Annotated in this window: 58 protein-coding genes (1 of these 58 running past the window's edge); 55 read left to right on the top strand and 3 right to left on the bottom strand. The window is 30.7% G+C overall.

Going from position 1 to position 57,671, the window contains the following annotated elements; genetic code table 11:
• Positions 1-218 precede the first annotated feature (218 nt).
• The 29 genes from N4A57_RS10420 to N4A57_RS10560 all read left to right on the top strand — a co-directional run bounded on the left by N4A57_RS10420 (position 219) and on the right by N4A57_RS10560 (position 29,771).
• The gene (locus N4A57_RS10420) at positions 219-932 is read left to right on the top strand and encodes a polysaccharide deacetylase family protein (protein ID WP_293657932.1); all 714 of its coding nucleotides are present in this window, start codon (positions 219-221) and stop codon (positions 930-932) included.
• Between the two features lie 85 nt (positions 933-1,017).
• Entirely contained in the window at positions 1,018-2,280 is a 1,263-nt protein-coding gene (locus N4A57_RS10425; RefSeq protein ID WP_293657933.1) for a M16 family metallopeptidase, read from the top strand.
• 90 nt (positions 2,281-2,370) lie between these two features.
• Positions 2,371-2,805, top strand: coding sequence for a dUTP diphosphatase (gene dut / locus N4A57_RS10430; protein ID WP_293657934.1), 435 nt, complete (start codon positions 2,371-2,373; stop codon positions 2,803-2,805).
• Positions 2,806-3,103: 298 nt separating this feature from the next.
• Positions 3,104-3,346 carry a YlmC/YmxH family sporulation protein gene (locus N4A57_RS10435; protein ID WP_293657935.1) on the top strand — a complete coding sequence of 81 codons (243 nt, stop codon included), beginning with the start codon at positions 3,104-3,106 and terminating at the stop codon, positions 3,344-3,346.
• A 212-nt stretch (positions 3,347-3,558) separates the two neighbouring features.
• The gene (dapG, locus tag N4A57_RS10440) at positions 3,559-4,779 is read left to right on the top strand and encodes an aspartate kinase (protein ID WP_293657936.1); all 1,221 of its coding nucleotides are present in this window, start codon (positions 3,559-3,561) and stop codon (positions 4,777-4,779) included.
• Between the two features lie 284 nt (positions 4,780-5,063).
• Positions 5,064-5,768: an ATP-dependent Clp protease proteolytic subunit gene (locus N4A57_RS10445; RefSeq protein WP_330671504.1), complete on the top strand. Its 705-nt coding sequence runs from the start codon at positions 5,064-5,066 to the stop codon at positions 5,766-5,768.
• Positions 5,769-6,102: 334 nt separating this feature from the next.
• Positions 6,103-8,373, top strand: coding sequence for a DNA translocase FtsK (locus N4A57_RS10450; protein WP_293657938.1), 2,271 nt, complete (start codon positions 6,103-6,105; stop codon positions 8,371-8,373).
• Positions 8,374-9,432: a tRNA 2-selenouridine(34) synthase MnmH gene (gene mnmH, locus N4A57_RS10455; RefSeq protein WP_293657939.1), complete on the top strand. Its 1,059-nt coding sequence runs from the start codon at positions 8,374-8,376 to the stop codon at positions 9,430-9,432.
• A gap of 2 nt (positions 9,433-9,434) precedes the next feature.
• Positions 9,435-10,772, top strand: coding sequence for a 30S ribosomal protein S12 methylthiotransferase RimO (rimO, locus tag N4A57_RS10460; protein WP_293657940.1), 1,338 nt, complete (start codon positions 9,435-9,437; stop codon positions 10,770-10,772).
• The gene (gene pgsA, locus N4A57_RS10465; protein WP_293657941.1) at positions 10,759-11,298 is read left to right on the top strand and encodes a CDP-diacylglycerol--glycerol-3-phosphate 3-phosphatidyltransferase; all 540 of its coding nucleotides are present in this window, start codon (positions 10,759-10,761) and stop codon (positions 11,296-11,298) included. Before rimO ends, pgsA begins: the two co-directional genes overlap by 14 nt.
• Before the next feature lie 58 nt (positions 11,299-11,356).
• A complete protein-coding gene (locus N4A57_RS10470; RefSeq protein ID WP_293657942.1) occupies positions 11,357-12,592 on the top strand; it encodes a competence/damage-inducible protein A in 1,236 nt (411 codons plus the stop codon).
• A gap of 111 nt (positions 12,593-12,703) precedes the next feature.
• Positions 12,704-13,765 carry a recombinase RecA gene (gene recA, locus N4A57_RS10475; RefSeq protein ID WP_293657943.1) on the top strand — a complete coding sequence of 354 codons (1,062 nt, stop codon included), beginning with the start codon at positions 12,704-12,706 and terminating at the stop codon, positions 13,763-13,765.
• Between the two features lie 246 nt (positions 13,766-14,011).
• Complete coding sequence (steA, locus tag N4A57_RS10480) at positions 14,012-15,133, top strand: putative cytokinetic ring protein SteA (protein WP_293657944.1); 1,122 nt, start codon at positions 14,012-14,014, stop codon at positions 15,131-15,133.
• 12 nt (positions 15,134-15,145) lie between these two features.
• Positions 15,146-15,997: a copper transporter gene (locus tag N4A57_RS10485; RefSeq protein ID WP_293657945.1), complete on the top strand. Its 852-nt coding sequence runs from the start codon at positions 15,146-15,148 to the stop codon at positions 15,995-15,997.
• A 12-nt stretch (positions 15,998-16,009) separates the two neighbouring features.
• Positions 16,010-16,696, top strand: coding sequence for a glycosyltransferase family 2 protein (locus N4A57_RS10490; RefSeq protein WP_293657946.1), 687 nt, complete (start codon positions 16,010-16,012; stop codon positions 16,694-16,696).
• Positions 16,690-17,505 (top strand): glycosyl transferase, encoded by an 816-nt coding sequence (locus N4A57_RS10495; protein ID WP_293657947.1) that lies wholly within the window; start codon positions 16,690-16,692, stop codon positions 17,503-17,505. Before N4A57_RS10490 ends, N4A57_RS10495 begins: the two co-directional genes overlap by 7 nt.
• 15 nt (positions 17,506-17,520) lie before the next feature.
• Entirely contained in the window at positions 17,521-18,600 is a 1,080-nt protein-coding gene (locus N4A57_RS10500; RefSeq protein ID WP_293657948.1) for a DUF3866 family protein, read from the top strand.
• A 239-nt stretch (positions 18,601-18,839) separates the two neighbouring features.
• Positions 18,840-19,481, top strand: coding sequence for a stage II sporulation protein M (gene spoIIM / locus N4A57_RS10505; protein ID WP_293657949.1), 642 nt, complete (start codon positions 18,840-18,842; stop codon positions 19,479-19,481).
• Positions 19,482-19,690: 209 nt separating this feature from the next.
• Complete coding sequence (gene xerD / locus N4A57_RS10510) at positions 19,691-20,572, top strand: site-specific tyrosine recombinase XerD (RefSeq protein ID WP_293657950.1); 882 nt, start codon at positions 19,691-19,693, stop codon at positions 20,570-20,572.
• A gap of 100 nt (positions 20,573-20,672) precedes the next feature.
• Positions 20,673-21,839 (top strand): phosphopentomutase, encoded by a 1,167-nt coding sequence (locus tag N4A57_RS10515; RefSeq protein ID WP_293657993.1) that lies wholly within the window; start codon positions 20,673-20,675, stop codon positions 21,837-21,839.
• A 164-nt stretch (positions 21,840-22,003) separates the two neighbouring features.
• Positions 22,004-23,167 carry a D-alanyl-D-alanine carboxypeptidase family protein gene (locus N4A57_RS10520; RefSeq protein ID WP_293657951.1) on the top strand — a complete coding sequence of 388 codons (1,164 nt, stop codon included), beginning with the start codon at positions 22,004-22,006 and terminating at the stop codon, positions 23,165-23,167.
• Between the two features lie 185 nt (positions 23,168-23,352).
• Positions 23,353-24,096 (top strand): segregation and condensation protein A, encoded by a 744-nt coding sequence (locus N4A57_RS10525; protein WP_293657952.1) that lies wholly within the window; start codon positions 23,353-23,355, stop codon positions 24,094-24,096.
• Positions 24,097-24,099: 3 nt separating this feature from the next.
• Positions 24,100-24,624: an SMC-Scp complex subunit ScpB gene (gene scpB, locus N4A57_RS10530; RefSeq protein ID WP_293657953.1), complete on the top strand. Its 525-nt coding sequence runs from the start codon at positions 24,100-24,102 to the stop codon at positions 24,622-24,624.
• Positions 24,625-24,724: 100 nt separating this feature from the next.
• Positions 24,725-25,237 (top strand): DUF2953 domain-containing protein, encoded by a 513-nt coding sequence (locus N4A57_RS10535; protein WP_293657954.1) that lies wholly within the window; start codon positions 24,725-24,727, stop codon positions 25,235-25,237.
• A 4-nt stretch (positions 25,238-25,241) separates the two neighbouring features.
• Complete coding sequence (gene ytfJ / locus N4A57_RS10540) at positions 25,242-25,706, top strand: GerW family sporulation protein (RefSeq protein WP_293657955.1); 465 nt, start codon at positions 25,242-25,244, stop codon at positions 25,704-25,706.
• Between the two features lie 81 nt (positions 25,707-25,787).
• Entirely contained in the window at positions 25,788-26,198 is a 411-nt protein-coding gene (locus N4A57_RS10545; RefSeq protein ID WP_293657956.1) for a MazG nucleotide pyrophosphohydrolase domain-containing protein, read from the top strand.
• A gap of 116 nt (positions 26,199-26,314) precedes the next feature.
• A complete protein-coding gene (locus N4A57_RS10550) occupies positions 26,315-27,466 on the top strand; it encodes a D-alanyl-D-alanine carboxypeptidase family protein (RefSeq protein WP_293657957.1) in 1,152 nt (383 codons plus the stop codon).
• Positions 27,467-27,535: 69 nt separating this feature from the next.
• Complete coding sequence (locus N4A57_RS10555) at positions 27,536-28,498, top strand: sulfide/dihydroorotate dehydrogenase-like FAD/NAD-binding protein (protein ID WP_293657958.1); 963 nt, start codon at positions 27,536-27,538, stop codon at positions 28,496-28,498.
• Positions 28,491-29,771, top strand: a complete 1,281-nt coding sequence (locus N4A57_RS10560; protein WP_293657959.1) for an FAD-dependent oxidoreductase — start codon at positions 28,491-28,493, stop codon at positions 29,769-29,771. The genes N4A57_RS10555 and N4A57_RS10560 overlap by 8 nt, the downstream gene beginning before the upstream one ends.
• Before the next feature lie 46 nt (positions 29,772-29,817).
• Here N4A57_RS10560 and N4A57_RS10565 read toward each other — a convergent pair whose 3' ends face one another.
• Positions 29,818-29,982: a hypothetical protein gene (locus N4A57_RS10565; protein WP_293657960.1), complete on the bottom strand. Its 165-nt coding sequence runs from the start codon at positions 29,980-29,982 to the stop codon at positions 29,818-29,820.
• Between the two features lie 167 nt (positions 29,983-30,149).
• Here N4A57_RS10565 and N4A57_RS10570 point away from each other — a divergent pair, with 167 nt between their 5' ends.
• The 17 genes from N4A57_RS10570 to ald all read left to right on the top strand — a co-directional run bounded on the left by N4A57_RS10570 (position 30,150) and on the right by ald (position 44,581).
• Positions 30,150-30,857 (top strand): M48 family metallopeptidase, encoded by a 708-nt coding sequence (locus N4A57_RS10570; protein ID WP_293657961.1) that lies wholly within the window; start codon positions 30,150-30,152, stop codon positions 30,855-30,857.
• 11 nt (positions 30,858-30,868) lie between these two features.
• Positions 30,869-31,579 (top strand): pseudouridine synthase, encoded by a 711-nt coding sequence (locus N4A57_RS10575; RefSeq protein WP_293657962.1) that lies wholly within the window; start codon positions 30,869-30,871, stop codon positions 31,577-31,579.
• A gap of 2 nt (positions 31,580-31,581) precedes the next feature.
• Positions 31,582-31,980: a hypothetical protein gene (locus N4A57_RS10580; protein WP_293657963.1), complete on the top strand. Its 399-nt coding sequence runs from the start codon at positions 31,582-31,584 to the stop codon at positions 31,978-31,980.
• Positions 31,970-32,539: a tRNA (mnm(5)s(2)U34)-methyltransferase gene (locus tag N4A57_RS10585; RefSeq protein WP_293657964.1), complete on the top strand. Its 570-nt coding sequence runs from the start codon at positions 31,970-31,972 to the stop codon at positions 32,537-32,539. The genes N4A57_RS10580 and N4A57_RS10585 overlap by 11 nt, the downstream gene beginning before the upstream one ends.
• A 19-nt stretch (positions 32,540-32,558) precedes the next feature.
• Positions 32,559-33,320 carry a 5'/3'-nucleotidase SurE gene (surE, locus tag N4A57_RS10590; protein WP_293657965.1) on the top strand — a complete coding sequence of 254 codons (762 nt, stop codon included), beginning with the start codon at positions 32,559-32,561 and terminating at the stop codon, positions 33,318-33,320.
• Positions 33,321-33,465: 145 nt separating this feature from the next.
• The gene (locus N4A57_RS10595) at positions 33,466-33,687 is read left to right on the top strand and encodes an indolepyruvate ferredoxin oxidoreductase subunit alpha (protein ID WP_293657966.1); all 222 of its coding nucleotides are present in this window, start codon (positions 33,466-33,468) and stop codon (positions 33,685-33,687) included.
• Positions 33,677-34,816, top strand: a complete 1,140-nt coding sequence (locus tag N4A57_RS10600) for a 2-oxoacid:acceptor oxidoreductase subunit alpha (protein WP_293657967.1) — start codon at positions 33,677-33,679, stop codon at positions 34,814-34,816. The genes N4A57_RS10595 and N4A57_RS10600 overlap by 11 nt, the downstream gene beginning before the upstream one ends.
• Positions 34,816-35,637, top strand: coding sequence for a 2-oxoacid:ferredoxin oxidoreductase subunit beta (locus N4A57_RS10605; RefSeq protein WP_293657968.1), 822 nt, complete (start codon positions 34,816-34,818; stop codon positions 35,635-35,637). Before N4A57_RS10600 ends, N4A57_RS10605 begins: the two co-directional genes overlap by 1 nt.
• Before the next feature lies 1 nt (position 35,638).
• Complete coding sequence (locus N4A57_RS10610) at positions 35,639-36,178, top strand: 2-oxoacid:acceptor oxidoreductase family protein (protein ID WP_293657969.1); 540 nt, start codon at positions 35,639-35,641, stop codon at positions 36,176-36,178.
• A gap of 19 nt (positions 36,179-36,197) precedes the next feature.
• Entirely contained in the window at positions 36,198-37,076 is an 879-nt protein-coding gene (locus tag N4A57_RS10615; protein WP_293657970.1) for a MurR/RpiR family transcriptional regulator, read from the top strand.
• Positions 37,077-37,260: 184 nt separating this feature from the next.
• Positions 37,261-37,875 carry a histidine phosphatase family protein gene (locus N4A57_RS10620; RefSeq protein WP_293657971.1) on the top strand — a complete coding sequence of 205 codons (615 nt, stop codon included), beginning with the start codon at positions 37,261-37,263 and terminating at the stop codon, positions 37,873-37,875.
• A 15-nt stretch (positions 37,876-37,890) separates the two neighbouring features.
• Positions 37,891-39,117 carry an NAD(P)/FAD-dependent oxidoreductase gene (locus N4A57_RS10625; protein ID WP_293657972.1) on the top strand — a complete coding sequence of 409 codons (1,227 nt, stop codon included), beginning with the start codon at positions 37,891-37,893 and terminating at the stop codon, positions 39,115-39,117.
• A 28-nt stretch (positions 39,118-39,145) separates the two neighbouring features.
• Positions 39,146-39,793, top strand: a complete 648-nt coding sequence (gene cmk / locus N4A57_RS10630) for a (d)CMP kinase (RefSeq protein WP_293657973.1) — start codon at positions 39,146-39,148, stop codon at positions 39,791-39,793.
• A gap of 74 nt (positions 39,794-39,867) precedes the next feature.
• Complete coding sequence (locus N4A57_RS10635; protein WP_293657974.1) at positions 39,868-41,781, top strand: bifunctional 4-hydroxy-3-methylbut-2-enyl diphosphate reductase/30S ribosomal protein S1; 1,914 nt, start codon at positions 39,868-39,870, stop codon at positions 41,779-41,781.
• A gap of 54 nt (positions 41,782-41,835) precedes the next feature.
• Complete coding sequence (locus N4A57_RS10640; RefSeq protein ID WP_293657975.1) at positions 41,836-42,603, top strand: CheR family methyltransferase; 768 nt, start codon at positions 41,836-41,838, stop codon at positions 42,601-42,603.
• 131 nt (positions 42,604-42,734) lie between these two features.
• Entirely contained in the window at positions 42,735-43,340 is a 606-nt protein-coding gene (locus tag N4A57_RS10645; protein ID WP_293657976.1) for a MerR family transcriptional regulator, read from the top strand.
• A gap of 122 nt (positions 43,341-43,462) precedes the next feature.
• Positions 43,463-44,581 carry an alanine dehydrogenase gene (gene ald, locus N4A57_RS10650; protein WP_293657977.1) on the top strand — a complete coding sequence of 373 codons (1,119 nt, stop codon included), beginning with the start codon at positions 43,463-43,465 and terminating at the stop codon, positions 44,579-44,581.
• A 32-nt stretch (positions 44,582-44,613) separates the two neighbouring features.
• On the opposite strand, the gene N4A57_RS10655 is transcribed toward ald, so the two are convergent.
• Both N4A57_RS10655 and N4A57_RS10660 read right to left on the bottom strand, forming a co-directional pair.
• The gene (locus N4A57_RS10655) at positions 44,614-45,810 is read right to left on the bottom strand and encodes a pyridoxal phosphate-dependent aminotransferase (RefSeq protein WP_293657978.1); all 1,197 of its coding nucleotides are present in this window, start codon (positions 45,808-45,810) and stop codon (positions 44,614-44,616) included.
• 350 nt (positions 45,811-46,160) lie between these two features.
• Positions 46,161-46,409 carry a hypothetical protein gene (locus N4A57_RS10660; protein ID WP_293657979.1) on the bottom strand — a complete coding sequence of 83 codons (249 nt, stop codon included), beginning with the start codon at positions 46,407-46,409 and terminating at the stop codon, positions 46,161-46,163.
• A 235-nt stretch (positions 46,410-46,644) separates the two neighbouring features.
• Here N4A57_RS10660 and N4A57_RS10665 point away from each other — a divergent pair, with 235 nt between their 5' ends.
• The 9 genes from N4A57_RS10665 to N4A57_RS10705 all read left to right on the top strand — a co-directional run.
• Positions 46,645-46,836 (top strand): hypothetical protein, encoded by a 192-nt coding sequence (locus N4A57_RS10665; RefSeq protein ID WP_293657980.1) that lies wholly within the window; start codon positions 46,645-46,647, stop codon positions 46,834-46,836.
• A 476-nt stretch (positions 46,837-47,312) separates the two neighbouring features.
• Positions 47,313-47,819, top strand: a complete 507-nt coding sequence (locus N4A57_RS10670; protein ID WP_293657981.1) for a superoxide dismutase family protein — start codon at positions 47,313-47,315, stop codon at positions 47,817-47,819.
• 585 nt (positions 47,820-48,404) lie between these two features.
• A complete protein-coding gene (gene miaB, locus N4A57_RS10675; protein WP_293657982.1) occupies positions 48,405-49,832 on the top strand; it encodes a tRNA (N6-isopentenyl adenosine(37)-C2)-methylthiotransferase MiaB in 1,428 nt (475 codons plus the stop codon).
• An 87-nt stretch (positions 49,833-49,919) separates the two neighbouring features.
• Positions 49,920-52,586 (top strand): DNA mismatch repair protein MutS, encoded by a 2,667-nt coding sequence (mutS, locus tag N4A57_RS10680; RefSeq protein WP_293657983.1) that lies wholly within the window; start codon positions 49,920-49,922, stop codon positions 52,584-52,586.
• A gap of 60 nt (positions 52,587-52,646) precedes the next feature.
• A complete protein-coding gene (mutL, locus tag N4A57_RS10685; RefSeq protein WP_293657984.1) occupies positions 52,647-54,704 on the top strand; it encodes a DNA mismatch repair endonuclease MutL in 2,058 nt (685 codons plus the stop codon).
• 12 nt (positions 54,705-54,716) lie between these two features.
• A complete protein-coding gene (miaA, locus tag N4A57_RS10690) occupies positions 54,717-55,658 on the top strand; it encodes a tRNA (adenosine(37)-N6)-dimethylallyltransferase MiaA (RefSeq protein ID WP_293657985.1) in 942 nt (313 codons plus the stop codon).
• 44 nt (positions 55,659-55,702) lie between these two features.
• Positions 55,703-55,945, top strand: coding sequence for an RNA chaperone Hfq (gene hfq / locus N4A57_RS10695; protein WP_293657986.1), 243 nt, complete (start codon positions 55,703-55,705; stop codon positions 55,943-55,945).
• 238 nt (positions 55,946-56,183) lie between these two features.
• Positions 56,184-57,137 carry a DegV family protein gene (locus N4A57_RS10700; protein WP_293657987.1) on the top strand — a complete coding sequence of 318 codons (954 nt, stop codon included), beginning with the start codon at positions 56,184-56,186 and terminating at the stop codon, positions 57,135-57,137.
• A 151-nt stretch (positions 57,138-57,288) separates the two neighbouring features.
• Positions 57,289-57,671, top strand: partial view of an AAA family ATPase gene (locus N4A57_RS10705; RefSeq protein WP_442863858.1) — the 5' end (the start) only. The gene runs 547 nt beyond the window's last position; 383 of the gene's 930 nt are visible here — the first part of the coding sequence; its start codon is at positions 57,289-57,291; its stop codon lies off the right edge, out of view.

The following is a 57,671-nucleotide window of genomic DNA, read 5'->3' on the forward strand; positions in this document are numbered from 1 at the left end:
GATAGTAGTTGAAAAATATGGTATAAATTTAACAGGATAAGTATGCAGCCAATCACTGGAATAATAATCCATTATAAGAATATTATTCAATTGTATGACTGCATACTAGTTTGGAAATATATGTTGTACGAAATATGAGATGTAAAATTGAATTCCATTTCACAAATCTATAGAATAATAAATTTTTTAGTTGAATATAGTTTAAAGGGGGGGATAGTATGAGGATTTACATTGTGTCTAGGAAAAAAATCTATATATGTATTTTTATAATTATACTAATAATAGGAGCAATTTCTATGTTAGGCTATAGGAGTAAAGGCGTTTGGAATGAATATAAAACAGAGCCCATAAGGAAGGTTGAGGTGAATTCAAAAAAAATGGCCTTTACATGCAATGTGGATTGGGGTGGAGAACATATTCCTAAGATGTTGGAAATATTTAAAGAAAATAATATTAAAGTAACCTTTTTTATAACGGGAAGATGGGCAGAGAAAAATAGAGAATTATTGGTAAAGATAAAGGAAGAGGGACATGAAATTGGGAATCATGGATATTCACATAAACTACCCACTAAAACAAATAAAAAAGAGAATATAAAGGAAATAAAAAGGACAGAAGAAGCCATATACAAGGCTTTATCTCATAAAACCAATCTATTTGCTCCACCAGCAGGTGATTATAATAAAGAAACCTTAGAGATTGCTGAAAATCTAGGATATAAGGTGATTCTTTGGAGTGTTGATACTATTGATTGGAAAAAGGGATCTACAAAAGATATCATAATAAAAAGGGTATTTAATAAAGATCATAAAGGAGCAATACTTCTTATGCATCCAAAGGAAGAAACTATAAAGGCTCTTCCCCATATAATAAAAAAAATCAAAGAAGAGGGAATTCATATATGTACTGTTTCTGAACTTATAAATATATAGAAAAAATCTGATTTTACTTGATAATTGAGGGTGAGTAAACTATAATAACAAGTAGTTATGCCATAAAACACTCTAGGAGGAAACTATGTACAAAAAGTTTAAATTAAGTAATGGTACGAGAATTATTATGGAAAAAATTCCTCATGTAAAATCTATTTCCTTAGGCATATGGGTTAATGTGGGATCGGTAGATGAAACAGTGGAAAATAATGGAATTACCCATTTTATAGAACATATGCTTTTTAAAGGGACTAAAAATAGAAGTGCAAAGGAGATAGCAGCAGCTATTGACGATATCGGTGGTCAACTAAATGCATTTACTGGAAAAGAATGCACATGCTATTATGCTAAGGTATTAGACTCCCATATAAACATAGCAGTGGACGTTCTTTCAGATATGGTATTTAATTCATCATTAGATGAAAGGGAAATTGAAAAGGAAAAAAATGTTGTATTAGAAGAAATAAGTATGTATGAAGATTCTCCAGAAGAGAATGCTCATGATCTACTATTTAAAACCATATATAAAGATGATTCTTTAGGTTATCCCATATTAGGAACAAGAGATATTATATCAAATTTAACAAGGGATAAACTAGTAGAACATATGGAAAAATTTTATGTTCCAGAGAACATGGTTATTTCTGTAGCGGGAAATTTTGACGAAAAATATTTAATAAATATGTTAGAGGAAAAAATAATTTCTATAGGGAAAAAGAAAAATATCCAACTGAAGAATGATAAAGAAAAACCTAATTTTAATAGGGAAATTGGAATGAAGTATAAGGATATAGAACAATTACACTTATGCATAGGCCTTGAGAGTTTTTCAATGGGAAGTGAAAATGTATACCCTTTGCTAGTTATGAACACCATATTTGGTGGTAGCATGAGTTCTAGATTATTTCAAAATATAAGGGAAGATAAGGGATTAGCATATTCAGTATTCTCTTACCCCACATCCTACAGAAATTCAGGAATATTTACCATATATGCTGGTATAAATCCAAAGCAATTAGAAAAAGTGTGTCTAAGTATAAGAGAAGAAATTGACCTGATAAAAAATAAGGGATTAGGAAAAGAAGAACTATTAAAAGCCAAGGAACAACTAAAGGGAAGTTATATATTAGGATTAGAAGGTACAAGTAGTAGAATGATGGGAATTGGGAAAAGTGAACTTTTATTAAATAGGGTATATACCCAAAAGGAAGTTTTAGATAAAATTGATAATATAGAGATGGACCATATTAAAAGGGTAATTGATAAAATATTTTCAAAGGAGAATATGTCCGTATCTTTAGTTGGAAATATAGATAAGGATATTAATATTAAAAAGTATTTATATTAAAAGAGAATAGGTTGGGCTACTGACAAGATCCAAAGGAAAAATTTGAATATTGTTAGTAGCCTAAAAATTTGTATAGGAGAGGAATAGATAATGACAAAAGTTAAAATAGTAGTTAAAGAAGGAGCACAAATACCTAAGTATGAAACTGATGGATCTGCTGGAATGGATTTAAGAGCATATATTAAAGAAGATATTATAATAAAACCAGGGAAAAGAAGGTTGGTGGAAACAGGAATACATATACAATTATCACAGGGAACAGAGGCACAAGTTAGGGCTAGGAGTGGACTTGCTATGAAATATGGTATAGGAGTAATCAACGGGGTAGGCACTGTAGATAGTGATTATAGGGGAGAAATAAAAGTTCCTTTAGTTAATTGGGGAGAAGAGGATTTCATAGTTAAAAATGGTGATAGGATAGCTCAATTGGTAATATGTAAATATGAAAAGATAAACTGGGAAGAAGTCCAAAATTTAGAGGATACTTTACGTGGAACAGGTGGATTTGGACATACAGGAATATAATGAGTATACACTTAATATAATTAAAGGAGGGTGTTATAGATTTCTGGTGTATAAACTTGCTTTATATGGGCCTATTTCAGGAAACCATTGAAAATCTTTTCCACCCAAGTCCTTGTCACAAGCGAAAGTGTGAATCTTCGTATATAGGTTCATGTGTCATGTTGGAGTAGCATAGGATGTTGTGACGTTCCAGGGTTTCAAAGATTTTCAATAGTTTCCCTTATAGGCAAGTTACTGTATAAAACAAATTTACAACCAATAAATCTATAGAGAAATATAGTAAACAGGAGGAATAGGGATGAGGTTGAGTGAACTTGGGGGGAAAGAAATAGTAAACTTAACAGATGGAGCTAGATTAGGAATGCTTGGAGAATGTGATCTGCTTATTAATGAGAAAACAGGGAAAATAAAAGCCATACTAGTTCCAGACTATAAAAGTCAGTTTTCATTTTTCTATGACAGAAATTTTTTAGAAGTTCCATGGGAATGTGTAAAAAAGATAGGAAATGATATGATTATTGTAGAATTAGAGGAACTTTAACAGGTTGGTAAAATTTATTACCAATCTTTTTTTGTACCCTAAAATGTTTTCACATATAAAATTCCCAAAAGTGAGTATATACACATACTATTATATTACAGGAAGTCAAAGGTTTGAAATAATTTAAAACTTTGATGGGAACTACATTGAAGTATATTAGACTATATGCTGTTTTCGTGCTAATATATGTATAGATAGTTAGGAGGAAAAGTATGGACATAATCGTACAAAAATTTGGGGGAACATCTGTAGCCACAGAAGAATTAAGAAAGAAAGTAGCATCAAAGGTAGTGGCAACTAAGGAATCAGGAAAAAATCCAATCGTAGTAGTATCAGCCATTGGTAGACGAGGGGATAAATACGCTACAGATACTTTGGTTAATATGGCCACTTCTGTATACGATGGGGATAATGCTAGAGATTTAGATATTATAATGTCTGTTGGTGAAATTATATCATCTGTAATACTTTCTAATACCATAAAGGCAATGGGATATGAAGCACAAGCTGTAACTGGATTTCAAGCAGGTATAATAACAGATAATCATTTTGGAGATGCAGATGTTTTAAAAGTTGATAATAAATATTTGATGGATTTACTTAACAAAGGAATAATACCTGTAGTAGCAGGATTTCAAGGTGTTACTGAAACTGGAGAGATTACAACTCTAGGAAGAGGCGGTAGTGATACTACAGCAGCTATTTTAGGAGAAGCTCTACAGGCAAAGTGTGTGGAAATATATACGGATGTGGATGGCGTAATGACGGCAGATCCTAGGGTTGTGACAAAGGCAAGAGTAATAGATGAAATTGATTATGAGGAAATATATCAAATGGCTGATGAGGGAGCTAAGGTGGTTCACCCAAGGGCTGTGGCTGTGGCTAAAAGGTCTAATATTCCCATGAAAGTAAAAAATACATTAAATGAAAGTAAAGGTACTATTATAATACAAAAAAATCATTATCTTAGGAAGTTTAGAAAGTCTTTAGAAGAGGACAATGTAATTAGGGCAATAGCTCATAAAAACAATATTTCTCAGGTGAGCGTATATTTTAATGATAATATGGAAGATAATGATATACTTATGAATAACTTAACTAAGTTTCAAGTAAGTATTGATTTAATTAACTTTTTTACAGATAAAAAAGTATTTACTATAGATAATAAGGATTTAGACAAGGTTAAAAACATAATGGGAAAAAATAAATTTGAATATAGTATTATTGAAAATTGTAGTAAGGTAACAGCCATTGGCCATAAAATAAGGGGCATTCCTGGCGTTATGGGAAAAATAGTAAAAGCCCTTTCTCATTCTGGAATTAAAATTTTACAAAGCTCTGATTCTCATACAACAATATCTTGCCTTATAAAGGAAGAACATATAGAAAAAGCAGTAAATGCTCTTCATGCAGAATTTAATTTAGACAAATAAAATAATTAAGCACCTATAAGGCATATTCAAAAAATAAATTAGTCATTTCACTGGTTATTTGAATTATTTTCTTCGTTATGGAATCGCTCACATATGTTTAATATGCTCGCTCATCATGCCTTGAAAATAATCCAAATTCCTCAGAGAACTGACTAATTTATTTCTTTCATATGCCTAATTATTTTATTTATTTTATAAAAGTCTTTTATTTTTAATAAAAGACTTTTATATTGGAAAAAATAATTTAAGATTAATTAAATTGATTGCAGAAGGGAATAATGTCAATGGAAAAGAAAGATGCGAAAAAAAATAACGAGAAGCTTGAAAATATAAAAGAAATGGGTGTAAGTAATATTCCAAGTACACAAAGTAATATTCATTGTTTAACCATAATAGGACATATAGAAGGCCATGGAGTATCTTCACCTCAAACTAAAGCTACAAAATATGAACATATAATCCCCCAATTAATTGCAGTTGAGGAAAATCCCAACATAAAGGGAATGCTTACCATTTTAAACACGGTAGGAGGAGATGTGGAAGCAGGACTAGCCTTAGCAGAAATGATATCTAGTATATCAAAACCTACAGTTTCATTAGTATTAGGAGGAGGCCACAGCATAGGAGTTCCCTTAGCTACAGCCAGTGATTATTCATATATAGCTCAAACGGCTACTATGACTGTTCATCCCATAAGAACTAATGGGTTGGTCATAGGAGCACCACAGACTTTCCAGTATTTTAAAAAAATGCAAGATAGAATAATAAATTTTATTCTTAGGACATCTACCATATCAAAGGAAAGGTTAAATGAATTAATGAGTGAAACTGATGAAATAGCCAATGATGTGGGAACTATTTTAATAGGAAAAGAAGCCGTTGATGTGGGTCTTATAAACAGTGTGGGAGGATTAAGTCATGCCATGGGAAAATTACAGGGGATGATAAAAGAAGTGGAAGAAAAAAAAGAAAATGAAAAAGAAGAATAACTATGAAGAAGTGTCTTTTTTACGGAGTAGAATAATATTTTTTCTTATGTTATAATATGAATGTCAAAGTGTTAATAGGGGAATATTAACACTTTAAATTTTGGTAAAAATAAATTTGGTCAAATGTGTAGTTATTAGAAGTTTTATACCACCCACTATTTTCCATACTATAGTTTGGGCATGATGTAAGGTTTAACCAAGTTTTGTGAAATTTTCATTTTATACATGGACTGTAGGAATAGGTATTTTATTATATAGTTTCTGGCACAGTTAAACCTGTGCTTTTTTATAATTTGTATGAAAAAACTTTCACTATATGTTAAGGAGAGAACTTATGACAAAGAAAAGGAGAACAGCAAAAAAAGAAAATAAAGAGTTTAAGTCCATATTAATAATTTTTATAGGAATCTTTATATATATATGTTTAACTTATAACTCTGTGGGACAAATTGGAAATTTAATAAAAAGAAATTTAATGGCCTTATTTTCTACAACATCCTATGTACTACCATTAGTGATAATACTATTTGGAATACTATCTTTATTTAATAAAAAAGAATTTTTAAATCATAAAGTCAAATATTTTGTAGTCATTATGTACATATGTTATTTAATTCTATTTACTTTATACAGTAGAGAATATATCCCAGAAAAATTTTTTCATATGAGTAATATAAAGAATATGTACATACAAGGAACTAATGGCATTGGTGGAGGATTAATTGGTAATTTTATAGGTTATAATAGTATAAAATTACTAGGTGTTAATGGTACTTATTTTTTAGTAATATCCGTAATAATACTTTCATTAATATCATTATTAAATCTTTCTTTAATAGATATATTTGAATTTTTAAGGGAGATCTTAGAAAAAGGAATAATAGTCCTTAAGAATGTAGTGGTTTCTTTTGTTATGGTATCAGATAAGCCAAAGAAGAAAAGGGAAAAGAAAGTAAGACAAAATAAAAGAATAGAGCCTAAAGTTGAAGGTATTGTTGAAGAAAAATCCATGAATGAAAAGATAAAAATCCTAGATTTTACAAAAGAATTTGAAGAAGAAAAAATAATAGATACTAATATGAAGAAAAAATCTAATAAAATTAAAGAAACTAAAGGACATGTAAAGGATGAGGAAATAGAAATAAAAATAGATACGGATAAAAATGAAGAAAAAGAATATATTATTCCATCTGTAGATCTATTAGAAAAAAAGTCTAAGAAAAACAATCAAAATGATAAAAAGGAAATTTTAGGGAAAGCCAGTATACTAGAACAAACTCTAGATAATTTTGGTGTTGAAGCTAAAGTTGTGCAAGTTAGTAAAGGCCCTAGTATAACTAGATATGAAATTCAACCAAGTCCTGGAGTAAAGGTAAGTAAAATCGTGAACCTTTCAGATGATATAGCCCTTAACCTAGCAGCCTCTAATATTCGAATTGAAGCTCCTATACCAGGAAAGGCAGCTGTAGGTATAGAAGTTCCTAATGATGAAGTATCTATGGTTACAATAAGAGAAGTTATAGAGAGTGAACAATTTTTAAGTAGCACATCAAAGGTTAGTTTTGTATTAGGAAAGGATATAGCAGGAAATCCCATCGTAACGGATTTGTCAAAAATGCCCCATATGTTAATAGCTGGAGCTACTGGGTCTGGTAAGAGTGTATGTGTAAATGCCATAATAAATAGTATTTTATACAAGGCAAAACCTAATGAAGTAAAGGTTTTATTAATAGATCCAAAGGTAGTAGAACTTAGTACCTACAATGGAATTCCCCATTTACTAATACCAGTAGTTACAGATCCTAATAAGGCATCTAGTGCATTAAATTGGGCTGTTGCAGAAATGACTAGAAGATATAAGTCCTTTGCAGAAAATAATGTACGGGATATAGGTGGATATAACAAAAAAATGAAAGAATTGGAAGATGAAATTTTTCCACAAATTGTAATTATAATCGACGAACTAGCTGACTTAATGATGGTATCCCCATCACAAGTGGAAGATAGCATATGTAGATTAGCTCAAATGGCTAGAGCAGCAGGTATTCATTTGATTGTAGCTACTCAAAGACCTTCTGTGGATGTAATCACAGGGGTAATTAAGGCCAATATACCATCTAGAATAGCTTTTTCTGTATCTTCCCAAGCAGATTCCAGGACCATATTAGATATGGGAGGTGCTGAAAAACTATTAGGAAAGGGAGATATGTTATTTTATCCAGTTGGATCAGCTAAGCCCATACGAGTTCAAGGTGCTTTTATATCTGACTCTGAGGTTGAAAAGGTGGTTGGTTTTGTGAAAAATCAATCAGAAGAAAATAATTATAAAGAAGATATTATAGACAATTTTCAAAAGGCTAGTATGGAATCCAACAAGGAGGTAGATCCAGTTTTAAAGGAAGCTATAGAGTTAGTTGTGAATTCGGGACAAGCATCCATATCTATGCTTCAAAGAAGGTTTAGAATAGGATATAATAGAGCAGCTAGGCTCATAGATGAATTAGAAGAAAGAAATATAGTAGGCCCCCACGAGGGTAGCAAACCAAGGAAGGTTTTAATGACAAAAGAAGAATTAGAAACAATACGAGCAGAAGAAGGGGTTTAGATGGTAAAAACTATAGATATTAAAGATGTACTAAAAATGAAAGACATTCTACTTATAGACGTAAGGTCTCAGGTAGAATATGAGGATGGCACTATTCTAAATGCTATTAATATTCCCATACTAGATAATGAGGAGAGGGCCATGGTAGGAACCATATATAAAAAAGAGTGTACAGAAAAGGCCACTTTAATGGGAATTGAGTACGGATCTAAGAAATTAGTTTCCATATACGAAAGTATAAAAGGTTATTCTAAGGAATATAAAAATATAGTTTTCTTTTGCTATAGGGGTGGAATGAGAAGTAAAAGTGTATGTTCCTTTGTACAAATGATGGGGATTAAAAATGTATTCCAACTAACAGGTGGATATAAAAGTTATAGAAATACTGTGGTGAACTTTTTAGAAAAAAACATTTATGACTATAATTTTATAATGATACATGGATTAACAGGAGTAGGAAAAACCCACATATTAGAGAAATTACATGAAAGAGGTAAAAGTGTATTAGATTTAGAAAAATTGGCTAACAACAGTGGATCAGTTTTTGGGAATATAATGTATAATGAAAAATTACCTACTCAAAAGAACTTTGATGCAGGAATTTTTCACACCCTACGGGGATTAAAAGACAAAAATGTATATGTGGAAAGTGAAAGTAAAAGGATAGGAAATGTAATAATACTTAACCATATATTTGAAAAAATAATAAGTGATAAACACATATTAGTGGAAACTAATATGGAAAACAGAATTACTAATATAAAAAAAGATTATATAAATGGAATAGAAGATAATGAACAAAAGTTAAAGGATGCAATAGAACATCTAAGAAAAAGACTTGGGAACGTAAATGTGAATATGTTAATTGAAAAAATAGATAAGAAGGAGTACGACCATGTTATAGAGTATTTAATTAAAAATTATTATGATCCACTTTATAAGTATTCCATTGATAAATTTAGAGAATATGATTACGAAGCAAATTACTTATCCATGGATAAAGTAGTAGACGAAATAATAAAATTTGTAGAAGATATAACTGGTGAAGGGAGAAATTAACAATGAAATTAAGGGTATATATTGAAACATTAGGATGTGCTAAAAATCAAGTAGACTCAGAAGTGATGATGGGGCTTTTAAAAGAACATGGATTTTTATTAGAAATGGAAGAAGACAGGGCAGATATTATAATAGTAAACACCTGTGGATTTATAAATGATGCAAAGCAAGAATCTATAGACACTATACTTTCTTTAGCTAAATATAAAGAACATGGAAATTGCAAATTGTTAATAGTAGCTGGATGTTTAGGAGAAAGATATAATGATGAATTATTAAAGGAATTACCAGAAGTAGATGGAATTGTGGGAACTGGAAACTTTCCTCAGGTTGTTGACATTGTAAATAGTACATTAAAGGGAGAAAGAACTAGCAAGCATGGAGATATAAATGTGGTATTTGATGAAAATATGCCAAGAATATTAGGAACACCTTCCTATAGTGCATATTTAAAAATTGCTGAAGGTTGTGACAACCTATGTACTTATTGTATTATTCCAAAATTAAGGGGTAAATATAGAAGTAGAGAAATGAAGGATATAATAGGAGAAGCAAAATCATTAGCATCACAAGGTGTTAAAGAATTAATCATAATAGCACAAGATACTTCAAACTATGGAATAGATTTGTATGGAGAAATTAAAATAGGGGATCTTTTAGATGAATTAAATAAAATTGAGGGTATTAAATGGATTAGAATACTGTATTGTTATCCAGAAAAAATAGATGATAAGCTTATAGAATCCATGAGTAGAAATGAAAAGGTATGCAAATATATAGATATGCCAATACAACACTGTAGTGATAATATATTAAAATTAATGAATAGAAAAACAAGTAAAGAACATATAGAAACTGTAATAAAGAAATTAAGAGAAAAAATAGGAGATATTAGTATAAGAACTACCTTAATAGTAGGTTTTCCTGGGGAGACAGAAGAAGACTTTTTAGAGTTAAAGGATTTTGTTAAAAGGATGAGATTCGATAGATTAGGAGTATTTCCTTACTCTAAAGAAGAGGGAACATCGGCTGAAAAGCTTCCAAATCAAGTGGAAGAAGATATAAAGATATCTAGACAAGAGGAGATAATGGATATACAAAAAAATATATCCTTTGAGAAAAATAATGAGAAAATAGGTAATATTTATGATATACTTATAGAAGAAAAAGAAGCAGAAAATGTATATGCTGGAAGAAGCATGTATGATATTCCTGATGTAGATGGAATAGTGTATGTTAACTCTGAGGTTGATTTAAAGGAAGGCCAAATAGTAAAAACAGAGATAACAGATGCTTTCGAATATGATTTAATAGGGGAGATGCTTGATGAATCTTGCTAACAAACTGACGATTGTAAGGATATTTTTAGTACCAGTTTTCATGATATTTCTATTAAATGAGATCACTTATGGTGTATATATAGCTGCATTTGTATTTACTGTAGCAGCCATAACAGATACTTTAGATGGATATATTGCTCGAAGTAGGAATCAGGTTACTAAATTTGGTAAGTTTATGGACCCACTTGCAGATAAGTTGTTAGTTACAGCAGCTTTAGTTTGTTTAGTACAAATGGATCAACTTCCAGCTTGGATTGTTGTTGTGATTATTTCACGAGAATATGCCATAAGTATTTTAAGGGCAGTTGCTGCATCAGAAGGTATTGTAATAGCAGCAAGCGTTTATGGCAAGCTAAAGACCATAACACAGATAGTTGCCATAATAGCCATATTATTAGATAATTATCCTTTTAGTTTAATAGGATTTCCATTTAGCACTATTGCTCTTTGGATAGCGGTTATTTTAACTATTGTATCTGGAGTTGATTACATATACTTAAATAGGCATATACTTAAACAAGGATAAAAAGCAGCTATGCTGCTTTTTTTAATTACTAGAAATAGATTAGTTTAGGAGGGATATTATGAAATGTGCAATTTTAAGCATTGGAACAGAACTATTAATGGGACAAATATTAAATACTAATAGTAAATATCTATCAGAGGAACTAAACAATTTAGGAATTGGAGTATATTATCACCATACGGTTGGGGATAATCCTAAGAGACTTGAGGCTTTAATAAGGGAGACTTTCAAGAATGTGGATATGATCATAACTACAGGAGGATTAGGTCCTACTCAAGACGATTTGACTAAGGAAATTATTAGCAAAGTATTTGACAGGGAAATGATGAAGGACGAGTACTCATATGGTAAAATAAGAGATTATTTTAATAACAGGAAAAAAATCATGTCCAAAAATAATATTAGACAAGCATACATGCCTAAGAACTCCATAATACTTGAAAATAATTATGGTACTGCTCCAGGATTTATTATAGATGACAAAGAAAAAATAATCATATGTCTACCGGGGCCTCCTAAAGAAATGAAAAATATGTTTAATGATCAGGTAATGAAATATCTAATGAAAAAAGCTAAAAATTATATATACTCAAAAACTATTAGATTATTTGGAATAGGAGAATCTTTGTTAGAAGAAAAAATAATGGATCTAATTGAAAATCAAGAGAATCCTACTATAGCTACTTATGCCAAAGAAGGGGAAGTAAGCATAAGAATTACATCAAGTAGTAAGGATGAAGATGAAGCTAAATATTTAGTAAATAATATGATAAAAAATATATATGAAAAAGTGGGCCAATATATATATAGCACGGATAATGAAGAACTAATAGATGTGGTAGTAAAGAAACTTAAGGAAAAATCTTTAACCATATCATTAGCTGAATCATGTACTGGTGGAATGATAGGATCAAAATTTACAGATATACCCGGCATATCAAGTTCTTTTGATAGAAGTTTAGTAACCTATTCTAATATGGCTAAGGAAGAAGAATTGGGTGTTAAGAAGCACATATTAGAAGAATTTGGAGCTGTTAGTCGCCAAACGGCTGAAAGTATGGCAATGGGTTTAAAAAGAAAAACTAAAAGTAATATATGCTTATCAGTAACTGGCATAGCAGGGCCTGATGGAGGAACGGAGGAAAAACCTGTAGGATTAGTATATATATGCCTTTTATATGGAAAAACTATGGTAACAAGACGTTTCCACTTTAGTGGAGATAGGAATAAAATAAGAACATATACTCTGCTTAGTAGTCTAAATATGATAAAAGAAGTATTGGAAAGAGGGTAAAATATTGTAATATTTTTATTGACTTTAGGGGAATAATAAATTATAATCTAATCAGAACATCTGTTCGGTAAAAGGAAGGTGGTGAAAGTCAGAATTTATTCTGACTAATATATGGATCAAAAAAAGAGAGCATTAGAAATGGCCATGGGCCAAATTGAAAAGCAATTTGGTAAAGGTTCTATTATGAAATTAGGAGAAGAGAGCGTAAGGATGAATGTTGAATCAATTTCAACAGGATCATTAGACTTAGATATAGCAACAGGTATAGGTGGAATACCAAAGGGAAGAATTATTGAAATATATGGGCCAGAATCATCTGGTAAGACTACAGTGGCCCTACATGCCATTGCAGAGGCACAAAAAAAAGGTGGAGTTGCAGCATTTATAGATGCAGAACATGCACTAGATCCTGTGTATGCAAGAAACTTAGGAGTTAATATAGATGAACTTGTAGTATCCCAACCGGATACGGGAGAACAAGGATTAGAAATATGTGAAGCTTTAGTAAGAAGTGGTGCTGTAGATATAATTGTAGTAGATTCAGTAGCAGCTCTAGTACCAAAGGCTGAAATACAAGGGGATATGGGAGACTCTCATGTGGGACTACAGGCTAGATTAATGTCTCAGGCTCTAAGAAAATTAGCCGGTATAATTAATAAATCTAAGACTTCAACCATATTCATTAATCAGTTAAGAGAAAAGGTAGGAGTAATGTTTGGTAATCCTGAAACTACTACTGGTGGAAGGGCTCTTAAATTTTATTCATCCGTAAGACTTGATGTAAGAAGAGTTGAAGCAATAAAGCAAGGAGATACTATATTAGGAAATAGAACTAAAGTGAAGGTTGTTAAAAATAAAGTAGCACCTCCCTTTAGAATCGCAGAATTTGACATAATGTATGGAAAGGGTATTTCTGCAGAAGGAAATATATTAGACTGTGCTGTCAAATCTGAAATAATTAAGAAATCTGGATCTTGGTATAGCTACAACGATAAAAAGCTAGGTCAAGGAAGGGAAAATGTGAAAAAGTTTTTAGAAGAAAATCCAGATTTTGCAGTAAATGTGGAGAATAAAATAAGAGAGAAACACAATCTTCCCTTAAAGGATGTACCTGCTGTTAAAGATGAAAGACCAGCAAAGGAAAAAAAATCAGAAAAAAAAGATGAGAAATAAAAACCTACATGTGTAGGTTTTTTTCTTTGTATAGTTGATTCGAAAGATATGTTCCGAGTAGGAAAAAATAGGCTTATTAATTTAAAAAATAATTAATAAGCCTATTTCAAATTATAAATAATTTTGAATAATAAAACATTAGCATTAAATGGTATTGAATATTCTTTTTATGATATAATTAATATTTGTATTGTATGAATAATTAAAATAGACAAATACTAATAAAAAAACTATCGGAGGAAATATATGTTAATAAAATCAACTGTAAGAGTTGACAAGAAGACAAAGACTTTAGTAAATAGACTACAACAGGGAGAAATCGCTGTAATAAATCATGAGGATATAGATGAAGTTGCTGCAAATTCTCTAGTTAATTGTAAACCTGTCCTAATAATAAATGGAGCAAAGAGTATAAGTGGAAGATATGAAAATTTAGGGCCAGGAATTATAAATGGAGCAGGAATTCCCATATTAGATAATATAGGACAAGAAGCCTTTGATAAAATATCAGAAAATGACCATATAGAAGTAATAGATGGAAATATATATGTAAAAGGCACATATATAGGGCAAGGGGAATTATTAACAGAGGATGTAATTGCAAAAAAATTAAAAGAAACTAGTAAAAATTTTGAAAAAGAACTTAATAAATTTGTTGAAAATACTTTAGAATATGCTCAAAAGGAAAAGGACTTGTTCCTTGAAAATTTAGAGATTCCAAAGGTTAAAACTAAGTTTAAAAATACACATACTCTAGTAGTTGTAAGAGGTCAAAATTATAAAGAAGACCTAAAGGCCATAAGAACCTATATAGACGAGTTTAACCCAGTATTAATAGGAGTAGATGGTGGCGGTGATGCCTTAATGGAGTTTGGATATACACCCCATATGATAGTGGGAGATATGGATAGTATATCTGATGAATGTTTAAGAATGTGCCAAGAATTAGTAGTCCATGCATATCCTGATGGAAGGGCTCCTGGTCTAAAGAGAATAAATGAACTTGGTCTAAATGCAATTACTTTTCCAGCACCTGGAACTAGTGAAGATTTAGCCATGTTATTGGCCTTCCACTATGAAACAGACTTAATTGTAGCTGTGGGAACCCATTCTAATATGGTAGATTTTTTAGAAAAGGGAAGAAAGGGTATGGCGAGTACTTTTTTAGTTAGATTAAAAGTAGGATCTAAATTAATAGATGCTAAGGGTGTAAGTAAATTATATAGAGAGAGTATAAGATTAAAGCATTTAGTGGGAGTAATTGTAGGTGCCATAATTCCCATATTTATTGTAGGTGCATTTTCACCTCCAGGGAGACAATTGTTAAAATTACTACTAATGAAGCTTAAATTTGCTTTTCCAATATAAAGGAGGATTATCATGGTAATAAATGTAAAATACTATGTTATAACTATAGTTGCAATATTTTTAGCAATTGGAATTGGTATATTCATAGGTATAATGTTAGATGGCCAAGATCTAATAGTAAAGCAACAGGAAGATATATTAAAGCAGGTAGAAGATAGGTTTGATGAATTTAAGGTTAAGCAGGACGAATTACAAGAAAGTGTTGCCAAATTAAATAATGAAAATGAAAATAATGTTAAATTTTTAAATACTATTTTCCCTAACCTAGTAAAAGATAGGCTAACAGGTTATAAAGTTATGATAATAGAAACTAGTGAACACATATCCTATTCAGAAATAGATGATACTTTACAAAAAAGTGGAGCTGAAAGTATTTCTAAGCTAATAATAAAGAATAAATTTTTATCATCTGAAAATCGAATAACTGAAAATCCTGAAGGAGAAAGTGTAGAAAGAGTAAATATTGATCAATTGTTAAATGGCATATTCATAGAAAAAAACCAGGATCTAATTAAAAAATATGTAGAAGATGAGATTATTCAATTAAATGGTGAAATTAACATGGAATTTGATTACATAATTTTAGCAGGGGAAGATAATGAAGAATTAAAGTTATTTGAGAGTATAGAAAAGCCTATAATAAGTTTTTGTAAGGAAAATAATATGGGAATAATAGCTGTTGAAAAAACTAATAACGATGTATCTAAAATTAAAGAGTATAAAAAGCTAGGACTATCTACTGTAGATAATATAGATACAACCATGGGAAAAATATCTTTAGTAATGATTCTAACAGGAGAAACTGGAAATTATGGACAAAAGAAAACAGCTGACAAATTAGCTCCTCAGTGGTTTAAGGAATAGGAGATGATATAAGTGAAAAAACATATTACAGTGTTAATTCCAGTTTATAATGAAGAAAAACGAATAAAATCAACTATTGATAGTTTAAAAAATAGCATTTATATTGATCAAATAGTAGTTATTGACGATGGTTCAACAGATAATACGGTGGGCACCTTAAAAAATGAACCTGTACTATTATATAGTTTAGGAAAAAATTGTGGAAAAGGCCATGCCATGAATTATGGAATAGAAAAAGTTATGGATAATAGTAAAATAATATGTTTCTTAGATGGGGATATAGGTCATACATCCATAGAATTAGACAAGCTAATAAAGCCTCTAGTGGAAAATGAAGCAGATTGTACAATAGGAAAATTTCCATCTCCTAAGAAAAAGGGAGGAGTAGGTCTTGTTAAGAAATTAGCTAAAGAAGGGGTGAAATTTTATACGGGTGAAGAGATTCATTCATCCCTATCAGGGCAAAGGGCTTTTAAGAGTGAGGTTCTGAAGGATTTAGGGAAAATGGAATTTGGATATGGGGTAGAAGTTGGAATGACCATAGATATACTAAATAAAGGATATAAGATAGAGGAGATTCCTGTGAATATGACCCATAGGGAAACGGGAAGGGACTTAAAAGGTTTTATCCATAGGGGAAAACAATTTTTACACATACTATATGTTCTAGGAAAAAGGCGAGGGGATAGAAAATGCTAAATTATATAGTATATTTTATAGGAGCATACATAATAACCAGATTTAGTATAAAAAAAATTCTTTTCTTGCTAGAGACTGGAGATGCAACTAGGGAAAACTATAGAAAAGAAAAAATTCCTGTAAGTAGTGGAATATTTTTTGTACCTCTTATTATTGTGAACTCTATTTTTATTATTTTATTAGAAAAAAATATAGAAATTATTCCCTTAAGTATTTTTTTAATAGGTACTATTACTATGGCATTCTTAGGACTATGTGATGATTTGTTAGGAAATAGGAATATAACAGGTCTTAAGGGGCACTTACTATATATATTAAAGGGGAAATTATCTACAGGTGGTCTGAAAGCTGTAATAGGTGGAGCAGTGGCTTTCACAATTAGTTTGCTAATGAGTAAGGAATATGTGGATGTGGTAGTTAATACATTGGTAATAGCTCTTTTTACAAATTTTATAAATTTATTGGACCTAAGACCAGGAAGAGCTATAAAAGGTTTTTTAGTATGTAGCTTAATAGTTTTTGTATATCCCATAAATTATATGGTTAAAAATTACATATATACCTTATATGGTGGAATATTAGCATATGTTAAGTATGATTTAAAGGCTAAATCCATGTTAGGAGATGTGGGTTCAAATTTAATGGGAGTAAGTTTAGGAATACTATGGGTATATAATACGGGTATAGAAATTAGAAGTATTGTCTTAGTTTTTTTGATTTTGATTCATCTATACGCTGAAAAATACTCTATCACTAAAACTATAGAAAAAGTAAGCCTATTAAAGTATATAGATGACCTAGGAAGATAGGGTGGTGTTATAAAAATGATGAGTATAAAAATAGGTACAGTAGAAAAAATCATTAAGGACAAAGATCATATAAGTGAGCTTTTGGTAAAAATAAATAATGAGGATTGTAAAGCTGTATTATACAAAGAACTAACTAACAATGTGGCTGTGGGAGATAGGGTTTTACTAAATACTACAGCTGTAGAGCTGAGTTTAGGTACAGGTGGAAATCACTTTGTCATATGCAATTTAGAGGATTGTGAGAGGAATTTAAGGCCTGGTGGTCATATTATGAAACTTAGATATACACCATATCAATTAAAGGTCTTTGCAGCAGAAGAACAGGACAGTGAGTACCATGATTTATTTAATCAATTTAAATCTTTAAATAAAACACCTGTAATAATAGGAACATTACACAGTATGTTAGTTCCTATTAGTTTCATGGCAAAACACTTAGATAATCAATTGAAAATAGTATATATAATGACTGATGGAGCAGCATTACCTATTAATTTAAGTAAAGCTGTAGATAGTTTAAAGAATAAAAAAATAATTGAAAAGACAATCACAGTTGGAAATTCCTTTGGTGGGGATTTAGAATGTGTAAATATATATAATGGGTTAATTGCGGCAAAGGAAATAGAAAAGGCCGATTTAATAGTAGTTACTATGGGGCCAGGGATAACTGGTACGGGAACTAAATATGGATTCACAGGGGTAGAACAAGGCCAAATAATTGATGCGGTAAATACACTAGGTGGAATACCTGTTGCCATACCAAGAATTAGCTTTGCAGATAAACGAAAAAGGCATAGGGGAATTAGTCACCATTCCATTACAGTGTTAAAAGAAATTTGCAAAACTAAAGCATATATACCAATACCAAAATTCAATAATGGTAATGATAATGTTTTAATAAATCAACTTTTAGAAAATAATATAGATAAAAAACATGAAATAAAATATTATAATGTGGAGTATATAGATGAAGTTCTTAGTGCCTGTCCATTTAATATGAGAAGTATGGGACGAAATTATATGGAAGATAGAGAATACTTTATAACAGCTGCATTATCATCTAAAATGGCTATTGATTTAATTCAGAATCAATAAGATCTTTTAATGTAGAAAAATCTTTTGATACAATTTCTAAAGCTTCTAGAAGTTCTTTAACTTTTCCTACTAAAAAAAATTTATTATTACATATTATTTTATGCACATTTAAGAACTCCTTCCCTGTATACTTTTATAATATGCAGGGAAAATTTAAAATATGAAAAAAATAGACAAGTCATAAAGATGTCCCCTTTTGCATAATATTCTATAAGGTAATATGGAAAGGGGGCATTATAATGGTTAGAAACTTTAAAAATTTAATATATTCCCACATAGAAACCAATACAGGAATTTATTTTTTAGTCATATTATTTTTTGTAGTGGGTGTTTCAGGTGGTGCATTTACGGTAAAAGCTCTAGGAGATGTACAAAGGCAAGAATTAATGAATTACATGAAAAATTTTTTCTATGTATTAGACAATAACAAGATAGAAGGAAGTATGGTATTAAAACAATCCATAATGAATAATTTTCAGACTATAATATTAATGTGGCTTTTAGGCATAACTATTATAGGAATACCCTTTATATTAATAATAGTTTTAATAAGAGGACTAGTAGTGGGATTTACCATAAGCTTTATAATAAGGGAATTAGGAATTAGGGGTATTGCTTTTTCAGCAGTATCTATATTACCACAAAATCTAATAATAATTCCATCCATAATAATTGTGGCAGTTTTAGGTATTTCCTTTGGAAAAACTTTTGTTCAGAATAAATTTTTAAAGTATAATCATAATAAATATTCACCACTTAAGAAAATAATCGCTTATAGTAGCTTAGTCTGTTTTATATTTTTTTTAACTTTATTTGGATGTATTATTGAAGCATATGTGTCACCTGTTTTAATGGGGCTTTTGACAAATTCTGTAATATAGATTTTGGATATAAATTTGAAAAAGCACTTTACATTATGAGTTTTAATTTTTATAATTTTAAGTGAAGCAACTATAATAAATTAGGTTTCATTTAAGTATTAGCTAGAGAGGTCCCTTGAAAAGAGAGAAGATTATTTATAAAAACATTTTGAGAAATAGATAAATATTTAATAAAATAAATATAGTATAAGATAAAAGGGGACAAGTTTATGAATGAGTATGTTGAGAATTTTATAGATTACATAACTAATGAAAGAGAATTATCAAAAAACACTTTAGATTCATATAAAAGAGATATATATCAATTCATGCTTTTTTTAGACACTATGAAAATAGGAAATATAGATGATGTGACAAAGACAAACATAATAACTTATATGATTCATTTAAAGAAAGCTGGAAGGGCAACTTCTACTATTTCTAGAAATTTAGCTTCTATAAGATCTTTTTTTCAGTATTTATTTGCTAAAAGGCATATATCTAAAAATCCTACTTTGAATTTAGAATCTCCAAAGGGAGAAAAGAAACTTCCCACAATTCTAACCATTGAAGAAATAGAGCTTTTGTTAGATCAACCTAATATTCATAAACAAAAGGGAATTAGGGATAAGGCCATGTTAGAACTATTATACGCAACGGGAATTAGGGTTTCTGAGTTGGTAGAATTAACTATAGAAGATGTAAACTTAAGTATGAGTTACTTAAAGTGCAACAAAACTAATAAAGAAAGAATAATTCCAATGGGGTCTATGGCTTTAGAAGCACTAAAAAATTACTTGGAAAATTGCAGGGACCAAATGGTTAAAGAAGATGAGGAATCTTTATTTGTAAATGTTAAAGGAAAACCCATGTCAAGACAGGGATTTTGGAAGATAATCAAAAAGTATGCCCACAATGCTCAAATAAAAAAAACTATCACTCCTCAAGTTTTAAGACATTCCTTTGCAATACATCTTCTACAAAATGGTGCAGATTTAAAATCTATACAAAAGATGTTAGGTCATTCAGATATATCTACTACTAATATATATGCTTTAATAAATAGTAAAAAAATTAATGAAGTCTATACAAAGGCCCACCCAAGGGCATAAATTAAAATTGCTAGAAAATTTCAAATCTTATATTACTCAATTACTTTATAAATTAATGGGTATAATATTTGTAATAGAAAACAAAGGAGGCAATAAGGTGATTAATAGAACAACTATTATAATATTAGACAGTGTAGGAATAGGAGCATTACCAGATTCCAAATCCTATGGTGATGAGGGGGTTAACACTCTTGAAAATATAGCAAAGGTATGTGGTGGAATAAAATTACCTAATCTAGTGGAGTTAGGCCTAGGTAACATAGATGGTATTGAAAATATAGATAAAGTTTTAAATCCAAAGGGAGCCTATGGTAAGGCTGATGAAATCTCAAAGGGAAAAGATACTACTACAGGCCATTGGGAAATTGTTGGTTTAAAGATAGAAGAACCATTTAAAACATACCCAGATGGATTTCCAAAGCATATAATAGAAAAGTTTGAAGAAAAAATAGGCAGGAAAGTACTAGGAAACAAGGTGGCTTCAGGAACAGAAATAATCAAGGAATTAGGACCAGAACATGTTGAAACAGGAAATCCTATAGTGTACACTTCGGCAGATAGTGTATTTCAAGTGGCAGCCCATGAAGGTGTAATTCCCCTTGACGAACTTTATGAAATTTGCTCAACTGCTAGGGAAATGCTAAGGGGTGAAGATCAGGTTGCAAGAGTTATAGCTAGACCATTTATTGGGGAAATAGGAAACTTTACAAGAACTGCGAATAGAAGGGATTACTCATTAAAACCTTTTGATAAAACTGTCCTTGATTTTGCAAAAGAAAAGGGACTAGATGTAATTGCAGTAGGTAAAATAGAGGATATATTTGATGGACAAGGAATAACGGAAGCTGTCCATACGAAGAGTAATATGGATGGAGTAGATAAGACTATAGAGTATCTAAAGGCAGATAACAAAGGTATAATATTTACAAATCTTGTAGATTTTGATGCTAAATTTGGACATAGAAGAAATCCAGAAGGATACAAGGAAGCCCTAGAAGAATTTGATAAAAGAATGCCTGAAATAATAGAAAGCTTAAAGGAAGATGATCTATTAATAATAACAGCAGATCATGGAAACGATCCTACATACAAGGGAACAGATCATACCAGAGAATATATTCCTATCCTAGTATACGGAAAGAATGTTAAATCGGCAGTTAATTTAGGGATTAGAAAATCTTTTGCTGATATAGGAGCAACTATAGCAGATATACTAGATACACAAATACCTAAAAATGGAGAGAGTTTTAAAGATATGATCATATAATAAATAGAGATATGAAAGAGATGGTAATCTTTTTCATATCTCTTATTTTTTTAAAAATAACTTGTTACTTTTGAGAAAAACTTTAATTATTCAACAACCTATTGAATAAGTATATTAATGGGTGGAAAAGCTAAAATTAAAATCATGCTTAAGGAGGGAAAACATTGAAAAAATATTCAATAAAAATAGTCATTTATATAATGTTATTTATGTTAATATTCACTGGCCAGATGAGTCTAGTATGGGCAAATCCCTTTGATGTAGATGCTAGATCTGCTATTTTAATGGATCCATGTAGTGGAAAAGTCATATATGAAAAAAATCCTAATGATAAATTGCCTCCAGCTAGTGTAACAAAAATAATGACTATGTTAATCACCATGGAAGAAATTGATTCAGGAAATATAGACTTAACAGATAAGGTGACCATAAGCGAACATGCTTCTAGTATGGGAGGAAGTCAGCTATATATGGAACCGGGAGAAGTAAGAACAGTAGAAGAGTTAATGAAAGGTATTGCAGTTGCATCTGCCAATGATGGATGTGTGGCTATGGCTGAGTTCATATCAGGTTCAGAAGAAGTATTTGTTAAGAGAATGAATGATAAGGCTAAAGAATTGGGTATGAATAATACTCAGTTTATGAATACTAATGGATTGCCAGAGGAAGGTCATTATACAACAGCATATGATATTGCTTTAATGTCTAAGGAATTATTAAAACACCCTAAGATACATAAATGGTTAACCATATGGATGGACACTCTAACAGTTGGATTACCTAACAAGAAAAAAACTGTTCTACAACTTACTAATACTAATAAATTAATTAGATTCTATAAAGGAGCAAATGGCATAAAGACAGGTTACACATCTGATGCAAAATACTGTCTATCAGCCTCAGCTAAAAAAAATGGTTTTAGCTTAATAGCCATAATTCTAGGTAGTCCCACATCAAAGATTAGATTTGCTGAAGCCAGTAAATTATTAAATTATGGATTTTCAAATTATAGTATGGTAAATGTTGCTAAGAAAAATCAGATTATGGGACAAATAAGGGTTGATAAAGGAAAGGTAGAATATATAAACGTCATTGCAAAGGATAATGTGGGAACCACAGTAAAAAAGGGCCAAGAGAAGGAAGTACATAAGGAAGTTGTAATACAAAAAAGCATAAAAGCTCCATTAAAAGCTGGTAGTAAGGTTGGATATATATCCTTATCATTAAAAGGAAAAGAAATAACTAAGATAGATTTAGTGGCAGAAAAGGATGTGAAAAAAGCCAATATATTAGATATATTTACTCGATTGAGTGATAATTTATTATGAAAAAATCTTACAATGAATAATTATAATTAAAATACCTAATAGATATTATATAGCCCCTATAAGTGGAAAGATATTGTCCACTAATAGGGGTTTTATAGTTCATAAATGGGGACAGGAGAGTGTAAAATGTGATATAATGGGTATCGTATATAATTTCATTAACAAATAATTTAAGAGGTGAGACTATGGCACTAAATCTCAAACTAGAAACTTTTGAAGGACCCCTTGACCTATTGTTTCACTTAATAGAAAAGGCTAAGGTTGATATATACGATATACCTATTTTTAATATAACTCAGCAATATATTGAGTACATTGATCAAATGAAAAAATTTGACTTAGAAATAACTAGTGAATTTCTAGTTATGGCTTCAACTTTAATGGAAATCAAGTCAAAAATGCTCCTACCAAATAAGAAAGAAACTCAATTAGAATTGGATTTAGAGGAAGACCCTAGACAAGAATTAATTTTAAAACTTGTAGAATATAAAAAGTTTAAGGAAGCTGCCTTGAGCTTAAAAGACAGGCAAAACTTATATAAGAAAATCTTTTATAAGGAACAAGAACAGATAGATGAATATATAATAAAAGATGTTTATGACCCCCTTGATTTAGAATTATGTATTTTGAAAGAAGCTTTCCAAAATATATTAAAAAGAAAGAAAAAAGAAGAAAGTATAAACATAGATATTCAAATTCTAAAAAGGGAAGAAATAACAATTGAAGATAAACTAAAATACATAAGGGGAAAATTACAAAGCCGTGCTCAAATAGAATTTGAAGAATTATTTTCAGATTTCTATACTAAAACTGAATTAGTGGTCACTTTCTTAGCTATACTAGAGTTAATAAAATTGAAGGTAATACGTGTTAAGCAGGATAAGGCATTTGAGAAAATACATTTAAGAAAAGTAAGTAAAGAGGTGTAACTTTTGAAGGAGGAAAAAATAAAATCTATAATAGAATCATTTTTATTCGTATGGGGTGAACCATTAGATATTAAGTTAATAAGCAAAACACTAGAACTATCACCTGCATACGTGAGAAAAGTAATAATAGATATGAAAAATATTTATGAAAAGGAAAATAGGGGTATACAAATAATAGAAGTGAACAATAAATTTCAATTATCAACTAACAAAGAAAACTATGAATATATACAAAAATTATGTACTCCACCACAAAATAAAGGACTTACTCAGGCAGCTTTAGAGGTGGTATCCATAATAGCATATAAACAACCTATAACTAGGCCAGAGATAGAGGCTATAAGGGGTGTAAAGAGTGACAAAGCCATTACTACTCTCGTAGATAGAAATTTAATATGTGAAAATGGAAGACTTGATAAACCAGGTAAGCCCATATTATATATAACTACTGACGAATTTTTAAGATCTTTTGGTATAAATAACTTGGAATCATTACCAACTTTAGAAGATGAAGAAATGGGAAATTAGAGCATGAAATTATTTTCATGCTTTTTTTTTATATTAAGAGTAATTATTAAAAAAATGGAAAAAATATACTAGAATAATAACTTTGTATGGAGGTGACTAGTTGATATATTTTCTATTAATAGGAAGTGTATTTATATTTTCCATAATAATCATGTTTATACCAATAAGAGTTATGATAATTTTAAAAAATAATACATATGATTTTGACTTAACTGTTAAGGCCCCATTTAAAAGGATAGAGAAAAGTTTAGACATAAGGGAAGAGATGGCTAATAGGTATAAAGAAAAGGGAAAGACTAAAAATGAAGTGGAATTAGAAAATATGTTTTACGTATTAAAATATATTTTGAAAAAAGCAAGTCTTGATAATTTTGTATGGGAAACCCAATTAGGGACAGGAAATGGAGCATGGACAGCTATTTTTTCAGGAATAATTATTGTAATTAAGGAAAACATAAAAATATTAATAAAAAGGAATATAGGTTATAAGAGCTTAATATTTTCAACTACTCCCTCCTATACAAAGATAAGTATAGATAACTCATTAGAATGTACTATAAAAATTAAAATTATATACATTATTATGGCAAGTATAAAATTAAAAAGGAAGTGAAAAGATGGCACAATATCCCATTGAAGCTTTAATGCAAACTACTATGGAGAGCTTAAAAGAAATGATAGATGTAAATACCATAGTAGGTGACCCTGTTGAAACGCCAAGTGGTACTATTGTAATACCCATATCAAAGGTATCCTTTGGATTCGTATCAGGAGGAGCTGAATATGAAAAAACAAGTAAGAATAAGGAAGAAAATAATAGGGAAGATCAAGAAGAAGACAATTCCCAAGAGGAAGACAAAAAGGATAAACTTCCATTTGGTGGAGGTTCAGGAGCAGGAGTCTCTGTACAACCAGTGGCATTTATGATAGTTTCTAATAATGAAATGAAATTAATGCCAGTAGACCAAAATGCTAGTATATTGGATAATGTTATGAATTTTATGCCAAAATTTTTAGATAAAATTCAAGATATGGTAAAAAAGGATGATAAAAAGGAAGAAGAAAATGACATTATTCTGTAAGGGATATTCCCCTACAGAATATTTTTTTCATATGCCTAAATATGATATATTATATTTATGAGTACATGAGGGGGAATATAAGTGGAAATTAAAGAAGCTATTGATTTGATATGGAAAAATAGGAAGTATACTACGGATGACCCTAAAAAGGCCATAAGTCACTTAAATGAAGAAGTGGCAGAGTCTATGAAAGCTTTAATTAAAGGAGATATTAACAAAGCTAAAAGGGAATTAGAAGATGCGTTATCCTGTTTATTTATTGCTTTAAAGGTTATGGATGTGGATGTGGAGAAAGCTATTACAAATCAAATAAGGCAAATGAACTCAAGAAATAAAAAGGTGATGATTTTTAGAAAGGATAAGGTAGAGATTTTAGTAGACAATAATGTAAAAGGCGGATGGTATGTTTGGAGTGAGGAAGATTTAAAGGAAGCTGAAAAAATTGCTAAGGAATTTGGTTGTGAAATTATATATGAAAATAAATCTTTTTAGCTATAAATAATTGATTACTATAGAAAAAATTGGACAAAATGAATACTTTTATAAACTTATATTTTCATCTTCAAGGGTAGATAATAATATTAATATTACCTTTTGGAGTGATAAATATGAAGGAGACAAATTTAATATTAAGGTTTTTAAGATTAAAGAAATATGCACTGTTGACAGTGTGTTTTTTAGTGCTGATGGGAACTAGATCCTTTGGATTAGAAATACCCTTATCTGCCAGTAGTGCCATATTAATGGACCGATCCACAGGAAGAGTATTATATGCAAGGAACATTAATAGTAAAATGCCTATGGCTAGTACTACAAAAATAATGACTGCACTTTTAGCCATAAAAAAGGGAGACTTAGATAGTTATGTGAAAGTTCCTACAGAAGCAGTTGGAGTAGAGGGCTCATCAATTTACCTTCAGTATGGTGAAAAAATCCTACTAAGGGATCTAGTGTATGGTTTAATGTTAAGATCAGGAAATGATTCAGCTGTTGCAATTGCCCACCATGTTGGAAAATCTGTAGAAGAATTTGTAGATATGATGAATGAAGAAGCAAAGAGATTAGGTGCTAATAATACTAACTTTATGAATCCTAATGGCCTTCATCATGATAAACATTATACTACAGCTTATGATTTAGCTTTAATAACACGAGAAGCTTTAAGAAATCAGGCCTTTAGGGAAGTGACTAAGACTAAATTATGGGTGGCCAAAAGGGAAGGTCATAAATATTTCTATAATAAGAATAAGACACTAAGTCAATACAAGGACGGAGACGGAGTAAAAACAGGATATACAAGGGCAGCAGGAAGGTGTTTAGTAACTTCGGCTACCAGAAATGATATGCAATTAATTGCAGTAGTTTTAAATGATCCAAATTGGTTTAATGATTGTTTTAAAATGTTGGATTTTGGTTTTGATAATTATAAATCAACTAAAGTTTTTGGAAAGGATGAAATAACTAAAAAAGTTACTGTTTATGGTGGAGAAAAAAAGTATACTAACTTAGTATACAAGGATGATATAATAGTACCTTTAAAAGAAGGAGAAGAAAAACTAATTAAAACTATAATTGAAATTGATGAAAATATACAAGCTCCTATTAAAAGAAGGCAATCATTAGGAAAAGCCAATGTATATTTAAAGGATAAATTATTAGGTACTACAGATATAATAAGTAGAGAAGATATAGAAGTAGAAAAAATACAAAGAAAAATTACAAAATATCTTAAAGAAAAAATAATAAGCCTAAATTTGTAACAAAATAGAGTGAAAAAAAATACCCTATATTTATAAGGGTATTTTTTTTATTGGATAGGAGGGGAAATGGTGGTTATAAAAAATTATGATTGCGTAGATGCAGGTGGTGAGTACTGTCCATGTTATCTAGCAGAAGTAGGTGAATGTATACTATGCTCCCATCTTCAAAACAAGAAAATCTGCGAGTGTATTTGGACTGGCCAATGTATATATCAAAACTATATTTGGAATCATAATAAAAGAAAAAATGAGAGAAAGGATTTTCAAGCTCAAGTATTAGATAAGAAAAACATTATGGAAGATATTTTTTTGTTAAAGATTAAACTAGATAAAAAAATTGTTAAAGATCTCAAGCACCCAGGGTCCTATTTAATGTTGAAACCTAAGGATAGTCCAGAATACTTTAGTGCGCCCATGTCTATCATGGATACAGATGAAAATGAGTCCTGCATATATACATTAATAGAAATACTAGGTTCTAAAAGTAAGACTTTGAGTAATATAGAGGAGAATATAATAGTTAGAGGACCTTATTTTAATGGATTAATAGGACTTAAGAAATTAAAAAAGGCTAAGGCAAATAAAATACTAGTAGTAGGTAGAGGGGCTGGCATAGCACCTGCTATAAATACTATAAAGTATTTGATAAGGAATCACAACAAGATTACCTTTATAGTTGATTATGGAAGAAGAAAAGAAGAGTATATGGAAGAATATATAAAAAATTTAAATTGTACTATAAAAAAAATGAATCTAAAGGATGAGAAAGAAATGGATATGTTAAGAGATATGGCAAAGGAAGGATATGATATATTATATTCTTCTGGGTCGGATAACTTTAGTAGAAGAATGTATCCTATAGCAAGAAAACATAAAATGGACTTTGTAATATTAAATAATTCTAAAATATGTTGTGGAGAAGGAATTTGTGGATCTTGTACTAGTAAAGATGTACATGGGAATTTAGTAAAAATGTGCAAGACACAGGTAAAACCTCAGGAAATAATGAAAAGGGGGATGCCATATGAGTAAGGTCGTCATAATTGGAGGTGGATGGGCAGGTGTAGCTGCAGCCATAAGTGCTAAAAAAGCAGGAGCTGAAGTAACTATAATAGAAAGAACAGATATGCTATTAGGCCTTGGTAATGTGGGCGGAATAATGAGAAATAATGGTAGATATACGGCAGCAGAAGAAAATATATTACTTGGTAATAGGGAATTATTTGAAATAACAGATCGGGTATCAACACATAAAAAACTTGATTTTCCAGGACATAAACATGCAAATCTGTATGATGTATCAAAGGTAGAGCCAGAAGTGAAAAAACTTTTAAAAGAAATGGATATAGAAATAAAGTTAAGAAGTAGGGCTATTAATGTAGAAATGAACGAAAATAAAATTACAGGAATAATACTCCAAAATGATGAAACTATATATGGAAATGCATTCATAGAAACTACAGGAAGTGCTGGGGGGATGGGAAATTGTAGTAAATATGGTAATGGATGTGCCATGTGCATATTAAGATGTCCCACCTTTGGACCAAGGGTGAGTATTAGTGCAAAGACTGGAAATGAAGATCAAATGGGAGAACGAAATGATGGGACTTGTGGAGCTTTTAGTGGATCCTGTAAATTGAATAAGGAATCTTTAAGTGATGAAGTAAGAAAAGAATTAGATGAAAAGGGAGTAGTTGTACTACCTATTAATGAAGATGATATAAATATGAATAAATTAGATATTAAAGTTTGTCAGCAATATGCCTTAAAGGAATATGCTCAAAATGTAATATTATTAGATACAGGCCATGCAAAATTAATGACACCCTATTATCCATTGGATAAACTTAGAAAGATAAAGGGCCTTGAAAATGCCAGATATGAAGATCCATACTCAGGAGGTATGGGAAATTCCATTAGGTATTTATCCATAGCTAAGAGGGACAATTTTATGAGAGTTTTAAATGTGGATAATTTGTTATGCGCAGGAGAAAAAGCAGGTTTGTTTGTGGGCCACACAGAGGCCATAAGTACAGGGGCATTAGCAGGACATAATAGTGTACGACTAATTTGTGGTCTACCCCTATTAAAGCTACCTACAAACATTGCATTAGGAGATATAATATCCTATGAAAATCACATGAGAAATTCTGTCAACGGTCTTAGAAAGAGATATACCTTTGCTGGGTCCATATACCTTGAAAGGATGAAAATGTTAGGCTTATACATTTTGAATAAAGATATGTTAAAGAATAAAATAGAAAAATTAGGATTATTAAATATATATGATGAGAAGATAATGTAAATAAAATTTAGGCTATCACCCTATGGTGGTAGCCCTATTTATGAACCTATTTCAAATCATTACCTGCTTTTTGCCTATCTAAAAGAGCATTAATTTCCTTGGAATCAACAACATGCTCTGCAGTGAAACTTATACCAGATCCAACATTTTGTCTATGGTTAGTAGTAGGAATTTTCTTTCCAACAATTCCTTTTCTTGATTTTTGAGTCACAATAATCCTCCTCCTTCTATGAATTACAGTATTAGTATGTGTCAGGTACATAAAATAATTCATTGAAGATAAATATAGAAATTAAGCTAAAGAACTGTGACATTTGAAAAAAAATTGTGGTAATATATAATTTTAAAGACTATCATTAGAAGAGGGAAGAAAAAAAGATGGAAATAGGCCATAAGGGACAAACTATAAAGTTTAATATAGAATATAAAAAAAGAAAGAAGATTAAGATACACATTGACCAGGGACGAAGAATAACTGTACTAGCCCCAAAGGGAACTAAGGAAGAACACATAATAGAGTTGGTTAAGTCTAAGACTACCTTAATATTAGAAAAATTAAAATCAATGGAGAAAGAAACTAAGGACATTGTGGAAAATAAGTATGAGGATGGAGATAAGCTATTATATTTAGGGAAATACTATGTAATGAATGTAATTAGGGACAACAACATAGAAAAAAATATGATAGACTTTAACAATGGACAATTTACAATTATCCTAAAAGAATATGATAAGGATATTATTAAAAAGCTCATTAAGAGATTCTATAAAAAACAATGTAAAAAAGTTATCTTAAAGAGGATTAATCACTATGATAACTATTTTCACAAAAAGATAAGAAATATTGAAATAATAGAATCTAAAAATAAGTGGGGAAGTTGTAACTCAAATAAGAAATTAGATTTTAATTGGAGACTTATTATGGCTCCAATAGAGATAATAGATTATGTAGTAGTTCACGAAATGTGTCATTTAGATCACATGAATCATTTAAAATCCTTTTGGAGGTTACTAGGGAAAATAATTCCTGATTACAAAAGAAGAAGTGAGTGGCTACAATACTATGGAAATAGCTTAAATATATAAGGAGTGTTTATATGAAATTACAAAAGTATATGGCCCATTGTGGGGTTGCGTCTAGAAGAAAATCAGAGGAAATGATAAAAGAAGGTAAGGTTGTGGTAAATGGTGAAGTAATAGATTTTATGGGAAAAGTAATAGACCCAGATAGAGATGTGGTTAAAGTAAATGGAAGAAGGATAAAACCTGAATCCATTAAAAAATATATATTACTATATAAACCTGAAGGATACGTATGTACCTTATCAGATGAAAAGGACAGAAAAACTGTTATTGATTTAGTGAAGGATGTAAAGGAAAGAGTGTATCCTGTGGGAAGACTGGATTATAATACTTCTGGTCTTTTAATAATGACTAATGATGGGGACTTAGCATATAAGCTTACCCATCCTAAACATGAAATTAAAAAGACATACATGGCTAAAGTAAGGGGGCATGTTGGGGAAGATAAATTAGAAAAACTAAGAAATGGTGTTCAAATAGAAGGTTACAAAACTAGTCCAGCCATAGTTAGAAGGGTAAAAGAAAATCAGGGAACTAGTGTGATAGAAATAAGTATACATGAAGGAAAAAATAGACAAGTTAGAAAGATGTTTGATAATATAGGCCATTCTGTAGTGAAGCTTCAAAGGGTTAGCATTGGAAGAATTAACTTGGAAAACTTAGAAAAGGGAAAATGGAGACTTTTAACTAACAAAGAAGTTAATTATTTAAGAGAGGGAAGATAAATATGTTAGAGATGTATTTAGAAAAGGACCCTAGTATTATAAGTGGATTTCTAAATAAGGAATTAAACAATAAAAGTGAATTTGTAATATTAAAGGAAAAAAATGAAATTCTAGGAATTTTAGAATTTCTTCAAATAAATCCACTGGTGGCAGAAATAAAAGAAATAAAAATAATGAATGAAGAGTTTAGCATGAAAGATGGTCTTATAAGGGCGGCCTTAAATTTTATGTTTAATAGGGGGATTTTCTTTGCTATAGATAAGGAAAATAATTTAGAACCTTATGGCTCTGAAAAGGACAGTAAGGATTTAATTTTAAAGGAATTTAGGGATTATTACTCTCTAGATTTGAATAAATGGATAAATAGTAGTTGTTGTAAAGGTGGATGTAATGGAAAATAGAAGCTTAACTAAAATAACCAATATTGCCTGGTCCATGGTGGAAAATTGTCTATATGAAGGGTGTGTAACTTTAGATGGAACTATGGGAAATGGAAATGATACTGTTTTTTTAAGGGAAAAGATAGGCAACACGGGAAAGGTATATAGTTTTGATATACAAGATCTAGCTATTGAAAATACAAGAAAAAAACTAGAAGAAAAAAATTTCATTTCTAATGTGGAATTGATTAAAGATGGACATGAGAATTTAGATAAATATATAAAAGAGGAAATAGATGGAGCTATATATAATTTAGGTTTTTTACCTAAGGGAGATAAAAGCATAACTACTTTAGGTGAAAATACAGTCATTGCTCTACAAAAGACATTAAATATCCTGAAAAGAAGTGGAATTATGGTCATATCCATATATTATGGCCATGAAAAGGGTCTAGAGGAGAAGGATATGGTATTAGACTATGTACACAATTTAGATAGTAAAAAATATCATGTGATTAAAATGGAGTTTTTTAATCAAAAAAATAATCCTCCAATTTTAGTCGCTATTGAAAGGAAATAAATATAAAAAGGGTGGTTTTATGAAAATATTAATTACTAACGATGATGGAATTGGGGCTGAGGGAATATACAAATTAGCTTGTGAACTGAGTAAAGTAGGTGAAATTTTTATAGGAGCTCCAGATAGGCAAAGAAGTGCCACAGGCCATGGAATAACCATGCATGAGCCCTTAAGAGCTAGAAAAGTTACTTTTTTCGATACGGATTTTGAAGCCTGGTCCATAAGTGGAACACCAGCAGACTGTGTAAAATTATCCATAGAATCTCTAATGGACAAAAGACCTGATATAGTAGTATCTGGTATTAATAACGGACCTAATTTAGGTACAGATGTGTTGTACTCAGGAACTGTCTCTGCTGCCATGGAAGGTGTATTATTAGGAAGTAAAGGAATTGCCATGTCCTTAGCAGGTTTTAAAAACTTAGATTATGCATATGCAGCTGAATTTGCCAGAAAATTAGTAGAGAATTTAAGGGATAAGGACATACCTGAGGATACCCTACTTAATGTTAATATACCTAATTGTAGTGAGGAGAATATAAAAGGAGTAGAGATTACAAATTTGGGTGTAAGAAAATATAAAAGTTCCTATACGGAAAGAATTGATCCTAGAGGAGAAAGATATTTTTGGTTAGAAGGAGAAATAGTGCCTGTGGAAAATGGTGGAGATACGGATATACATGCCATTGAAAACCATGTGGTATCTGTAACACCACTACATTTTGATTTAACTAAAAATTCTTTAATAGATGAAGTTAAAAATTGGAATATTAGTATATGAAATGGAAAAAATATTTAAGTATAAATGAATAATTGTATACAATTAGACAGAATAATTGCAATTTAAATTAACGTGAAATTTAAATTGCAATTACTTGTTTTTTTTGGTAATATAAAACTGGAAAAACAATTTATTAATAAATAGAATGGAGTTGAAAGTAGTGTCACAGGATAAAAAATTAATTATAAAAAAAGAATGGTGTAAGGGTTGTGGAATATGTGTTGAATTTTGTCCTAAAAAAGTTTTAGGTTTAGTAGACGAAAAAATTGAAATCTTAGACCTTGACGCATGTATTAAGTGTGGACTATGTGAGCTAAGATGTCCTGATTATGCTATATATTTAGGAGGTAACGAAGATGAAAAATAGAGTAGTAAAATTAATGCAAGGAAATGAAGCCTGCGTAGAGGGAGCTATAGCTGCTGGAATGACTTTCTATGGTGGTTATCCAATAACACCTTCTACAGAAGTTGCAGAAGGATCAGCAGAAAAGCTTCCTAAAGTTGGTGGAAAGTTTATACAAATGGAAGATGAAATTGCAGGTATGGCAGCTACTATAGGTGCAGCTTTAACTGGAGCTAAAGCTATGACTGCTACAAGTGGACCAGGATTTTCATTAAAGCAAGAAAATATTGGATATGCAGCTATGGCAGAAGCACCATGTGTTATAGTAAACGTTCAAAGACATGGTCCAAGTACAGGACTTCCTACTTCACCATCTCAAGGAGATGTTATGCAAGCTAAGTGGGGAACTCATGGAGATCACCCAGTAATAGCTTTATCACCATCTTCAGTTAAAGAAACATTTGACTTAACAGTTAGATGCTTTAACTTAGCAGAAAAATACAGAACTCCTGTAATACTATTATTAGATGAAATTGTTGGACATATGAGAGAAAAAATTGAAATCCCTAGTGCGGATGACATTGAAATTATAGATAGAAAGAAGCCTACTTGTGCACCAGAAGATTACTTAGCATATGGTGTAGAAGGTGACGAATTAGTTCCAGCTATGGCAGGATTCGGTGATGGATATAGATACCATGTAACAGGACTTGTTCATGATGAAACTGGATTCCCTACAAACAGTACTGAGGTTGCTCAAACATTAATTACAAGATTAATGGACAAGGTTGAGAAAAATATTGACGATATTGTAGAGTATGAAGAATTCATGTTAGAAGATGCAGAACTTGTAGTGTTAGGTTATGGTGGAAATGCAAGAGCTGTAAAGGCTGCTGTAAGAAAAGCTAGAGAAGAAGGTTTAAAAGTTGGTATGTTTAGACCAATTACTATCTGGCCATTCCCAGAAAAGCAAGTTATTGAATTAGCTAATAAAGTTGATAACATTATTGTATCAGAGCTTAACTATGGTCAAATAGCTTTAGAAGTAGAAAGAGTTGTAAAGGGTGCTACTAAAGTTAGTCATATAGGAAAAATCAATGGTGAAATCTTAACTCCAGACGAAATATTAGCAAAAATTAAGGAGGTATTATAATGTCTAGTCAATTAATACAAGATACTTTTAGAATGAATAAATTACCTCATATTTGGTGTCCAGGTTGTGGCCACGGAATCTTAATGCGTGGTATAGCACAAGCAATCCAAAATTTAGGTTTAGATAAAGATAAGGTTTGTGTAGTATCGGGAATCGGATGTTCTTCAAGAGCGCCAGGATACATGGACTTTAACACATTACATACTACTCACGGTAGAGCATTAGCTTTTGCTACAGGAGTTAAACTTGCAAGACCAGAGCTTACTGTAATCGTAATTACAGGAGATGGAGATGCATCTGCAATCGGTGGTAACCACTTAATCCATGCAGCAAGAAGAAACATAGATATTACAACTATCGTATTTAACAACAACATTTATGGAATGACAGGTGGTCAATATTCTCCAGCAACTCCAACAGGAGACCTAGGAACTACTGCACCATACGGAAACATTGACAGACCTTTTGATATATGTAACTTAGGTGCAGCAGCAGGAGCAACTTATGTTGCACGTTCAACTGCATACCATGTTAACCCACTTATTAAGTACATCCAAAAGGGTATTGAAAACAAGGGATTCTCACTAATTGAAGGAATCAGTTCTTGCCCAACTTATTACGGAAGAAAGAATAAAAAAGGTGATTCAGTTAACCTACTTAAGTGGCAAAAAGATCATGCTGTTGATGTGAAGAGAGCAGAAAAGTTAACTGAAGAACAATTAGAAGGTAAATTCTTAATAGGTGAATTTGTAGATACTACTTCACCAGAATATACTGAAGAATATCAAAAAATCATTGATAGATTATCAAAGGAGAGATAATATGTCTAATAAAAAAGAATTAAGATTAACAGGTTCAGGTGGTCAAGGTCTAATCCTTGGAGGAATAATATTAGCAGAGGCTGGAATACTAGAAGGTAAAAATGCTATTCAATCTCAATCATATGGTCCAGAAGCTCGTGGAGGAGCTAGTAAAGCAGAGGTAATCATTAGTAATGACGAAATTGATTTCCCTAAAGTTCAATCTGTAGACATGCTTTTATGCTTAACTCAAATAGCAGCGGACAAATATGCTAAAGAAGTAAATGAGAATACTACTTTAATAGTAGACACAAAGGTAAAACTAGAAGATAATATAAATTGTGGTAAGGTTGTACAATTACCAATTCTTGATACAGCGGCTAATGAAGTTGGTAAAATTGTAGTGGCTAATATAGTTGCATTAGGTGTTATAAACGGAGTATTAGGATTAGTGGAAAAAGAATCTCTAGAAAAAGCAGTGTTAAGCAGAGTTCCAAAGGGAACTGAAGAGCTAAACAAAAAAGCACTATATGAAGGATATAAGCTAGTAGAAAATCTTTAAGAGGAAAGGTATATAAAATATGAAAGAAGAAAAGGTAGATTTAACTAGGATTATACAAAAGAAATTTTCACGATTAAGTAAGGGGCAAAAACTTATTGCACAATACATCATAAATGAATACGATAAGGCAGCTTTTATGACAGCTTCAAAATTAGGAAACAGGGTCGGAGTAAGTGAATCTACTGTAGTAAGATTTGCTAATGCATTAGGATATGATGGGTACCCCCAATTGCAAAAGGAACTCCAAGAACTTGTTAAGACAAAATTAACTACTGTACAGAGACTTGAAATGTCAAAGGATTACAAAGATGGTGGTACAGTATTAAAAAAAGTTTTAAAGGCTGATATGGATAATATACGTCATATGATTGACGAATTAGATGATAAATTATTCCAAGACATAATTGATAAAATTTTAGAAGCAGATAGGGTTTATATAGTTGGTCTTAGAAGTTCTAGCACCTTAGCAGAGTACTTAGGTTTTTATTTAAATCTAGTTCTTGATAATGTACGAGTAGTAAGATTAGGTGTAAGCGACGTATTTGAGCAAATATTAAGAGTTAAAGAGGGAGACTTAGTAATTGGAATTAGTTTTCCTAGATATTCTAAAAGTACATTAAATGCTTTAAATTACACTAAGGAACAGGGAGCTACTATAGTAGGTCTTACGGATAGTAAAGTGTCTCCTATAACGGAAATAGCAGACTATACACTGACGGCAAGAAGTAATATGGCATCTTTTGTAGATTCTTTGGTGGCGCCACTTAGTTTAATCAATGCACTAATAGTTGCACTAGGCATGAAAGAAAGAGATAAAATCTCAACTACCTTTAACAAGCTTGAAAATATTTGGAAAACACAAAATGTATACGACAATAAAGATGGATCTAGTCTATAGATAAAAGAAGCTACAGTGAGAACTGTGGCTTTTTTTTTAAAATCCTTTCAAGTAATAATAATTTTACTAGTAATTTTACCTGCAACCTTAAATTATTATTATTTGAAAGGATAAAATAATGAAAATGATATTTTATGATTATATAATTTAATGTATAATGGTTCTTAGTGTTAGGAGGAATGGCATGACCAAATTAATTATGGTAAGACATGGGGAAACTACATGGAACATAGAACATAGAGCTCAAGGTAGTAAAAACATAGGATTAACAGAGAATGGCTTAAATCAAGCTAAGCTACTTGCACAAAGGCTAAAGCATTATAATATTGATAAAATATATAGTAGTGACCTAGACAGAGCCTTTCATACGGCTGAAATGGTGGCAAAAGAATTAAATCAACAGGTTATAAAAGACAATAGATTAAGAGAAATGAGTTTTGGAAGATGGGAAGGTTTAAGGATTAGTGAAATAAAAGAGAAATATGAAGATGAGTTTATAGTATGGAGAAATAATCCACATAAGGCTTTAATTCCCCAAGCTGAAAAGCTAATAGATGTTCAAAATAGAACACTAGAAATAATTAATCATATTATAAAAGAAAATAAAGGGAAAACTATATTAATAGTATCTCATGGCATATCTATTAAAAGTATGATCTTAGGTATTATGGAAATGCCCTTATCAGACTTTTATAAAATAACTCAAAATAATACATCTATAAATATAATAGAGTATAGGGATTATGGTCCGGTTATTAAAACATTAAATGATACTGCTCACTTAGAAAATATAGAGTAAAGGATGAAGATAAAATTGAGTAAAGTAATTGTTATAGGAGGAGGAGCAGCAGGAATGATTGCAGCTGCCACTTCAGCAAGTAGAGGAAATGAGACCCTATTATTAGAGCAAAATGAAAAATTGGGAAAAAAAATATATATTACAGGAAAAGGTAGATGTAATATAACTAATGCCCAAGATATTGAAGAATTAATAAATAATGTTACTACAAATAAGAACTTTTTGTATAGTGCTTTTTATAGTTATACAAATGATGACATAATAAACCTAATGAATGAACATGGTGTGAAGACTAAAGTGGAAAGGGGTTTTAGAGTATTTCCCCTTTCAGATAAGTCTAGTGATGTAATAAAAGCCCTAGAGAAAAATATGCTAAAATATAAAGTAGATGTGAGATTAGGAACTAAAGTAAAAGAGATTATTGTTAAAGCGAATAAAGTAACGGGAGTAATATTAAGTGACAATAAAAAAATTAATTGTGAAAAAGTAATTATAGCTACAGGTGGATTGTCCTATCCTACCACAGGAGCTACAGGATCTGGATATGATTTTGCTAAGAAGGTTGGACATGATATAGTAAAATTAAAGGCTGCGCTTGTGCCCCTTGAAACGAAAGAAGGATGGACTCGTGAACTTCAAGGACTTTCCCTTAGAAATGTGGAGATGAAATTCTATTATAAAAATAAAGTAGTCTATTCTAATTTTGGAGAAATGCTATTTACCCATTTTGGCATATCTGGCCCCCTAGTTTTAAGTGCTAGTAATTATATAAATGAATACCTAGAAAAGGGAAATATGGCAGTTACTATTAATCTAAAACCAGCCCTTCATAGGGATAAATTAGATAAGAGAATTCAAAGGGATTTTGAAAAATATTCTAATAAACAATTTAAAAATGCATTAAAGGATTTATTACCTACAAAATTAATACCTATAATAATTAAATTATCTAATATAGCAGAAGACAAAACAGTAAATCAAATAACTAAAGAGGAAAGAAAAAATTTATTAGATAATATAACAAAATTACCTATGACCGTTACAAAAACTAGACCTATAAAGGAAGCCATAATAACTTCTGGGGGAATCAATGTGAAAGAAATAGATCCATCTACTATGGAATCTAAGAAGATAGCAGGTCTACATTTTGCAGGAGAAGTTATAGATGTGGAGGCTTTAACGGGAGGATATAACTTACAAATAGCATATTCTACAGGCTATTTGGCAGGAATGAACGTATAAAATTAAATAGAGGAAAGGAATTTTTAGGATGAGAAGGATAACAATAGCATTAGATGGACCAGCGGGAGCAGGAAAGAGTACGGTAGCAAAGAAAATTGCAAAACTGAAAAATTTAGTTTACATAGATACGGGAGCCATGTATAGGGCTGTAACATTAAACTTTTTAAAGAATGAAATTTCTATAGAGAACGAAAAACAGGTAAATGAAGCTTTGAGTAAAATAGATATGGACCTAGACAGTTCTAATGTGTATTTAAATGGAGAATGTGTAAATGAAGAAATAAGAACTCCCCTAGTAACTAAAAATGTTTCAGCAGTGTCGGCCATAGGGAAAGTTCGACAAAAAATGGTAGAACTTCAAAGAAAAATATCAGAGGGTAAAAGTGTAATAATGGATGGTAGAGATATAGGAACCTTTGTTCTTCCAAAGGCTGAGTATAAGTTTTTCTTGACAGCATCCATAGAAGAAAGGGCCCATAGAAGGTATGAAGAGCTTATTAAAAAGGGTTTTGATGTAAATTTAGAAGATATAAAGAAAGATATAGGAAGAAGAGATAAGATTGATAGTGAAAGGGAAATTGCTCCTTTAAAAAAGGCAGAAGATGCCATTGAAATAGATAGTACAAGTAAGAATATAAATGAAGTAATAAAAGAAATATTATCTTTTATAGAATAAAAGATAATATTTAGAAGGAATTTGTAAAAAAGTGTAGAATTTAAATAAAAGTATCCATAGGAGGTATAATAATAGTGAAAATAGAAGTTGCTAAAAATGCAGGCTTTTGTTTTGGCGTTAAAAAAGCTATGAATGAAACTTTGGCTGCTGCAAAAAAATACGATTCCATATATACATATGGACCTCTGATACATAATAATCAAGTTATAGATAAACTTGAAAATGAGGGAATAAAAGCCATAGAAGCCTTAGAAGAAGTTAAAAATTCCACTTTAATTATCAGGTCCCACGGAATCCCTCTTAAGGTATATGAAAGAGCTAAAGACTTACACATAGAAATTATAGATTGCACATGTCCCTTCGTTAGAAAAGTCCAAAAAATAGCTAAAGAATATGGTGAAAAGGGCTATAATGTAGTAATTATAGGTAATTCTAAGCATCCTGAGGTAATAGGTATAAAGGGATGGTGTAAAGGTAATGTATATGTGGTAGAATCTAATAAGGATTTAGATGTTATACCTAATTGTGACAAGATTTGCGTTGTAGCTCAAACTACAATTACCCGTGAGCTTTGGAATAATATAACTAATGAATTAAAAAATAAGACTAATGAGTTAGAAATGTTTAATACCATATGTGCTGCCACAAAAGAAAGGCAAATGCACTGTGCCGAACTAGCTAAAAATGTGGATGCTATGATTGTCATTGGAGGTTATCATAGTTCTAATACTCAAAAGTTATATAAAATAAGTAAAGAGTATTGTAAAAAGTCGTATCATATTGAAACGGCAGATGAATTGCCTATAAAAGATTTAAAAGATTTAAATAGAATAGGAATTACAGCTGGAGCTTCTACTCCAGATTGGATTATTAAGGAGGCTATTGAAAAAATGAGTGATATTCAACAAGAGCAAAATGACATGATGAGCATGATGGAGGAAATCGAAAAGAGTTTAGTCATGCCAAGAAGAGGAACAATAGTTAAAGGAACTGTTGTACAAGTAACAGAGGGTGAAGTGGTTGTAAACATTGGATATAAGTCTGATGGAGTAATACCAAGAAGTGAACTTGCAGGTGATTCTTCTGTGGATCCAAGAACAATTATTAAAGAAGGAGAAGAATTAGAAGTTTGCGTATTAAAATCCGATGACGGAGAAGGTAATGTATTATTATCTAAAAAGAGAGTAGATGCAGAAAAGCATTGGAAAGAAATAGAAAAGATATTTGAAGACAAAGAGACTATAGTAGTTAAGGTTTCACAAGTTGTAAAGGGTGGAGTTATAGCTTTATATAAGGAATTAAGAGGATTCATTCCGGCTTCTCAATTATCTTTAAGATTTGTAAAGGATTTAGATAAATATGTAGGACAAGAATTATCTGTAAAGGTAATTGAATTTAAGTTAGATAAAAAGAAACTAGTATTATCTCATAGAATCATATTAGAAGCCGAAAGAGAAGAGAGAGAAAATAAAGTTTGGGAAAATATTCAAAAGGAGAAGGTGGTACAAGGGACTGTCAAGAGACTTGCTGCCTTTGGAGCCTTTGTAGATATTGGTGGAATTGATGGCTTAGTTCACATTTCAGATATATCTTGGGGAAGAGTAAATGACCCTAAGGATGTATTAAAAGAAGAAGATAAAGTTGAAGTTAAGATATTAGACTTTGATAGAGAAAAGGGAAAAGTATCATTAGGTATTAAGCAACTTTTACCACAGCCATGGGAAGTGGCAGACGAAAAATATGAAGTAGGTGAAGTTGTAGAAGGAAAAGTTGTTAGATTAGTAGATTTTGGAGCTTTTGTGGAAGTTGAGCCAGGACTTGATGGATTAGTACATATTTCACAAATATGTGAAAAACATATATCCAAGGCAGATGAAGTATTAAAAATAGGTGAGACTGTTAAGGCAAAAATACTAGAATTAGATAAAGAAAAGAAGAGAATGAGCTTAAGCATTAAAGATGCACAGGAAACTTCTGTTGAAGAATAATAAAAAAGAATAAGGATTAATCCTTATTCTTTTTTAAAAAATAAGGGGGCGCTTATGAATTACGAAGAGTTTAAAGATGTAGTACATAGAAAAAGTAAAATAAATTTAAACTACTATAAAGAAAGACAGATGAAAAGAAGAATAGACTCTTTAATTAAGAGAAATAATTTTAAAGGGTATAAGGATTACTATGAAGCCTTATGCAAGGATAAGGCCTTATATGAACAGTTTATAAACTATCTGACTATAAACGTATCAGAATTTTATAGGAATATAAATCAATGGAAGGTATTAGAAAAAGAAGTATTTCCGTATCTATTATCCCAAAATAAAAAATTAAAGATATGGAGTGCAGCATGTTCAACAGGAGATGAACCATATTCATTGGCCATGTGTCTTAGCAATTTAATACCATTATCATCCATAAGTATAGTAGCTACTGACATAGATAAAGAGGTCCTTAGAAAGGCAAAGGAAGGCATATACAGTGAAAAAAGTGTATCAGGTGTACCTTCCAATTTTGTCAATAAATATTTTGATAAATTAGGAGACAAATACCAAATTAAAAATGAAGTAAAAAAATGTATAGAATTTAAAGAACATAATCTTTTAAATGATTCATATCCTAGGAACTGCGATTTAATAGTATGTAGAAATGTAATGATATATTTCACAGAAGAATCTAAAGAGATCATTTATAAAAAATTCAATGAATCTTTAAAAGACGGAGGAATATTATTTGTAGGTAGCACTGAACAAATAATAATGCCAACAAGATACAATTTTGAATCTTTAAAGACTTTTTTCTACAAAAAAATATAGGATGATTTAATTACTACACTCCCTTGTGAAAAAGATAGTCTAATAGTGTTCTAATTTGCTTTTTTTATTTTATAAAAGTATAAAGGAATTAGAATATCTATAAAGAATAGAAAATAAGGGGGTGTAATTTTATGGAAAAAAAGAAACAATATACCATATCTGAGGTAAGCAAAATTACAGAGTATCCTACTCATGTTCTTCGGTATTATGAAACGGATTTTGATTTAGAAATACCAAGAACTAATTCAAATAGAAGATATTACACAGACAAAGAAGTAGAAACATTTTTATACATAAAAGATTTACAGGGGAAAGGGCTTACAAATAAACAGATAAAATCAATATTAAAATCCCCTGAGGTCATAATAAATGATTGTGATGCTCCTGTAGCTGCTACTGCAGAAGTAGATATAGTACATAATAATTGTACCGCTATAATGAACACTGGTGATGTACATGAAATACAAAATTTAATTACCAATGATCTGAAATATAAAATGGATGAAGTAAAAGCTGACATCATAACACATATGGAAAATTTATTAGAAGAAAGAAAAGAAACAAAACCAATTCCCTTAAGAGGAGAAGGAAGTAAGGAAAAAGATGTCTTAATATCAGAAAATGCAAGGTTAAAGATGAAAGTAAAAGAAAAAAGTTATGAATTAGCTGAATTAAAAGATAGGGTAAAGAGGTTAGAGGAAAGAAAAGGTCTATGGGATAGATTGTTCAAGAAGTAGAATATTCTGACAAGAATATAACATTCACAAAATTCACAAAAGAACTACAAACTTAATAACATATATGTTATAATCTTCCTAGAGCCTAATGACTCTAGAATAATTCGTATGGAGGGATACAAATGATAGTTGGAATTCCTAAGGAAATTAAGAACAATGAGAACAGAGTTGCTATAACTCCGGCAGGTGTGGACGCTTTTGTTAGAGCAGGACACAAGGTTATTATTGAAAACAATGCGGGCTTAGGTAGTGGTTTTTCTAATGAAGTTTATGTGGAAGCTGGTGCTGAAATAATACCCACTGCTAAGGAAGTTTTCCACATGGCTGATATGATTGTTAAGGTAAAAGAGCCATTAAAAGAAGAATATGAATACTTTAAAGAAGGACAAATATTGTATACATATTTACACTTAGCTCCAGAACCAGAATTAACAAAGGCTTTAATTGAAAAAAATGTTGTATCTATTGCTTATGAAACTGTTCAATTAGAAGATGGTTCATTACCACTTTTAACTCCAATGAGTATGGTAGCAGGAAGAATGGCTACTCAAATAGGAGCTCAATTCCTAGAAAAGCACGAAGGTGGAAAAGGTGTATTACTAGGAGGAGTACCTGGAGTAGAACCAGCTAAAGTTACTGTAATTGGTGGGGGTATCGTTGGTACCCATGCAGCTAAGATGGCTGTTGGGTTAGGTGCAGATGTAACTATATTAGATATTAATGCACAAAGATTAATATACTTAGATGATATATTCCAAGGAAGAATCAAAACTGTAGTATCAAACAGCTATAACGTAGCTAAAGCGGTTAAAGAGTCAGACCTAGTAATAGGGGCTGTATTAATCCCAGGCGCTAAGGCACCTCACTTAGTAACGGAAGATATGGTTAAGGCTATGGAACCAGGTTCTGTTATTGTAGATGTTGCTATAGATCAAGGTGGTTCTATTGCTACAATAGATAGAATAACTACTCATGATAATCCAGTATATGAAAAGCACGGTGTAATTCATTATTCTGTTGCTAATATGCCAGGAGCAGTAGCTAGAACTTCCACATTAGCATTAACTAGTGCTACATTACCATATGGATTACAAATAGCTAACAAGGGATACTTAGAGGCTATTAAGGAAAATAAGGCTCTAGCTAAGGGAGTTAACGTAATTGAAGGTAAAGTTACTTATGAATCAGTAGCTAAAGCCCATAATCTAGAGTACACTCCATTAGAAGAAGTTATTGGGTAAATAAATATTTAATAAAATTAAGGGTTGCTAATTTAGCAACCCTTTTCTAATATATATTTTTCTAATCCTATTTTTAAAACATGTGAAGCTCTTTTTAATTCATTCTCATCTATAACATAGGCAATTCTAACCTCATTATGACCAAGGCTTGAACCATAAAAGTTTTTGGCAGGAGCTAGCATAACTGTTTCATTATTAAAGGAAAAGTCCTTAAGTAGCCAGATACAAAAATCCTCTGCATCTTTAACGGGAAGTTTTATAACTATGTAAAAGGCCCCTTCTGGCTTAGTTATAGTTACATTAGGGATTTTTTTTAATTCCTCATATAATACATCTTTTCTTTTTTTGTATGTATCTAAGGATGAAATAACATATTCCTTTGGAGTTTTTAAAAGTTCTGTAGCACCGATTTGTTCTAACATGGGACAGCACAATCTAAGCTGACACAACTTCAAAATTTCTTTTATTAATAATTTGTTTTTACTTACTATGGAACCTATTCTAGCACCACAAGCACTAAATCTCTTAGATAAACTATCTATTAAAATAATTCTATCTTTTATGTGATTTATCTCACCAAAACTATGAAATTTATTATCATCATATACAAAATCCCTATACACCTCATCAGAAATAACATATAAATTATGTTCCTTTGCTATATTAGCAATAGTCTCTATTTCTTCTTTAGTGTAAACAACTCCTGTTGGATTAGATGGATTAGATATTAATATGGCCTTAGTTTTATCTGTAATTTTATTTACAAAATCCTCTTTAGGTGGTAAATGAAAGGAATCCTCTATTTTTGTAGTTATGGGAACCACATTTAGACCTATTGAAGCACAAATTCCCTTATAGTTAGTATAAAAGGGCTCTGGGATTATGACCTCATCTCCCACATCACCTAGGGCCATAAGAGTAAATAAAAGACCTTCACTAGCCCCATTAGTAATTAGTATTTCATCTCTTTCGTAGGCTAGATTATAATTCTTATAAAATTCTATAAAGCTATCTATAAGTTCATCATTTCCAGTGGAATTAGTGTAACTTATTATTTTCTCTTCTGAATTTTTGATTTTATTCATAAATAAATGTGGCGTTTCTATATCTGGTTGACCTATGTTTAAGTGATATACTTTTTTATTTTGTGATTTAGCCTCTTCTGCATAAGGCGTTAATTTCCTTATGGGGCTTTCATCCATACTTAATATTCTCTTTGAAAAACTCATCTTATACGTCTCCTCTTTATATATGTCTATATGCTGATTTGTTGAAAAAACATAAATATATATTAACATAAATAAATTTTAATAAAAACAAAATTCTACAAAAAATACTAATTTTTTTGAACATTATAATAATCTTCTAATAATATAACTAGTAGATAGGTAGGGGGGCTTATGCAAAAAAATAAAAGATAGTATGGATAAATAATTAGAAAATTATAAAGGGTAGTGTTAGGATCTTTTAAGATGCTGACATTACCCTGTTAAATTCATAAATATGGATATTATTTCAATGAGAGAATAAAAAGAGAACAGATTGTAGTTTTGAATTATAATAGACTGAGATATGGAATTTATCTAATAGAAGCAGTACCTGCTCCCAGACCTGCAGCCACTGCAATATTAATTTTGGGATTAACATTAAGATAATGCATAAATATAATTGCAAAAATACCAACAAAATAAATAACTAATTTAGCTAATATTTTAGATTCAAGTTTTATGTATAACTTATTATAGATTTTAAGTTTTTTATCAATAAAATCAATTGAGGATGCAACGATTATATAAATAACGAGGTATTGCCAAAAGGGTAGTCTCATATTTGATAAATCAACTCCAATCGTAATAATAGGTAAATTTTAACATATAAGCATTATTAATACAATATAGTTATTAATAATGCTTATATTTCTAATGTAGTACCGAGTAGTAAATATAATGGCATAATTTATTATATTTTAATTCCATTATATTATATATACAATAATTATCTTATATAAAACAAAAACACATATGATTTATGTGTATGTGAAACACTAAGGCAGAGGTGTTTACATGAAAAGAAACCATATAAATAAAGACAAAGAAATAAAAGTAATAAAAAATTCTGTAGATTCAGGAGCAGTAGAAGATATTTATGAATTAAAGACTCAAGAACTAAGCATTAAATCTGCACGAGTGACAGAGGAAATGAATCAAATAAATACTGCATGGGCTACAGGTAGTGCTCCAAGAGAAAGAAAGTAAAAGGCAATGTGATTAAGTTAAAAACTTTTAATAATATTATTTAAAGATGTAGAGTATGCCAAAACATGCTCTGCTCTTTTTTTCGGGGAAGCCACTTAAATAGATTAATTTAAGGAGGCTTCATTATGACTAATTACTCTACGATTATTAAAAATAAATTAAATTCCATTATTAAAAAAATGGCTATTTCTCCATAAACCTTTGTTAAAAGGCCAGGTAAAGATTTTACTGGAAATTGTAAAATAACATTTGAATCCACTATTAACATATTGTTATAAAAAGTAATACTATGAAAATAGAAGAATTAATGAGTTTTTGTTCAAAATGAAGGGGTTAATCCAGTTGAGGATATATGAAAGCACCTAAATAAGATGTTATTATTATACGAAAATAATGTTTAATGTAGGGTTAATAACACTGTATTACTCCGTATCATAATGTGAAGCATGTAATAAGATAAAAATGGAGATGAGAGTATGGAAAGCAGATACCCACATGTAGCTATAGTTAATGTAAGAGGAGGGCCAATTAGACCACAAATTAGAGGCATAGTATTTATAAAAGACGTACCTACTGGTGCTATGGTATATGCGAATATACATGGATTGCCACCTTATCAACCTGCAAAGGGAGATTTAGATCCTATAGGTCCCTTTGGGTTCCATATTCATGAGTTTGGAAATTGCAACATAGGAGGATGTGGCAATCCATTTAAATATGCTGGTGGTCACTGGAATCCGACTAATCAACCTCATGGGAATCATGCAGGAGATTTTCCAGTTCTATTTTCAAACGATGGAGTAGCAATTATGGAATTTTTTACTAATAAATTTAAGGTTAGAGATGTAATAGGAAAGTCCATTATAATTCATGAAAATCCCGATGATTATAGAACACAACCTACAGGGAATGCAGGAAGAAGAATTGCTTGTGGAGTGATAAAACCCTACTACAAGTATTCACCATCTTATTGTTTTCTATAAAATTTTATCAAGTATTTTTATACAATAAATTGTATATTTAGGGGGAGGTGGTTACGAAACTACCTCTGGTTATTTTCTTTGGAGAAAGTTGTAAATAGCTAATCCATAACATTAAAAATACTATCATGACAATGGGGCATCATCATTGTTCCTATTAATATTATTCATTCCTAGCATCATGGAAAGCATACTTTAAAATAGCTCTATTAAAAAAGTCTAAAAAACTTTTTTGTTATAGGCATCTTTATCTTTATTATTTTTTAAATTATTCCAATCTACACCCTTATAGAAATTATTTTTCGTATAAGGTGATGGGTTTATAGGTTTAACTTTATATAGAATTAGTAACAAGCCTCCTTTGATATAGGATCCGTAAAAAAATATTAATTTAGGGACTTGTTAAATATAAAAAAAGATTTTACAGTCTCAATTTATTAAAATAAGAAAAAGGTTATACTAAATTTATGACTAATTATATTTATGAAAACCTAGTATAATGTTGAATATAGTTACATCAAACTGTTATAATATGATAGTATATAAATCAGATAATAGATATAACATACAATTTAGGAGGAAATAACTTTGAGCGAAAGAAAAGAAGTGAAAGTATCATTAGAAGACATTGCACTTCAAAATGAATATATTGAAATAATGAAAGCTGAAAATGAAGAGGAATATGAAAAAACTCATAAGAAAAAGAAGGCTTTAATAGTAACTTATGGTTGCCAAATGAACGAACATGACTCGGAGAAATTAATGGCAATGCTTGATAATATGGCATATGAACAGGCTGATAACATAGATGATGCAGATTTAATTATATATAATACTTGTTGTGTAAGAGAAAATGCAGAACTAAAGGTATATGGTAACTTAGGACAATTAAAACCTAAAAAGGCAAAGAAAAAGGATATGATTATTGCAGTATGTGGTTGTATGATGCAACAACCTCATGTGGTAAATGAAATAAAGAAAAAATATAGGCATGTGGATATTGTATTTGGTACACATAACCTTCATAAGTTTCCCCAATTACTAGTCGCATGTAGACAGAGCCAAACTATGATTGTGGATGTATGGGAGAGTGAAGGAGAAGTAGTAGAAGGATTAAAGGCTGCAAGAAGATTCTCCCTAAAGGGATTTGTAAATATAATGTATGGTTGTAACAACTTTTGTACCTATTGTATAGTTCCATACACTAGGGGAAGAGAAAGAAGTAGAAAGCCTGAAGATATAGTAAATGAAGTGAGAGAGCTTGGACAAGAAGGAACTAAAGAAATTACACTTTTAGGTCAAAATGTAAACTCCTATGGAAAAACCTTAGAAGAGAAGGTGGATTTTGCCCAATTACTTAGAATGTTAAATGAAGTAGAGGGAATAGAGCGAATCAGATTTATGACTTCCCATCCAAAGGATTTATCATATGATTTAATTGAGGCCATGAGAGATTGTGACAAGGTATGTAATCATATGCATTTACCAGTTCAATCAGGAAGTAGTAGAATACTAAAGAAAATGAATAGACACTATACTAGGGAAGATTATTTAAATATAGTACATGATCTAAAAAGAGAAATACCTGGTGTAGCCATAAGTACAGATATAATAGTTGGATTCCCGGGAGAAACGGAAGAAGATTTTAATGACACACTAAGCTTAGTAGAGGAAGTAGGTTATGATTCTTCATTTACTTTCCTATATTCTATCAGAGAAGGTACTCCTGCTGCTAAATATGAAGATCAAGTACCAGAAGATATTAAGCATGAAAGATTTAATAGATTACTAAATGTATTAAACCCTATAATCAATGACAATAATAAAAAGCTAGAGGGAAAGACTTTAAAAGTTTTAGTAGAAGGATTTAGTAAGACAGATAAAACAAAGTTAATGGGAAGAACAGAAACAAGTAAACTAGTTAACTTTAGTGGAAATGAAGAATTAATCGGTCAAGTGGTTGATGTGAAAATTACTAAGGCAAAAACCTTCAGTTTAGAAGGTGAAGCTTTATAGGACAATTAAAAACCAGGGATATCCCTGGTTTTTATAACATTACTAAGAAGAAGTAAGGGGCTAATTAATAGTAGGAGGAATAGGTGCATGGGAAAATTAACTCCAATGATGAGGCAATACCTTGATATAAAGGATAAATATAAAGATTGTATTTTATTTTTTAGATTAGGCGATTTTTATGAAATGTTCTTTGAGGATGCTAAAACAGCATCAAGGGAACTTGAAATTACACTAACTGGAAAGAGCTGTGGATTAGAGGAAAAGGCAGCCATGTGTGGAGTACCCTTTCATTCTGCACAAAACTATATAGCAAAGCTTATAGAAAAGGGATATAAGGTGGCCATAGCAGAACAGGTGGAAGATGCATCTAAGGCTAAGGGCTTGGTAAAAAGAGATGTGGTAAAGGTAGTAACTCCAGGAACAGTTATGGATGCGGAGCTACTTAAGGATAATGAAAATAACTATATCATGTCCATATATGTGGATGAAGGTGCCATTGGTATAGCTTACTCAGATATAAGTACGGGAAGATTAAATTGTACTCAAATAATAGATGATAATCCATTGGGGCAATTAATAGATGAAATTGTTAAGACTAAACCTAGGGAAATTATAATAAATAAAAATGTTCATAATGGAATTAATATAGAACTTGAGATTGGGAAGATAATGAACCCATACATAAGTTTATTTCATGGTTGGGCCTATGATTTGAAGTATGGACAAAACAAAATATTAAAACAATTAAATGTACTAAATTTAGATGGAATAGGTCTTAGTGACAAAAATTATAGTATATGTGCAGTAGGGTCATTACTTGAATATATAGAAACTACTCAAAAGAGTAGCATATCCTTTATTCAAAATATAAGATTCTATTATTTGGACAACTATATGGTACTAGATAAGTTTACAAGACGTAACCTAGAACTTGCTGAGACCATGAGGGAAAAAAGTAAAAAGGGTTCACTACTTTGGGTACTTGATAAAACTAATACGGCCATGGGAGCTAGACAAATAAAAAAATGGGTAGAGGAGCCCCTTAAAAATCCAGATGAAATACAGGGAAGGTTAGATGGTGTAGAAGAATTAAAGAATGATTTCTTAGTAATGGAAGAGTTAAAGGGTTACTTAAAAAGTGTATATGATCTAGAGCGTTTAGCCGTAAGGATTTCTTATGGCAATGCCAATGGCAGGGATATGATGGCTTTAAAGACATCCCTAGAACAACTTCCTAATATAAAAAATACTATAGGTCACATGGAGTCTTTAAAGATAAAAGAAATAAGAGATAGAATAGAAACTTCTCAAGATGTGAGAGAAATCATAGAAAAGGCCATTGTGGAAAATCCACCTATTACTATAAAAGAAGGTGGAATAATTAAGGATGGATATAACGAAGAATTAGATGAACTAAGATATATTAGTCGTGGTGGTAAAGAATGGATATCCAACTTAGAAAATATGGAAAAGGAAAAGACTGGTATTAAATCCTTAAAGATAGGCTTTAACAAAGTATTTGGATATTATATAGAAGTGACTAAATCAAACCTTAGCCTAGTTCCAGATGATTATATAAGGAAACAAACCTTATCCAATGCGGAGAGATATATAACTCCTGAATTAAAGGAAGTGGAAGCTAAAGTATTAGGTGCTCAAGATAAGATTGTAGAACTTGAATATGATATATTCTTAAGTTTAAGGGAAAAGATAAAGGAACATAGTTTAAGGATTCAAAGGACTGCTAGTGAGATAGCTGGGTTAGATGCCCTCCTTTCCTTTGCCCATATAAGTAATGAATATAACTATGTGAAGCCTGAAATAAACTTTGAAGGTAAAATTCATATTGAAAATGGCCGTCATCCTGTAGTAGAAAGGATGATGAAAGACGAAATATTTGTAGGAAATGATACACTACTAAATAAGGATGAAAATAGATTCTCCATTATAACAGGACCAAACATGGCAGGTAAGTCCACCTATATGAGACAAGTTGCTTTAATTGCCCTAATGAGTCAGATCGGTTGCTTTGTACCGGCAGATAGAGCAAATATAGGTATAGTAGACAGGATATTTACTAGGGTAGGAGCATCTGATGACTTAGCTCAGGGACAAAGTACCTTCATGGTGGAAATGAGCGAACTTGCCAATATACTTAATAATGCTACTAGGGATAGTTTAATTATCCTAGATGAAATAGGAAGGGGAACTAGTACTTATGATGGACTTAGTATTGCTTGGGCCGTAGTGGAACACATCAGTGATATTAAAAACATAGGTGCAAAGACATTGTTCGCTACCCACTACCATGAATTGACTGATCTAGAAGACACATTAGATGGAGTAAAAAATTACTGCATCCATGTGAAAGAAAACAATGGAAATGTAGTATTCTTACACAAAATCATAAAGGGTAGTGCAGATCAAAGTTATGGAATAGAAGTGGCTAAGTTAGCTGGAGTAAAAAATCATGTTATAGATAGGGCTAAGGGAATACTTGAAAAACTTGAAAATGACCATGTAAGACCTACTATGGATTATGATGAAATAAAAGATGATAACATTGAATACAAGGAAGAAGAAATTCAAGAGGTTCACAAGGAAATTGCAGTTTGTGAACAACAATTAGATTTCTTACAACCCAGTGAAGATTCTAAGGTAGTTGAAGAATTAAGAAAGATTAACATATTAGAGCTGACACCTATGGATGCAATGAATGAACTTTACAAGCTTAAAAAATTAATATCTAAGTAGTTTATAGAGTATAAAAGTGGGTTATATGTATAATTATTAAATCCAAATAAGGGTGAGAATATGGAAAGAAGAATTAATAGATTAGATGAGATAATAGCAAATAAAATAGCGGCAGGTGAGGTGGTGGACAGGCCTGCCTCTGTTATAAAGGAATTGGTGGAAAACTCCATAGATGCAAAGAGTAATAAAATCACTGTGGAGATTAAAAATGCAGGAAAATCCTATATAAGAATAAGTGATAATGGTATAGGTATACATCCTGATGATGTGGAAGTTGCCTTTGAAAGGCATGCCACTAGTAAGATAAGAAAAGTAGAGGATTTAAGTAGTATACTGTCCCTTGGTTTTAGGGGCGAAGCCTTAGCTAGTATAGCTGCCGTATCCCAATTAGAATTAATAACTAAAAGTAAGGATCATAATGTGGGAAGAAAGGTAGTAGTTCACGGAGGAAAACTCATTTCTAATGATGAAGTGGGAGCACCTGGTGGAACTACCATATTGGTAAAAAATCTATTTTATAATGTACCTGCTCGTTTTGAATTCATGAAATCAAATGGATCAGAAACTTCCTATATTATAGATATAGTTAGTAAATTAGCACTGGCTTATCCTAATATATCCTTTAGACTTATTAATAATGATAAGGTAGTATTTGTAACTAATGGTAATGGGCATATAGTTAATAACATAGCTAGTATATATGGTAAAGATATAGCTAAAAACTTAATAGAGGTGGAAGAAAAAGTAGATAATATTATTGTAAAAGGTTTTTTATGTAAACCTAGTGTTACTAGGGGTAATAAAAAATTACAGACTTTTTTTGTAAACCAAAGATATATAAAATCTAAAACCATATCAGAGGCAGTATCTGATGCATATAAAACATTAATAACTATAAATAGACATGCCATCTGTTTTGTTTATGTGCATATGAATCCTAATTTAATAGATATAAACATACATCCTGCTAAAACTGAAATAAGGTTTAAAGATGATGAAAATGTTAAAAAAGGTATTAGTTATGTCCTTAAAAAAGGGCTTTTTAGTAAAAGTCTAATTCCTCAAATAAGGGAAGAGGAAAAGATAAGAAAAGAGGCTAAAATAAATATAATTAATACACCTATAATCAAAAGTAAAATAGAAAATCCTAAAAATATAAGTAACATGATAAAAAAAGAAGAACCTAAAAAGAATATAATAAATCCTATAAAAAATATTAAAGAAGTGAATATAACACCAATTCTACAGGAAAATGAAATAGATAAAGTCAAAACTATGGAAAAAAATATAATAGAACCTGAAATAATAGTTAAAGAAGAAAAAGTAAAGTATGAACCAATACTAGAGAAAGAAAATAGTTTGGTAAATCATGTTCAAGTTATAGAAAAGGAACCAGAAGTAGAAAAATTAATAGAAAAAAATATAGAAGAGAATATAAAAGAAAAACTAGAAGAAAATATGGAAAAAGAGATTTTACCTACAATTTTTATGGATACTCATAAAGATGAGATACAAGAGTCTTTCATAGAAAAAAATGAAGATGAGACCATATTGGATATAAGAATAATAGGACAATTATTTAACTCCTACTTAATAGGACAAGGAAAAGATAAAATGTATTTGGTAGATCAGCATGCAGCCCACGAAAGAATATTGTATGAATGGTTTTTAAAAAAATATAAAAGTCAAAATCCATTAACTCAAAAGCTATTAGTTCCTATTTTAGTAGAGTTTAGCATATATGAGTATGAAACCATAAAAGAATTTATCCATGTATTTGAAAACTTGGGATATGAATTAGAAGATTTCGGACAAAATACCTTTAGAATAACATCTGTGCCTGTTATTTTTGGAAAACCAGAAGCAGAGAGTTTTTTCAAAGAGGTGGCAGAATCCTTTAAGCATATATCTAGTTCCTATGATGCAAAGATAGAAAAGGTGATTTCCATGGCATGTAAAAATGCCATAAAGGCCAATGATAAATTAATGGATATGGAGATAGAAAGATTGATGGATGAATTGTCAAAGGCAGATAATCCATATACGTGCCCCCATGGACGTCCCATAGTAATATCTATGACGAAATATGAAATAGAGAGAAAATTTAAGAGAAAATAAAGGAGTTTAAACATGAAAAAGCCCTTAATAATTATAGTAGGACCAACAGCTGTTGGAAAAACTGAAACTTCCATAGAAATAGCAAGAGAATTGAATTGTGAAATAATATCAGCAGATTCTATGCAAATATACAAGGGGATGGACATTGGTAGTGCAAAGCCTACCATGGAAGAAAGACAGGGAATTCCCCATTTCCTAATGGATGAAATAGATCCTAGAGAAAATTATTCCGTATCTGATTTTCAGAAGTCTGCTAAAAAATATATAGATGAAATAATATCTAGGGGAAAGATTCCTATGATCGTGGGAGGAACAGGCCTTTATGTTAATTCAATCATATATAATATAGATTTTTCATCTACTAGTCAAAATAAAGAATTAAGAGAAAAATTAGAAGCTGAGGCAAGGGAATTTGGAAATGAATATGTACATAATAAATTAAAAGAAGTAGATGATAAAGCAGCAAAGAGAATACATGCAAATAACTTAAAAAGAGTTATTAGGGCCCTTGAAGTATATTATGAGAGTGGAGATAAAATAAAAGAGTTTAAATCTAACCTAGTTCCAAATGAAGAATATGATTATTGCCTTATAGGTCTTATTAGAGATAGGGAAGAACTTTATAATAGGATAAATGAAAGAGTAGACATACTAATGGAAATGGGACTTGTGGATGAAGTTAAAAAACTTATGAAACTTGATCTTGATGTGGATAATATATCTATGAAAGGGTTAGGATATAAGGAGATAATAAAGTATTTAAAGGGCGAATATACATTGCAAAAGGCTGTAGATATACTAAAGAGAGACACTAGAAGATATGCTAAAAGACAAATTACTTGGTTTAAACGATATGATCAAATGCAGTGGTTTGATATAAATAAATATGATGGTAAAGAAGACCTAAAGGAAGATATTGTTAAATATATAGAAGGAAAGTTAGAGTTAATGTAGAATATAAATTAGTAGCCATATAAAATTCTGGGAGGGTAAAACTAATGAAAAACGCCATAAATTTACAAGATATATTTTTAAACCATGTAAGAAAAGAACATGTACCTATTACTATATTTTTAATGAACGGATTTCAATTAAAGGGTTTAGTAAAAGGTTTTGATAGCTATACAATCGTATTAGAGGGAGACGGAAAGCAAAATATGATTTATAAACATGCTGTATCCACAATAATACCAGCTAGAAAAGTAGCATTCATGCAAGATAGAAGGGAAGATAACAAGTAAAAAAGATAAAATAAAAATATAAATGGCTAGGAGATAGATTTTTTAAGTCTATCTCTTTTTTTCGGAACGAGGGTCTATGTACCCTATAAATATATGTTTTTGCTCATATTAATTTTAACCCTATAAAAATTTATTTGCTACATGAGGATTCTTGTGATAAAATGCATAGAAAAACTATTTTAGATAGAATCAAATGAAAGAAAGATAACAGAAAAATATATAGTAGGAGAGGATATAGATGATAAAGATTATGGCTGACTCAACATGCGATTTATCCCAGGAAATTATAAAAAAGTATGATATTAGTATAGCTCCTGTGACTATCAACATAGAAGGAAAGACTTATAGGGATAAGATCGATATTAAAGCTGACGAATTTTATAACATTATTGAGGATTTAGATGAAGAACCGGGTACTTCAATGCCAAGTCCTACCGAATACATTAATATAATGAAGGATGCTATTGAAAAGGGCCACACAGAGGTACTATGTATTTGTATGTCGAGCGGTACAAGTGGTGCATATCAGTCTGCTATAATTGCTAAAGATTGTTATTTTGAAGAAAATCCAAATTCAACTGTAAAGATTCACATTGTAGACTCAAAATCCATGAGTCACGGCAGTGGGTGGCTGATTCTAAAAAGTGCTAGATTAAGAGATCTAGGGGCTACCTTTGAAGAATTAATTGAATTTAATGAAACCTATAAAACAAGTGTAAAGCATTTTCTTTCTGTGGATGATTTAGATCATTTAATTAAAAGTGGTAGACTTACAAATGTAAGTGCATTTTTAGGTAAAGTTTTAAAACTTAAACCTATAATGACAATGAAAAAGGGAAAAGGTGCAATTGTAGCTAAGGAGAGAGGAAGAAAAAAAGTACTTAAACACTATGTTGATGAGTTTATGAAAAGAAATGATAGTAATATTACTGATTTTATAATAATTGGATATACTTCCGATTTGAAATATGCTGAAAATTTAAGGATAAAAATTCAGAGAGAAAGTGACTTTACGGGTGATATTTTTATTATGCAAATGGGTGTTGCTGTAGGAACCCATGTTGGCTTGGGAGCCATATCTATGTTTTTTGTAGAGAAGGGACATGGCAAAGACAATTTTTTAATAAACGAAGTCCATGGACTGTTAGAGAAGAAAAATGAATTACTAGAAAAAATTAAAAATCATACCTAAAGATAAAATAATATTGAAATAGATTATTTATTTAAGAACAGTTCTTTTGAGCTGTTCTTTTTAAGTTTATTAGTTTTAACTTTATAAGAATAGAATATTTATCTATTTTGAAAAATAAAAATTTAATAAGGCTTACTTTATTCCTGAGGTGATGGATTTGATAAGAAAGGAAATCATTATAAATAAATATAGGCAGGGACAAATTTCAATGGAGGATTTTTTCATAAAGCTTATGGAGGAAGAGAAAAGAGAAAAGAGAGATGGGGTGGAAAAAAAGGCATTAGAAAAGTTAAATAAATTAATAGGTCTTAAAAGAGTTAAAAAGGTAGTAGAAGAGATAATAGCTGTAACTTTGGTGCAAAAAATAAGAAAGGAAAAATTATTAAAAAGTGATCCGATAGTTATGCATATGATATTTAAGGGCAATCCTGGTACGGGAAAGACTACGGTGGCTAGGATTTTGGGAGAAGTATTTCATGAGATGAAAGTTTTATCACAAGGACATTTGGTAGAGGCAGAGAGGGCTGACTTAGT

Origin of the sequence: Anaeromicrobium sp. (assembly GCF_025210435.1) — a bacterium.
Taxonomy (GTDB): Bacteria; Bacillota; Clostridia; order Peptostreptococcales; family Thermotaleaceae; genus Anaeromicrobium.

Excerpts from the sequence above, each read along its gene's own strand:
- N4A57_RS10445 (WP_330671504.1), top strand. The coding sequence starts at position 5,064 with ATGGAAAAGAAAGATGCGAAAAAAAATAACGAGAAGCTTGAAAATATA.
- N4A57_RS10580 (WP_293657963.1), top strand. The coding sequence starts at position 31,582 with ATGTTAGAGATGTATTTAGAAAAGGACCCTAGTATTATAAGTGGATTT.
- ald (WP_293657977.1), top strand. The coding sequence starts at position 43,463 with ATGATAGTTGGAATTCCTAAGGAAATTAAGAACAATGAGAACAGAGTT.
- dapG (WP_293657936.1), top strand. The coding sequence starts at position 3,559 with ATGGACATAATCGTACAAAAATTTGGGGGAACATCTGTAGCCACAGAA.
- N4A57_RS10645 (WP_293657976.1), top strand. The coding sequence starts at position 42,735 with ATGGAAAAAAAGAAACAATATACCATATCTGAGGTAAGCAAAATTACA.
- N4A57_RS10700 (WP_293657987.1), top strand. The coding sequence starts at position 56,184 with ATGATAAAGATTATGGCTGACTCAACATGCGATTTATCCCAGGAAATT.
- N4A57_RS10605 (WP_293657968.1), top strand. The coding sequence starts at position 34,816 with ATGTCTAGTCAATTAATACAAGATACTTTTAGAATGAATAAATTACCT.
- spoIIM (WP_293657949.1), top strand. The coding sequence starts at position 18,840 with ATGGTTAGAAACTTTAAAAATTTAATATATTCCCACATAGAAACCAAT.
- pgsA (WP_293657941.1), top strand. The coding sequence starts at position 10,759 with ATGAATCTTGCTAACAAACTGACGATTGTAAGGATATTTTTAGTACCA.
- N4A57_RS10560 (WP_293657959.1), top strand. The coding sequence starts at position 28,491 with ATGAGTAAGGTCGTCATAATTGGAGGTGGATGGGCAGGTGTAGCTGCA.
- N4A57_RS10585 (WP_293657964.1), top strand. The coding sequence starts at position 31,970 with ATGGAAAATAGAAGCTTAACTAAAATAACCAATATTGCCTGGTCCATG.
- N4A57_RS10550 (WP_293657957.1), top strand. The coding sequence starts at position 26,315 with ATGAAGGAGACAAATTTAATATTAAGGTTTTTAAGATTAAAGAAATAT.
- N4A57_RS10660 (WP_293657979.1), bottom strand. The coding sequence starts at position 46,409 with ATGAGACTACCCTTTTGGCAATACCTCGTTATTTATATAATCGTTGCA.
- N4A57_RS10610 (WP_293657969.1), top strand. The coding sequence starts at position 35,639 with ATGTCTAATAAAAAAGAATTAAGATTAACAGGTTCAGGTGGTCAAGGT.
- N4A57_RS10575 (WP_293657962.1), top strand. The coding sequence starts at position 30,869 with ATGAAATTACAAAAGTATATGGCCCATTGTGGGGTTGCGTCTAGAAGA.
- rimO (WP_293657940.1), top strand. The coding sequence starts at position 9,435 with ATGAAATTAAGGGTATATATTGAAACATTAGGATGTGCTAAAAATCAA.
- N4A57_RS10525 (WP_293657952.1), top strand. The coding sequence starts at position 23,353 with ATGGCACTAAATCTCAAACTAGAAACTTTTGAAGGACCCCTTGACCTA.
- N4A57_RS10595 (WP_293657966.1), top strand. The coding sequence starts at position 33,466 with ATGGAGTTGAAAGTAGTGTCACAGGATAAAAAATTAATTATAAAAAAA.
- xerD (WP_293657950.1), top strand. The coding sequence starts at position 19,691 with ATGAATGAGTATGTTGAGAATTTTATAGATTACATAACTAATGAAAGA.
- N4A57_RS10670 (WP_293657981.1), top strand. The coding sequence starts at position 47,313 with ATGGAAAGCAGATACCCACATGTAGCTATAGTTAATGTAAGAGGAGGG.
- steA (WP_293657944.1), top strand. The coding sequence starts at position 14,012 with ATGTTAATAAAATCAACTGTAAGAGTTGACAAGAAGACAAAGACTTTA.
- N4A57_RS10485 (WP_293657945.1), top strand. The coding sequence starts at position 15,146 with ATGGTAATAAATGTAAAATACTATGTTATAACTATAGTTGCAATATTT.
- surE (WP_293657965.1), top strand. The coding sequence starts at position 32,559 with ATGAAAATATTAATTACTAACGATGATGGAATTGGGGCTGAGGGAATA.
- N4A57_RS10640 (WP_293657975.1), top strand. The coding sequence starts at position 41,836 with ATGAATTACGAAGAGTTTAAAGATGTAGTACATAGAAAAAGTAAAATA.
- recA (WP_293657943.1), top strand. The coding sequence starts at position 12,704 with ATGGATCAAAAAAAGAGAGCATTAGAAATGGCCATGGGCCAAATTGAA.
- N4A57_RS10500 (WP_293657948.1), top strand. The coding sequence starts at position 17,521 with ATGATGAGTATAAAAATAGGTACAGTAGAAAAAATCATTAAGGACAAA.
- dut (WP_293657934.1), top strand. The coding sequence starts at position 2,371 with ATGACAAAAGTTAAAATAGTAGTTAAAGAAGGAGCACAAATACCTAAG.
- N4A57_RS10665 (WP_293657980.1), top strand. The coding sequence starts at position 46,645 with ATGAAAAGAAACCATATAAATAAAGACAAAGAAATAAAAGTAATAAAA.
- mutS (WP_293657983.1), top strand. The coding sequence starts at position 49,920 with ATGGGAAAATTAACTCCAATGATGAGGCAATACCTTGATATAAAGGAT.
- mnmH (WP_293657939.1), top strand. The coding sequence starts at position 8,374 with ATGGTAAAAACTATAGATATTAAAGATGTACTAAAAATGAAAGACATT.
- mutL (WP_293657984.1), top strand. The coding sequence starts at position 52,647 with ATGGAAAGAAGAATTAATAGATTAGATGAGATAATAGCAAATAAAATA.
- N4A57_RS10615 (WP_293657970.1), top strand. The coding sequence starts at position 36,198 with ATGAAAGAAGAAAAGGTAGATTTAACTAGGATTATACAAAAGAAATTT.
- cmk (WP_293657973.1), top strand. The coding sequence starts at position 39,146 with ATGAGAAGGATAACAATAGCATTAGATGGACCAGCGGGAGCAGGAAAG.
- miaA (WP_293657985.1), top strand. The coding sequence starts at position 54,717 with ATGAAAAAGCCCTTAATAATTATAGTAGGACCAACAGCTGTTGGAAAA.
- N4A57_RS10600 (WP_293657967.1), top strand. The coding sequence starts at position 33,677 with ATGAAAAATAGAGTAGTAAAATTAATGCAAGGAAATGAAGCCTGCGTA.
- N4A57_RS10570 (WP_293657961.1), top strand. The coding sequence starts at position 30,150 with ATGGAAATAGGCCATAAGGGACAAACTATAAAGTTTAATATAGAATAT.
- N4A57_RS10450 (WP_293657938.1), top strand. The coding sequence starts at position 6,103 with ATGACAAAGAAAAGGAGAACAGCAAAAAAAGAAAATAAAGAGTTTAAG.
- N4A57_RS10495 (WP_293657947.1), top strand. The coding sequence starts at position 16,690 with ATGCTAAATTATATAGTATATTTTATAGGAGCATACATAATAACCAGA.
- N4A57_RS10420 (WP_293657932.1), top strand. The coding sequence starts at position 219 with ATGAGGATTTACATTGTGTCTAGGAAAAAAATCTATATATGTATTTTT.
- ytfJ (WP_293657955.1), top strand. The coding sequence starts at position 25,242 with ATGGCACAATATCCCATTGAAGCTTTAATGCAAACTACTATGGAGAGC.
- N4A57_RS10655 (WP_293657978.1), bottom strand. The coding sequence starts at position 45,810 with ATGAGTTTTTCAAAGAGAATATTAAGTATGGATGAAAGCCCCATAAGG.
- N4A57_RS10435 (WP_293657935.1), top strand. The coding sequence starts at position 3,104 with ATGAGGTTGAGTGAACTTGGGGGGAAAGAAATAGTAAACTTAACAGAT.
- hfq (WP_293657986.1), top strand. The coding sequence starts at position 55,703 with ATGAAAAACGCCATAAATTTACAAGATATATTTTTAAACCATGTAAGA.
- N4A57_RS10425 (WP_293657933.1), top strand. The coding sequence starts at position 1,018 with ATGTACAAAAAGTTTAAATTAAGTAATGGTACGAGAATTATTATGGAA.
- N4A57_RS10620 (WP_293657971.1), top strand. The coding sequence starts at position 37,261 with ATGACCAAATTAATTATGGTAAGACATGGGGAAACTACATGGAACATA.
- N4A57_RS10470 (WP_293657942.1), top strand. The coding sequence starts at position 11,357 with ATGAAATGTGCAATTTTAAGCATTGGAACAGAACTATTAATGGGACAA.